Source organism: Pseudoalteromonas sp. LC2018020214 (assembly GCF_016598755.1).
Taxonomy (GTDB): domain Bacteria; phylum Pseudomonadota; class Gammaproteobacteria; order Enterobacterales; family Alteromonadaceae; genus Pseudoalteromonas; species Pseudoalteromonas distincta.
This window is the reverse complement of sequence record NZ_CP066805.1, coordinates 519,042-576,712: the sequence shown is the minus strand read 5'-3', so window position 1 is coordinate 576,712 and position 57,671 is coordinate 519,042. Positions and strand designations below refer to the sequence as shown.

Sequence of the window (57,671 nt, the reverse complement as noted above, 5' to 3'; positions counted from 1 at the left end):
TTATTTATTTGGCTTTGCCAGCATTATGCACTTAGTGGCACAGGCTTTTGGGTGGGCTGTGGAGTCTAACTTATTAGCCATGTTGCCTTATGGTGCAACGCTTATAGTACTGATTATGCTCAGTAAAAATAAACAAAAATTAAAAATGTACGAACCCATGTGGCTAGGTAAACCTTGGCACAAGGGTCATTAAATTAATTACAAAATCAATAAGGCAAATCACCTGCTTCAACAGGATATTAAAAATATAACACGGAGAATAACAATGAAAAAACTTATAACAGCACTCGGGGTTGCATTGAGCTTAGGCATAAGCGCATCTGCTATTGCAAAAGATAGCGTAAAAGTTGGCTTTGTATATGTAAGCCCCATAGGTGAGGCCGGTTGGACTTATACACATGACTCTAGCCGCCGCTACCTTGAAGAAAAGTTTGGCGACAAAATAGAAACTACTTTTGTCGAAAGCGTACCAGAAGGAGCGGATGCAGAGCGTGTTATTACGCAACTAGCTAAAAGCGGGCACGATTTAATATTTACCACGTCGTTTGGCTACATGAACCCAACACTTAAAGTGGCTAAACGATTTCCTAATGTAAAGTTTGAGCATGCCACAGGCTATAAACGCGCAAAAAACGTAAGCACTTACTTTGATCGCATTTACGAAGGACGCTACCTAACAGGTGTTATTGCAGGGCACATGAGTAAAACCGACAGTATTGGTTATATTGCTGCGTTTCCTATTCCGGAGGTAATACGCGGTATAAATGCATTTACGCTTGGTTTGCGCTCAGTAAAGCCTAATGCAAAAGTAAAAGTAGTGTGGGTTAATAGCTGGTTTGATCCAGGTAAAGAGCGCGAAGCTGCCGATAGCCTAATAGATCAAGGCGTTGATATTATTACCCAACATACTGATTCGCCTGCACCACTGCAAGCAGCGCAAGCCGCTGGTATTTACGCTATTGGCTACCACTCAGATATGAGCGGATACGGTAGAAAAGCACATTTAACGGCAGCGGTTCATCACTGGGATGAATTTTATGCAGAGCGCGTACAGCAAGTACTTGACGATAAATGGCAATCACAAGATATATGGAAAGGGATAGGCTCAGGGATGACTCGCTTGGCGCCGCTAAGTAAAGACATTCCAAGTGATGTAGTGAGTGAAGTAAATGCTATTTCAGAGAAAATTGGTAAAGGTGAATTTCATCCATTTACTGGCCCTATAAAAAATCAGCAAGGTGAGCTGATTATTGATGCGGGTAAAACAATAGACGACAAAACGTTGTTGGGTATGGATTTTTATGTTGAGGGCGTTGAAGGGCAGCTTAAATAAGCCGTTAATGCAATAACAATGAGTTAATCACTTAGACAAATACAGTGGCTAACTCGCAAAACGTAGAGGTTTATATGTCAATAAATACAAGCTCGTCTGACGATATTATATATGCAGTTGATGACAAACCAGGCTTAACTGAATCATTTTTTGCCGCACTACAGCACGTACTCGCAAGCTTTGTAGGTATTATTACACCCACGCTTATTATTGGTGGTGTGCTTGGTTTAGCTGCTGAAATACCTTATTTAATTAGTATGGCATTATTTGTATCTGGTGTGGGCACGGTTATACAAGCGCGGCGTGTTGGCCCTGTGGGTTCAGGATTAATATGTGTGCAAGGTACAAGCTTTGCCTTTTTAGGGACTATTTTAGCAACAGGCTTTACCGTTAAAGCCACCGGAGGCAATAACGACGAGGTCCTTGCCACTATATTTGCAGTGTGCTTTTTGGCCGCTTTTGTTGAAGTATTTATTAGTTTTTTTATTAGTAAATTAGGCAAAATAATTAAGCCAGTAGTTACTGGTGTGGTCATCACTACTATTGGTATTTACCTAATTAAAGTAGGCATGACTGATATAGGTGGCGGGCAATGGCTACTTACTAATATGCCTGAAAAATTTGCTTCAACGAGCAACTTAATTGTTGGTTTTTCGGTTGTTGCTTTAGTGGTGCTGCTTAATGCAAGTAAAAACCAATGGGTGAGGCTAACGGCTGTGGTAGTTGCAATGATACTTGGCTGGTTACTTGCGTTTGTATTAGGTATCGCTAATTTTAAATTAGGTGAATTTGACCTAATTGCTATCCCACTGCCTTTTAAATACGGCTTTAATGTTGATTTTGGTGCACTCATAGCCTTTGGTTTTTTATACCTTATTACTGCAATTGAATCGACAGGCGATATTACTGCCAATTGTGCGGTTTCTAAGTTACCTGTTAGAGGGCCTAGCTACTTAGCACGTATTCGCGGCGGTATTTTAGGTGATGGCGTTAACTCGATGATTGCCGCTTTATTTAATACTTTTCCTAATACTACTTTTAGTCAAAACAACGGCGTTATTCAGCTAACTGGAGTTGCCAGCAGATATATTGGCCTGTGGATAGGCAGTATTTTAATCATTCTTGGTTTGTTTCCTGTGATTGGCGCTATATTACAAAATATACCTAAACCTGTTTTGGGCGGTGCAACGCTTGTAATGTTTGGCACCGTAGCAGCCGCTGGGGTCAAAATACTCGCCAGCGAAAAAATAAATCGCAGAAGTTTACTTATTATTGCGGTGAGTTTGGGGCTCGGGCTAGGTGTTAGTTTTGTACCGGAGTTGTTTGCAAACGCACCTAAGTTAGTTACTGCCATATTTGGTAGCGCAGTGACGGTGTCGGGTATCACCGCAATAATAATGACGTTGGTACTACCAGAAAATTACTCAGCAAGTACGGATCATCTTAACTAAACTAATAAAAATTATAAAAGGGATTAACAATGAAAATCAAAACAATAAAAAAATTAGCATTAGTAACTGCAATTGCAATGTGCTCAACAGGTGTATCGGCTAAAGAGCTTTGGTCTGATTTTAGTATTACCGCAATGACAGGAGCCGACTACCTAGAGCCGTTTTCAGGTACTGAAGATGATAGAAGTGTTGTTACTATAGAGCATGCATCGGGACATACATGGGGCAGTACGTTCTTCTTTATGGATAGACTAAGTAATCCCGATGAAGTGTACGGTGAGCTAAACATAAACCCTACTCTTTACAAGCCACAAAATAGCTTTGTTAAAGAGGTGTTTTTAGGCCTACAAACAGAGTATGGCTCGGGAGATACGGATCAAAATAACTATTTATTAGGGGGCGGTGTATCACTTGATGTACCTGGCTTTCAATATTTTAATGTGGCTTATTATCGTCGCTTTCAAGATGATATAGGTATTCAACGTGAAGATAATAACCAAATAACAGTTACGTGGGGCTATAACAAAGGTAACTTTAGATACGATGGCTTTTTAGATATTGTAGATAGCACCGACACAATGTTTGGTAAAAGTGAAGGTGGCTTTAACTTTACCTCGCAGATTAAATACAATATTGCCCCTATGCTCGGCTTAGATACAGGCCGCCTTGATGTGGGTATTGAGTATGTTTATTGGAAAAATAAATTTGGTGTAGATGGTCAAACCGAACATAATCCAAACTTGCTAGTTAAATGGCATTTTTAACAGCAAATTGAATGGTATTTAATTAATAATTAAAGGCTACTTTTTAGTAGCTTTTTTATTTGATAATCTTAAATAATTGAATAGCTTAAATTAATTGTGTTAGATTGCTTTTTAATAACACTATATGGATTTTTTGCATGGATTCTGAAATTGATTTTTCTACCTACACTTTAGATGAGCTTTACTCATCAGCGAGAGCTATAGATCGCGAAGCCTACCCAGATCGAGCAAAAGAAATAGACGACTTAATTGAAACGCGAGAAGCACAGAACCCATCTGAAAATATTGTATCAAAAGTAGCAGGAGAAAAAGCAACGCGCTCAGATAGGCTAGTGGCTGCTATTGTTGATGGCGTTTTAGGTGTTGTTTGTTTTATACCTGTATTCATACTCGTAGGGTTTGATAATTTAAGCCAACCAACACTTACTTTATCTGCAGGTTTGCTAGGTTATGGCATATTAAGCACGTTAGTGCTTCATGGTTACCTTATGTACCAACGCGGACAAACAATTGGTAAATCTTTAATGTCTATCCGTATTGAAAATTTAGATGGTACACAAGCAAGCTTTACTACAATTTACTTTAAACGCATGCTTTGTATGCAACTATTATCACTTGTCCCTTCGGTAGGTCAGTTTATAGCTGGTTTTGTTAATCCATTATTTATATTTGGAAAAGATAAACGATGTTTACATGATCATTTAGCGGGAACAAAAGTGAGTTATGTAGATTAATCAGGATATTAATTAGGGCAACTTTGCCTAGGCAAAAAAACTACCCGGATTTAAAATAGTCTATAGTTTGGCTTTATCAGCATTATTTATTGTCATTTTGCTATTTTACATGGAAGTAATTAACGAAAAACCTTTATTGCATCAGTTTTTATATTTGTTTGGATTATCTTCTTTAGGAGTGGTTATTGAATGGCTATCTACAAATAATAAGCAATCACAAGCTATTGATATTGCCAATGGTGAATTTAAATTACTTGGTATAAATATAAAGGTATCTGAGCTAGAAGAAGTACTTTACTGTCAAACGAAGCGGTTTGAGCATACCTTAAGGTTTAAATTTAGAGACGCGACTTACCGAGACATAGAAATATCAGCCCCTGACTTGATTGATGATTTGCGTTGTTATCACTTTATGGTTGGTAACGGTTTACCAGTAAAAATGACAGACGATACAGGGCGTTTTTTTGAGCGAACTTAACGTTACAGCAAGGAGCGAGTGATGATTAAAACAGCTTTTATGCTAGCAAGTGCGGTCTTTAGTGGATATTCACATGCAGACTCATTTGAAGGATGCTATTCAAGAACAGACAAAATAACTAGCGCGACCCCTATGCTCAACGACGATGGGAGCGAAAGTGATGAGCGTTTTAAATTAAAAACGAGCTATATAAATATATTTAAAAAAGACGATAAATATTTTACAGAAGGTCTTATCTGGGGCTTTAACTTTCATATTTGCACGATAACAGCACCGTTAGAAGGGACGACAGAACCATTACCTTTAGTACTAAAGGGTAAAAAACTGGTGTTTGAAGAGCAAGAGCCCGAATACGATATTAACTGTAAGTTTGAGCTAGAATTTGATGAGAATGGTTTGAATATTATGGATGAAAACTATCATTGCTCTAACTACATGTTTTACTGTGGAGTACACGCAAGTGTTAATAATATTCAATTAGTTAAAACGTCTAAAGGGTGCAATTAACAAAGCCATTTTTAATATTTTTTGGATTAGCTAGTTTGTATTTTAACTTGTCGGTACCGCTAAGAAGGACTTACCATGCGCAGTTTTTTATTATTTATAGGCTACTCATCTTATATTGGTAGTATGGGTGATGGTCTGCTTGGTTTATATGCCTTATGGGTTCTAATAAGTAATGAATTAGCGCTACTAAGCTTATCGCTTAATGACTTTTTAGCGCAGTATGTTGAGTTTATATTTTGGGTGAAGCGGGTCGCATTTTATGTAATGCCACAAGGCTTTGCCAAGTGGTTATTTGGCATACCAGCTGTTATTTACTTTCCTGTACGTATATTAATGAGCTTAGTAATTGGTTGGTGGGCGCTTAAAAAGGCAGCTCAGTTAAAAAGCTGAAGGGTAATTAATAATTAAAGGCTACTTTTTAGTAGCTTTTTTATTTGATAATCTTAAATAATTGAATAGCTTAAATTAATTGTGTTAGATTGCTTTTTAATAACACTATATGGATTTTTTTCATTGACTCTGAAATAGATTTTTCTACCTACACTTTAGATGAGCTTTACTCATTAATATTTTATTGCGGATTTAATAATGTATCAAACGCTGTTTGATTAGCAAAAGTTACAAAATGGCGTATTTCGCTAAATTGGTAGTATAATTAAAAAACCTTACCGATTTTTTTGACTAGTAACCAAGGATGATTATGAAAAACAACACACAGCTAATTTTAGCACTAGCGGCCTCTTTAATTTGTTACTCAACATATATTGTATTGATAGATAAACCTTTTAGTTTGCAAGCGCTTAACCTGTTTTTATTTCCCGTTATTTTATATTTTGTGTTTATTCGTTCGCGCAATGTTGAGCAAAGCCCGTTAAAGGCTGTACGCGTTGAGGGGCAAATATTATACGTTTATAAGCAAGTGTTTAATATTAACGATATTAACAAAGTTGTCATCGACAAAACTAAGAGGCACGGTGTATTTGCACTACCGTATAATCAAGTTGATGGTAAAACAACTGAGTTTATTTTCAATAAAGATGCGTTTGAATCTTTAAAATCCTACCTTTTACAAAACATTCCAAATGTAAAAATTATTGAATAAAGTAAAGAAGTGACAATGAATTTAAAGAGCATATATTATTCATTGTGTTTCTTACTGCGGCGAAAATCAATGAGGTGATAAATGAGAATATTTAGGAAAACAAACGAGTTTGATAAACTGTCGAGGTGTTACGCATGTATTAAATGTGGTACTTGGGTGAGCATAAAAGCCCAAAACTGTATGCAGTGCCAGCATAGTTTTACCAATAATGATAAAAGCTCAATGCAAACACTCTATAATCAAAATAAAGAACAAAACTGGCAACATGCAATATTGCCTATTATTTTTGTAATATTGGTAATAGCTTTATTGTTCATTTAATTTTTGCTTAAAATTTAAAAGTGCTCGGCTGCAACTCTGTAACAAAATCCCTCTGTACTTTAACGTGTAAAAACTACCCATAATTAAAATAATTACTCTTGTTAATCCTTCACTAAATATCACATAGCTAACGTTTTTTAATAAATGAAATAAGCTTATAAATTTCAGTCACTTAAATTGTGGGTTTATTTATATTTACTCAGTTTTTTGGCACGTAAGTTGATACAACTCCTAATAAACTTTAAAAAGGAATTACCATGACTGCTGAATACTTTATGGTACTAGGGTTACTCGGTGTTGCATTTTTTGCTGTTGCAGGGGCATTGCTTGGGTATGAAAAAAACATTAGTGGCTTTGGCGTCGTAGTGGTTGCAACCGTTACAGCATTAGGGGGCGGTACCCTCAGAGATATACTTTTAAACAAACCGGTATTTTGGATTGCAACCCCAGAGTATTTATATTCAACCTATGGGGCCGTTATAGCAACAATTGCATTTATTCGATACTTACCGCGCGTTAATAATTACTACTTTTTATTGGTAGACGCTGTTGGTATGGCGCTATTTAATATTATGGGGATAGAAAAAGCACTCATTAATGGCTCTGGCATGGTGGTCGCAATTACCATGGGTATCACTACAGGTATATTTGGTGGTTTAATACGTGACGTAATTTGCCGTGAAGTACCAACTGTTATGCGTAGCGAACCTTACGCCTCTGCGTGTTTAGCGGGTGGTGCAGTTTATGCCGCTTTATTTAGCCTTAATGTAGATTACATTTGGTGTATTTTAGGCTCATTTTTCACGACTATCTTTTTAAGATTAGGCTCTTTGCATTGGGGTTGGCATTTAACTATTTTCAGAAAAAAAGACTTCAGAGAGCAAAGCGACTAATTTTAGCTACGAATAGCCCGCGTTTGCATGTGGTATTCGTAATTATCCTCACCTGTTATAGTAAAACCCAGCCGCTTGTAAAGTCCTAATGCTGGGTTGTTTTTAAGCACTGTGAGTTTAATCGGTCTTGACTGCGCATTTGTAATTACTTGTTCAATAACCGCTTTCCCATACCCTTTATTTTGGTGCAATGGATGTATTTGTAATTGCATTATTTCAACGTGTTGAGCGTGCGTTTGGTATTTTAAAGTACCAATTGGTACCTCATTTATAACTATAAGATGGGAGCAGTCATATTGATCATCAAGCCTTAAAACATGCTGTTGATCTGTTATACCAATCCGCAATAATACTTAATCATTTTGCGGGGCTAAACGTGACGCTACCTGCGTTAAAAAATGCTCATTTAGAACAACTAAATAGCGAATTTTTTGCCTAGCTATCAACACGTTTTTCCAGCCTCAAAATAGATCACTTAATTAAGCGAATTGGTATTAAAAATAACCCGGGATTTTCTAAGTGTTCAACCATAGTTAGTTTTCTGAGGCTTAATAAGTAGTCTCTGTCTGAATATGCTGCTTTTATGAATTTAAAAACCATAGTGCTCCCTTGCAACAGCCTTAATGTTTATATTTGTAGAACTAATCAAGATAAGTGCGCAGTATTAAATGTGCAAGCCAAGCTAACAAAGGCAATACTACCAATACCCAAGTGCTTTCCACCAAAGCCCGCCAATAATTCCCCATACACTTAAATTAATAACGCTCATTATAAGGCCCATTACCCACCAGTCTTTTAACGATACATAGCCTGAGCCAAACACTATGGGTGATGTGCCTGTTGCGTAATGCGTTAACGACATCATGAGTGATGAGGCGCCAGCTAACAGTAAACCTAAAAATAAAGGCGGAGCGCCAAGCGCCAAACCTGCAGCGTAAAATGCGGCAAACATAGCAGTAATATGTGCTGTGGTACTGGCAAAAAAGTAATGAGCATAAAAATACACAGCTACCAATATAATAGCCGATACAATCCAGTCAAAGCCCAGTTGCGCAATATTGCTCTCAACAAGTGTTGAAAACCACGTTACCAAACCTAGTTTATTTAAAAAAGTGGCCATCATTACTAATGCTGAAAACCAAACAACGGTATCCCACGCAGACTTTTCTTTAAGTACATCGTCCCAACTTAATACACCAGTGACTAATAAAACCGACAAGCCTAAAAAAGCCACTGTGGTTGTGTTAACTGCGTAGTCAGCCCCTAAAATCATTGCAGGTACGCCGGCCCATAAAATAAGCAGCATGGCAAAAACACCTACCATTATTTTTTCGCCATAACTCATTGGGCCCATTTCAGTTAATTTAGATTCTGCGTAGGTTTTAGCGTCGGGCGTACTTTTAACTTCAGGTGGGTAAATGGCATAAACAACCAAAGGCACAAGGGCAATACATAGCAAACCAGGAACAAGCGCTGCGAGCGCCCACGTACTCCAAGTAATACTAATATTTGCACCAGTAGCATCTGCAATAAGCTTTACAATTAGCGGGTTAGGAGCCGTGGCGGTAATAAACATAGCTGATGTAATAGGGTTTATATGGTAGCTCACTAAAGCAAGGTAGTGCCCAATTTTACGAGAGGTGCCTTCCTCAGGGGACGAGCCAAAGCTTGTTGCTATCGACTTCATAATTGGGTGAATAATAGCGCCGCCTCGCGCGGTATTACTTGGCGTTACAGGTGCTATAACAAGTTCAGAAAGTGCGAGTGCATAGCCAATACCAACTGTTTTTTTACCAAAAAGAGAAATAAAATTATAGCCAATACGATTTCCCAGACCAGTTTTAGCTAAACCCCGAGAAATAATAATAGCAATACCAATCAACCAAATTAATGAATTAGAAAAGCCACTTAATGCATCTTTAATAGCGCCAGATGGGCTGTCATTAGTTACGCCGGTTAACGCAACAGAAGTAATAGCTAAAATAGCAATGGCGCCGATAGGCATTGCTTTACCAATAATGGCAACTACAGTACCAATAAATAAAGCGAGCAAATGCCATGCGTTTTCGGTAACACCTTGCGGAGGCGGTACAGCAAACCAAAGTAGTAAAACAATGGCTATAGAAATCAGTCCAGAGGTAACTCGAATATCAGTACCCTTCATTAAAAATGTCCCTAAGTTTTAGAAATGCATGCATTCTGTTTATTGAAAAGGCGACGTTATTCTACTTCATTTAATAATAAAAAAGATGACGCACATCATATGAATATTAGACTTATTTAATTTTATTAATAAAGAGGAAATAAACTATAAACTAAAGTGATTGATTACATTACCCGATAAGAGCTTACAGTGTGCTTAATTAACTCTGATTTTTAAGAGTTAGCTTGAATTGTTTTATAGGTTCGTAAGGTCTTTATAAACCTCAACGAATACTTGGAAATACAATGAACTTAAAACTAACCAATAACGTGATTACTTTTTTATTAACGACTAGCTTTTTGCTACTTGGCTTGTCGTTTGCGTTAGGATCAAACCCTAATACGTTAACGGCTACGTTTAGTTTTTATGGCGTTGACTCGCTAATGTCTGTATCTGCGTTAGGTTTAATTAGTGGCTCCTTTATGATTGCCTTAGCGTTTGCCACCGTGCTCGCTCGCCTTAAACTAATGAAACCTACGCCAGCACTTTTACTTGCAGCAATTATAAGTTTAGTTGCATTACTTACCTTGTTTGCCAGTAACGGCTGGATGGCTCAACTTGGCGGCTTTCCAATCATTGGTAGCGGGCAGGGCATAATTAAATACTTTGCTGTAGTGCCTTTGTATTTGTTTTTGTTTTATAAAGACAAACTTACCGACAAACAACACGTACTTTTAAACTTTATACCGGTTGCTATGGTTTTATTGTGGATTGGCGGCATGAAGTTTTATGAATTTGAAGCAAAAGGCATTGTAAGTTTAGTAGAAACCTCACCGTTTATGTCGTGGTTATACACGGTATTTAGCGTACAAGGCGCGTCTAACGTGATTGGCGGGTTTGATGTATTATTTGCTGTGTTATTGGGCTTAGGGCTATTTTTAAATAATAAAAAGCTAATTATTGTAAGTGGCTTAGCGTGTTTAAGCGTATTTATGATGACCCAAACATTCTTAATTACCGCCACCGGTGCATTTAGCTCTTCCACTTTATTGGATCGTTTAGGGCAATTTGTAATTAAAGATTTGTGGTATATAGCCAACCTTGTTGTTATTGCTTTTTTAATGGTTTTTAAACCGACTAAATAAAGAGGACGTTATGATCAGTTGCAACCAATACGACTACATCGAAATTGCTTGTATGCACCATTTTAGCATTGAGCTTATATTAAAAAATGGTGATGGTGTATGCGGGATAGCAACTGACACAAAACGCAATGCTAATAGAGACGAATGCATAGTTGTTAGCGTAAATAGCGAGTTGCAACTCATTGTGCTCACTACAATTAGTATACTTAAAGCGCGTGAGGAAAATCCATACTTTGACCATGTGAACTTTGATGTAAAGTAAACACTTTACTCATTCGTTTTTATCATAAATATCTCAGCGAGTCTGTATCAATCAATATGTTTATGGCTCGCTTATCTAACCAATGCTTTAGCTAATTACGTGCTAAATACATAAAGCCAAAATTTTCCTATTACTTTCTTTTATTCTTTACTCGAGTTTTTCCACCGAACAAGTCTAAATGCCAACTATTAAGCGTATAAAAATGCTAAACCAGTATAAGTAAGCCGCAATAAGCCTTAACTAGCGCTTAGTATCCGTGCGTTTGTTATTTATGGTTGTAAAAGGTAGCTACATAAATAAAGCTAACTTACAGAACCTGCTGTTTACATAAACGGCTAGTTTAATTTTGTCCAATAACATTATTAAACGCCGTTTTGGTGAAAAATAACAAAGGGCTTTTTATAACATGCCTAATTACTTGTTTACATTAAAGTTATTTAGTGGAATTATTGAGCTATGTAATATACGCCGTTCTGGGGTGTTATAACCCCCCAAAGTGGTGTCTAATAAGCAGATTAGTTTTAAATCTGACCAAGGAGTAGGAGTAGGTTTCATGAAAAAGCTCATATTACTAAGCAAAACCTCAATATTGTTTTGCTTAGTATCAAGTAGTGCCTTTGCTACGCCTAAGGTAAATATAAATACTGAGTATTACTCAATACATGGTTCAACGGCTAATGAGCTAAGAAATGAAATGAATACTAAAAGCTCTATTAAGCAATCGGGAAACACCTACGATGCTTATACTTCTTGGTTTGTTAATTGGCGCTTTAACTGGAATGAAAGTAATGGTCTGTGCTCTATGACGAGTGTTAAAAGTACTGTCAAAGTTAATTTCACTCTTCCCAAGTGGGAGAATAGTAATAGTGCAGAGGTAAACCTAAAAAAGCGTTGGGCACATTATTACAATGCACTAATTGCTCACGAAAATGGCCATAAAGACTTTGGTATTAATGCAGCTAAAGAGATTGAAAATCGTCTGTCAGTTTTAGCAGCAAAAAATTGCTCTAGTTTAAAAAGTAAAGCCAATAGTCTTGGTAAAAAGATTATTGATAAATACGTAGTGCTTGAAAAAAAGTATGATAAAAATACTAATCATGGAATGAAAAATGGGGCTGTATTCCCATAAAACATAACAGCACGCCCAGAGGTGGACAGCAAGCACCAAAGCTCACTTTTCACCGCAAATTTTAATAGTGGTGTTCCCTTACTTTTTAATGCTGTTAAGTAAGTTTATTCGTCGTAGGGCGTATGTGTTTTCCAGCACCTAAATAGTATTCGTATCCACTTAAATGCCAATGAACTGATGATGGTATTATGAGGCTTTCCTATGGTTTCTTGCTGCCAACTATCATGGTTAATTAACGGTGCTTTAGCCTAAAATAAATAACGCACAGGTAATCCAGCCCATTCTAGAAAGAGTAAAAAAGACAACCATACTAAATTTCCAGTAATACCTCCCAAAATGGCAATTAAAACAATATCAAACACTTCTATATTCTGCGTAAAAATACAGTAATCAATTGAACCAAAATAGGAACTCAGCTATGGTTTGTTTATCAATAAAAAAAATTTAAAAACGAGTTAATCTACAGGCTCGTTATATTGTAATATTCAGAGTTTGCGATTATCAAAGAAGAGAGCCTATGACATTTACTTATAGTTTTGATATAAGCGAATATTCTCCGCATGTTATTCATTTGATGGATTCTGATCAAGCTTACATTGAACAGAAAATTGTAATGATCATTTATGAATCTTTTGTAATCTCTGGTGATGAAGATTATTTGACTGCAAGATTACTTGCTCAAAAAGGTTTGCATAGAGCTTTTTATTGGGCTGCCGCCCAATCGATAGAGAAATATCTTAAAGCACTATTACTTATTAATGGAGAATCAATTCCAACGAAAAGTGGTCATAGTATTGAGAAATTGTTCAACAAAGCAGTGATACTTGATAATGATTTACAAAATATAAGCTTCACCCCGCATCATAATTTAAAAATTAACAAAGAATGTGCTGATTTAATCGAGGTTTTTACTTTAGACAAATTCATTAAAGATATTGATAAGCATGGCTGTGCTGACAATCGATATAATTCATTCGGTGTGGAATTTGATACATCTACACTATTTGCACTGGATAACTTTCTGTTTTATTTAAGAAGTAAAATTGGTGTTCCAGATATATTCAATAGCTTTAATAACATCGATGCAGGTTTAGTAAGCACTTTCAAAGATAACAATCCTTTGTTTTGTGAAGATGAATATTGTCATACTGAAATACCAAGTCAAAAATTTCAAATTAGTTATTCATCTTCAGTAACAGCACTTGATTTTGTTGATTCCAATGAGAACGATCATAGACATAAATATGTATTAACATGGCTAAACAAAAAAATGCAATTACCAAAGTCTATACGAGACAAGTTAAAAAACTAACAAGGCATTTAAAAATAGCTAAAACAGTGGGTTACGATCCACTTCGCTACACAGTATAACCCACAATTTTAGTCCGCTTAATGCGGCGTTAGGAGTATTTCAGTGGTTAAACTTCAAGATTTGCGTGAGTGTTTAAGCCCTGATCTAGATGATAAGCGTAAGACTAGATTTGAGGTTGCATTTAGGAGTCTTGGCTATCAAGACGATTACTGTCGCTATCATTACGAGCAATACATAAAAGAACACAATTTATTTTTTTCTGCAGTTCAAGGTGAACTTAATAATGAGGAAATATTAAACCCTCAATATTACCGAATTGCTTTTGAAGCTCACTGTTTTGCCTTTTTTAGGGCATTCCATGGATTAATTGAATCTATTCCGTACTTGTTAAATTTACTTATTGAAGTAAACAAAGATTCTGAATCCCGTTATTTAAACTGGAATACTATCCTCGTATTCTGCGAAAAATCTAAAAGTCATCAGGATGGTGTAAAGAAAATAAAATCATTAAGGGGATCTGATTCATATCGAGAACTTGAGCATATATCAAATGTGTCGAAACATCGCAGAATTGTTCGGGTTGATAGTGGTTTACTTTCAGAACACTCTAAAGCTAGTTTATGTAAAGATGATCTGGATAAACAGTTTAGAAGCTATGAAATCGAAAAGTTAATGAATACTATATTTGATGAACTTAAACCTCAAGCTATTGAATTAATAAGGTTTTTTATGAAACGCTAAAAAGTACGCACAATACTCTTAACAAGCCGCCCAAGCAGGTCGAATAATAGTTGGTTTTGTTTGCTTCGCTCTCTATTATAACCAACTGTCATTTGCCTCTGAGTGAGGCGTTGAGGCTGTAAAATTACTTTTTTAGAAAACAGCCAGTTTTATGGGTTCTAAATGTATTACCGAATGCTTTAAAAGCGATTAGAGTTAATTAGAGGAACTCGTCTTTTAATTGAATTTGGCTGTTAGAGTTAATCTACAGGCTCGATATATTTCACGGAGGATTTAGGTTGTCATTCCCAACTTTAGAGACAAATCGCTTAAGGTTAGATCAATTATCAAAAGAAGATTCAAATAGTTTGTTTGAGTTGTTCTCGGACAATTCAGTTGTAGAGTATTATGATTTAGAGGCGTTTACTGAACTGTCACAAGCCAGCCATTTAATTGAGTTTTTTAACGCTCGTTTTAAAGAAAACTCAGGTATTCGTTGGGCTATTCGCCTAAAAGAAACAGATCAACTTATAGGTACTTGCGGCTTTAATACTTGGAGTCCTAAAATGAAAAACGCTGTTATTGGATATGATTTACTGCCTAAATATTGGGGTAAGGGTTTTTCCACTGAAGCAGTTCATCGAATAGTTAAAGCCGCATTTTCAGGTGACTTATCTTGCGGTAAACTTAATCGTATTCAAGGCGATACTGTTCTTGGAAACTCTGCATCTGAGTCACTCCTTTTAAAAGTTGGGTTCAAAGAGGAAGGTATAAGGCGTCAAAGTGGTTACTGGAAAAATCAGTTTCACGATCTTAAATGCTTTGGGTTAATTCAGTCCGAGTACTCTGAAATACGCCAAGTTAGGATAATAACAAACAGTTAGCACACTAAATTTCCAGTAATACCTTCCAAAACGTCAATTAAAACAAGACCTAGCCCTCTTTTTATATTCCACGTGAAATACAGTAACGATTGAACCAAAATAGGAACCCAGCTATGGTTTGTTTATCAAAAAAATAAAAAACGAGTTAATCTACAGGCTCATTATTTTTTCGAACATCGAGGATATTTATGGAAATTGAATATATTTGGGGTGTTTTAGCGGTTATTGCAGTTTTATTTATATTAATATTTGGTAACTCAATACCTAAGCATGGCAGCATAACTGAAGGTGATGTTATTGTTGCTTTAAAATCAGGTCATAAAGTTAGAGCAATAAAATATTATAGATCTGTTCATGGTGTAAGTTTGAAAGAAGCTAAAAATGCCATTGAAAAATTAACTTCAAAACTGTAGTGGTCAATAAAATTCAGCCATTAATTGCAAGTTTTAAAAGTGGTGAGCCTCTTCGTTTTCCACCACCTAAATACAACCCTTATCCATTTGAATACCAGCGATCTAATAATCAATTGCGCTATCCCCGCTTATTTCACTTCAGCGATATCATCAAACGTGCCGCCCCATAAACAAATTAACTAAGAGTCAAATAACAATATTTTAGTAAACGCGAGTTCATATTACGTCACGTAATATCCATACAGAACTTTAAGTTAAACATACGTTCGTGCAGCGTTCCCATTTTTATTTGACTCAATTTATTGGATATTCTTTTTATGAAATTAAAGTTATTTATCGCAATTATTTTTAGCACTTCGATGTCGTCTTACGCGACAGAAGCAGTAGATAAAACGGAGTTTTCATTCGAAGACTTAAAAGCCTTAGCAAAAGCCTCAGCCGAAAAGCCCTATACGCCAACTAAGGTGCCAGCGCCGGAGTTAATCGATAAAATTACGTATGACGAACATTGGAAAATACGCTTTAAAGAAGATGAAACCTTATACCCAAGTGGAAAAAAGGCACCTGTACAATTATTTTATCCTGGGCGATATTTTCCTGAGCCAGTAAGTATTTACATCAGAGACGATAAAAATCAGGTACAAAATGTACCTTTTAGTAATGATGTTTTTGATATGCCTGATGACAGCCCAGCTCACGATCTCCCAGAAGGGTTTGGATTTGCAGGCTTTAGAATAATGCGCCCAGATATGAAACCAGATTGGATATCTTTTTTAGGCGCGTCTTATTTTCGTACCGACGGGCCAGAGGGGCAATATGGACTGTCGGCTCGAGGTATTGCAATTAATACGGGCATGAATCAGCCAGAAGAATTTCCGCGCTTTTCTGCATTTTGGATTGGCCCCGCAGAGAAAAAAGGTGAAAGTGTGTCTGTTTGGGCATTGCTTGAAGGGCCTTCTATCACTGGTGCTTATCGATTTGGTTTAAGTAAAGATAACAAAGAAGCCAAAGGCCATATTACCTCTGTAACGGCTAATTTGTATATGCGCGCCGATGTTGAACGCTTAGGCGTGGCACCGTTAACCAGTATGTATTGGTACTCACAAAAAGATAAAACAGAAGCTAAAGATTGGCGCCCAGAAATTCACGACAGCGATGGCCTGGCGATCCACACAGGAACGGGTCAATACGTTTGGCGCCCATTAAATAATCCTCAGTCGGTGTCGACCAATAGCTTTATTGATGAGAACCCAAAAGGGTTTGGTTTAATCCAAAGAGATCGTGACTTTAATAACTACCAAGACGATGGCGTATTTTACAATAAGCGTTCATCAGCGTGGATTAAACCTACTGACGATTGGGGAAAAGGCGCAGTACAGTTAATCGAAATTCCTACAAAAGATGAAACGTTCGACAATATTGTTGCCTATTGGGTGCCCGAAAAAGAGGCGCGCAAAGGTGATGAGTTTACCTTTTCTTATGATATTGAATGGCGTCCACTCGATCCAAAATCAAAAACGCTTGCAAGCGTTGTAAATACTCGCCAAGGCTTAGGCGGAATTCCCGGCCAGCCTATTCCAGAAGGCGTTAACAAAATGGTGATTGATTTTGAAGGTCCAGTATTTAAAGGCTTAGATAACAAAAGTGGTATAAAGCCGATTGTTGAAGCCAGCAACGGTGAAATACTAGAACCTATTGGAGTTTATCCGGTAGTTGGTACAAACCAATGGCGATTAGCGTTTGACTACAAACAAGCTAACAACAATCCGGTGAATATACGCGCGTATTTAGTTGATAAAAATGATGAAGCTATAACTGAAACATGGGTAAGTGATGCAAAGGTTACGATTAAATAAGCCCTTAAATAAGCATTAAAGTAAAACGGGTGGCTATATTTTGATTTTCTGTCAATTATAGCCACCATAATGTCTTTTAAAACGCCAATCAAAACACCATTAAAACTCCCTTTTATATCCCACGTAAAATACAGTAATCGATTGAATCAAAATATGAACTCGGCTATGGTTTGTTTATCAATAAAAATAAAAAAACGAGTTAACCTGCAGCTTGTTAGCTGTTTCGAGGGATTGTATGTTTTTTTTGAGTGAATTATTTTGTTGGGAGCGAGGCCGACAAAAATCAGGCTACGATAAAATGTTGATTTGTGGTGCTACGTGGCCAATTAAATTTGATACATATTTGCTTAAATTCCCACAAGGAAGTGAAATAGCACCACACACAGACAAAGTTGAATCTGGTAAACACTATCGATTGAATATAGTGCTTAAAAAAGCAGATTTGGGTGGTGAGTTTATTTGCAGTGATCCGATATTTGAAACAAAGCGGGTTAAGCTATTCCGCCCTGATGTAAGTGAGCATCAGGTATCAAAAGTTATAAAAGGTAATAGATATTTACTCAGCATTGGGTGGATAAAAGGGAGCTCTAAATGCTAGATTTAAGACCTAATTGTGAATGTTGTGATAAGAATCTACCTGCACAGTCCACAGAGGCTTTTATTTGTTCATTTGAATGCACATTTTGTTCTGGCTGTGCTCAAACGGTATTAAATAACGTGTGCCCAAACTGCTCAGGTAATTTGGTTCAGCGGCCAATTCGCCCTTTGGCTGCACTAAAAAATTACCCAGCATCGACTAAACGAGTATTAAAAGAAAGTGGTTGTGCGCCAAACACATAAGAACACAAAGTATAATAATTACATTTCTGGGTATGGAGATCTGATGAGAAAATCCTTTGAATTTACTGTTAAGTCAATCAAAGTTAAAATAATTAACACTTGGTTTAGTGGTGCTAAATTATATGTGAATGGTGACTTACGAGATACTGACAAAACTTTGTTAGCTATTAGAAATAATACTTTACTATCTGCAAATTTAGGTGAGTTGGGTGTTCTAGAAATCAAGCCATTATCGGGTTTAATTACCGTCGAAATGGATGCATATTTGGTTAATGGTACAAACATTCAACATGTATATAGCTCACATAAACGCCTTAGCCTAAAAGAGCAAAGGGCAGCCCGATAAAGCTACTCTAAATAACGTATATTCCTGCATTTACCTGCCTTCAGTAATAACCTCCAAATGACTTTAAGGAGGTTTAAGCCCCTAAGCATACCAAGTTAATATACTTGGTTTACTCGATTACCTTAAATCAATCACACTCTTTCACATAAAGTAAAAGCGCGCTGTACATTACACTGAGTGCCTTTATTACATCGCTGTCGATAACCGCTTCTGCTGGGTGATGACTTATACCGCCAGGGCTGCGTATAAACAACATGCCAACGGGGCAAATTGGAGCGATTGCCATTGCATCGTGCCCTGCGCCTGAGGCAAGTGAAGGTGATGCTTGGTTATTGAGTTTACATGCGCTTGAAAATAAATGCTGAATAGTGGTGTCGCACGCTACGGCATCGGCGGCATGCGTCCATTGCCAATCAAGCGTTAAATTGCGTTTGCTTGCTATAGATTGTGCGCTGCTTTGTATGGCACTTAATAAGTTAGCGAGATCGGTGTCGCTTTGTGCGCGTGCGTCTAGGCTTATGGTTGTTTTACCTGCAATCACGTTTGTAGCCCCAGGGCGAGACTGTATTTGCCCAACGGTGGCAACTTCGCCATTTTTAGCATTACTTGCTAGTTTTTCAATTTCGGTTACTAATTCAGCGCAGCCTGCTAGTGAATCTTGCCTCAAGTTCATAGGGGTTGTACCCGCATGACCGCTTTGGCCTGTTAGGGTAAGCATAGCGCGTTTAGCACCTGCTATAGCCGTTACTACTCCCAGCGCCTGATTAACCGATTCGAGTACAGGACCTTGTTCAATATGAGTTTCCCAGTAACCTAGTAATTCGTTTTTGTTTAGTGCGGCCTTTGCGTAGTCGTTAGGGTTTAGGCCAAAGTCGAGCATGGCTTGGCGCATAGTTATGCCGTTTGTGTCTTCAATGTTTAGCCACTGTGGGTCAAATTCGTTAGCGAGGGCTTTTGAGCCAATTAAAGTGGTGGCAAAGCGGGTGCCTTCTTCATCGCAAAAGCCCACTACATCTAAATGAAAGGGCAGGTCGAGCTTTAACTTATTTGCAAGCGCTGCAATTTCTATCCCCAGTAGTACACCTAAAATACCATCAAACGCACCTGCGTTTGGTACGGTGTCTAGGTGCGATCCTATAATTAAACGTTTAGCATGGGGGTTTGATGATTTTAGTCGTCCCCAAAGGTTGCCCACTTCGTCTTGCCACGATTGCATGCCTGCCTCAACCATCCACGATGCAGTAACAGCGTTACACTCTTTGTGCTCTTTTGATAAGTACACGCGGTGAATACCGCCTTGCATTTGCGATAGTGCGCAGAGGGTTTTACAGCGAGATAAAGCGCGTGTTGCGTATTCATCAGCAAGTTCTTTATCTAATAAAGGGCTGTGTTGTGGGCTTACAATCGTCATGCTAAATCCTTTTTTTATTTATAGTGAGCAAGGGCGGCAATGGCGGCTTCGCCTTTAGGGCCTTTGTAACCGTTGGCATGCAAGCAAGCGTCTAGGCTGGCAAGTGTTTGTAATACAGCATCTTTTCGGGCGTTGTAGCCCATAGTGCCAATACGCCAAATTTTGCCATGCAGTGGCCCAAACGAGGTGCCAATTTCTATTCCAAAATCGGTTAGCATTTGTCCGCGTACGTGATCGGCATTAATGCCCTCGGGTATATACACACCTAGTACGTTGTTCATTTTATGTGTTAAATCACCAAATACATTTAAGCCGAGCGCTTGAATGCCTGTTAGCATGGCATCGCCATGTAATTTGTGGCGCGCTACGCAGTTATCCACGCCTTCTTCAATGACTATGCGGGCGCATTCTGAGGCGCAATACAGCATGCTGGTGGCTTCGGTATGATGATTTAGGCGCTCTTCGCCCCAGTAATTCATGATCATGCCTAAATCAAAATAGTTTGAGCGTACAAAGGGCTCTGTGCCGTCGGTATGGTCGGCCGTGCGAATACCTGCCTCTACCTTTTTGCGTTTTTGGATCCAATCGGCGCATTTATCGCTTAGTGTTAATGGCGCAGACCCAGAAGGACCGCCTAAACATTTTTGCAGGCCAACCGAAAGTGCATCGAGTTTCCATTCATCGGCAGGAAGTTCGTTACCCACAATAGATGCGGTAGCATCACAATAAAATAGTACATCGTGCTTTTGGCAAATATCGCCAATATGCTCAAGAGGTTGGTTCATGGTGGTGGATGTATCGCCCTGTACCATAGCAAGTACATGGGGTTTTACATCAACAATGGCTTTTTCGATTTGCTCTGGCGTAAACACTTCGCCCCACGGTACTTCTATTGTGTGCACCTTTGCGCCAACGCGTTCTGCTATTTCAGCAAGTAGGTGGCCAAAGCGCCCCATAATTGGCACAAGTACTTTATCGCCTGGGCGTAAAATTGAGCATAATACGGCTTCAATCCCTGCGCGCGATGTGCCATCTATTAGCATGGTCCATTCGTTTTTGGTTTTAAAAATTTCGCGGTAACGTGCCATGGTTTCGTTCATAAAACCGGTCATTACTGGGTCGTATTGGCCTATAAGCTGCGCCGACATAGCACGTAAAACACGAGGGTCGGCATTAATTGGGCCTGGTCCCATTAATAAACGCTGTGGTGGGTTTAAGGTTTGAACTTGCGTGTTATTAAACATATTTTAGGCTCCCAGAGTCTGAATAAGCATGCGTATGCCGGTTATCATTAATACAACGGCAAAGGCGCGTTTTAGTTGTTTTTGATCCAGCTTGCTACCAATTTTTACGCCAATAGGCGCAAATAAAATAGTCAGCGGAATAATAAGAAAAAAGGCAGGGAGGTTAACCAACCCCCACGTACCTAGGGGAGCATCGGTTGGCGTTGTGCCAATACTTAATAAGGTAATAACGCCAGGTAGTGCAATCAATAAACCAAAAACGGCCGCAGTACCTACAGCAACATGGGCGCGTACATTAAATGCGTTTAGCATCGGTACGCCAATAGTACCGCCACCTATGCCAATCATTACCGACAAACCACCTACAATACTTGCCATAACGCCTTGACCAAATTTTCCTGGCAGTTGTTTTACAAGCGCGGGTGCGCCGGCTCTAAATAGCATGTTTAAACTGACTAAAATAGCAATACAGGCAAACATAAGTACCAGTGCATTACCGCGTATTGAGTGCGCTAAGTAGCTGCCTACAACGGCCATAACTAAAATAAATGGTGCCCAGTATTTTATTAGCGCAAGGTCAATATTCCCTTTGCTATGATGCGAGCGAATAGATGAAAGCGAAGTAGGTACTATGGTTGCAAGTGATGTAGCGGTGGCTATCATCATTGCCGACTCTGGGCTTACGCCAAAACCTTGCAGTAAAAAATACAGCACAGGGACGATAACAATACCGCCGCCTACACCAAAAAGTCCTGCTAAAATACCGGCAAAAATACCGGTTGCTATTAAGGCTACTATAATTGGCCATTGATTTATTATTTCTGACATTGTGTTCCTGCTGTAGTTACTGTTGCACGTCCATCTGAACGAGGATCTGTTGCAGCTTCAAGGCTTGTAGGTGTATCTAAAATAGCCCCAGCGTGCCCCATCATTTCGTTATTATTATCAACGCTTACCCAATCGTGGTCACGTTGATTTAATTCATGTTCTATATGAAAAACTAACTCTTTTTCAATTTTTAAATTTGTACTTGTATCGCCCCATGTACGTCCAAGTAACCAACGAGGGTCGCTAATCGCTTGTTTTATTGATTTATTTCGCCATGCGTAGCCTGCAAAAACAGCGGCTTGAGTTTGTGGCTGCCCTTCACCGCCCATTGTTCCGTAAGCAAGTCGACGACCATCGCTAAACTTTGCCAGTGCTGGGTTAAGTGTATGAGCGGGCTTTTTATTTGGCGCAAGGGCATTATTATTGTTACTCGCAACAATATCTTGATTGTTTAAACTAAAGCTTAAACCACGGTTATTCCACACAAAGCCGCCTTCACTCATTAATATTCCGCTGCCAAATTCCCAGTAAATACTTTGAATAAAGCTGACTAATTGCCCGTTTTTATCTCTGGCTGCCATCCACACAGTATCGCCAGGCTCTGCGTTAAATGGCCATTTTTTGGCTTTACTCATATCAATATTGTTAGCAAGTTCGCCTAAGCGATTATCGGTTAGTGCGTTTTTATAATCGTCTCCTAATGCTTCAGGGTCAGCCCAAAGGGTAGGGCGATGGGTAAAGCTTTGTTTAGTTGCCTCAACAATTAAATGTGTCCAGTCGGCATCGGTTTTAGCTAAATGCTTTAACTTATTTACGGCACCAATTATTTGTAGTGAATGCACGCCCTGTGTTGGCGCGGGTAAGTTGTAGCAATCAATACCACTGAGGTTTGCATTTAGCGCAGTAACTACCTCGGCTTTAGTATTTGCAATGTCACCTGCGGTGATTGAGCTGCCTGCTTTTGCTAAGTCGGCGGCAAATGAGTTGGCAAGTGCGCCTTCATAAAATGCGTTTAAACCATGCTTTGCTAGGTATTCAAACGTTGCTGCAAGTTTAGGATTTTTAAAATGCTGGCCTGCTTGTAAGGGCTTGCCATTGGGTATGTAGAGGTTTTTAAACGCGTCATTGGTATTGTTAGCAGCGGCTAGCTTTTCGCAGCCTGCTTGCAGGCTTTTTGTAACGGTAAAGCCCTCGCGCGCAAGTTCAATAGCGGGTGCTAAAATTTGTGACAGTGGTAGTGCCGCATGCTCATCTAGTTCAAGCGCTTTTTGCCAGCCGCGTATTGTGCCCGCTTGAGTAAGTGCGCTTAATCCGCCGCGCTCTGGTATTTGCGTGAGCGTGTTATAGGGCGTTGTATTAGTTGCTGCGCGGCCGCAGGCGTCAATAGCAGTGGGCGTTTTTTGATTTGGGTTATCGATAAGCCAAAAGCTGTCGCCACCAATTGAGTTCATATGTGGGTATACAACGCTAATAGCAGCGGCAGCCGCTACCATAGCCTCGGTAGCTGTACCGCCTTGTTTTAGTATATTTATACCCGCCTCAGTGGCCGAAAAATGAGACGCGGTAAATGCAATGTTGTGTGTGGTCATGCCGGTGTGTCCTGTTTAAAGTGTGCAGCTAGGTGCTTAACGCAAGCAAGTAGGCTTTTATCGTTACCGTGGCTCATCATTAATGAAAAACCATACGGATGATCATTTGCTAAATCAGCCAGCGGTAAATGCACTTGCGCTGAGCCACTAAGCCCTGCAATTGCCGAAAGCGTAATAATTTGCATGCGTAAGGCGCTTGTGTCGGCGCCTAATTTAGGTGCGGTTGTAGGTGTGGTTGGCAAAAATAAACAGCTGTTTGTATTTAGGTTTTTAGCTATTAGTGTTTGCCATTGGGTTTGTACTTTTAGTGCTTCTTGTTCTTCTTGATCAGTTAGGGCAAGCGCCATATTAAAACGTGCCGCAATTGCTGGAGCAAACTGGGGAAGTTGCCCCTGCAATTGAAGCCAATCTTTATGCGTTTTTGCGATTGCTCGCCCTTGCAGTACTCTAAAACTATCAGCAAGTTCATTTAATAAGCTGCTGTTAGGTAGTTCAAATTCTTTATGGTGCTTAAAATTAGGCTTGGTTTTTTCAAGCAATTGTTTAAGTGGGGCTTGTAAAGCAGAGTCAACGAGTTCAAATAACGGCTCACAAATAACTAAGGTATCAACGTTATTAATAGCTTGATTTGGTAGCAGTACATTACCTACATCGCTTAATAGCTCGGCGCTTTGGGTAAGCCAACCTATGGTATCAAAAGGGGGAGCCAACGGTATTAGGCCGTCTTTTTCAATCACGTTATGGCTTGGCCTTATGCCATATAAACCACAATAGCTGGCGGGTATTCTAATTGAGCCGCCGGTGTCGGTGCCTAAGCCAATATCAGCTAAGTTAGCAGCAACTGCAGCAGCAGACCCCATACTCGAACCACCGCAAGCATGCCCTTTTAATTTAGGATTTTGCGCAGCGCCATAATGTATATTATTACCCTCTAAGCTATAAGCCAGTTCGTCAGTATGGGTAAAGCCTATAAAGTTACAACCAGCGGTCATGAGCTTATTAACCGAGCTTGCCGTATTTTGAGCCGGTTTAGCTGTTTTAAACCAGTGTGGGTTGCCTGCGCTGTTACGCTCGCCCTTTACTGCAAATACATCTTTTACAGCTAAGCGATTGTTTGCAAGCACTCCAGACTGGCTTGTTTGCCGCAGGGTAGGACCGTGATTGCAAAATATACCTTTGTTGTTTTTTTTATCACTCATTTGCAGCTCATTATTATAAAACTGACCAAGTACTTACTTATTAAGTTAAGAGTGATTAAAAAGCGGGCTGGTTATTATTATTATGAATACCAATTTTATTAAAAACATGATCATTCTATCGGATTAAATAGCGCACTCACTGCGTCATTTTCTTCGCGTTATAATAGATCACTAATTTAATGTAATTGGTATAACTCCGCTTTTTAATCGGTAGTTTTGATTTTATAGTGCTTAGACTAAGCAAGAGGAATGCCATAAATTAAAATCCTGTCCAACTGGTCAGGATTTGGTGGGTTGTATGAGATTTGTAAATGTGGGCTGTAGAAATAGTGAGATTAAAATGAGCTAAAACAAACCAATTTGGTGCGCAGATGCACCAAGTTGGTCTTTATTTATATGGTTTTGAGTGCTAAATAAGGGGCGTTTTACTGATGATTAAACCGTTAATATCGGCGTAAACCCAATCGTTAGGTTCAATAGTGGTGCTAAGCATGGTAACAGCTTGGTTTTTATCACCAAAGCCGCGCTTTAAGGTACTACGCGGTGTAGAGCCTAGCGCCATTACAGGTAAGTTCATCGTGGCGAGTATTTCTATATCTCGGCAACAACCATTTATTATTACGCCTTCCCAGCCATTACTTAAGGCACGCTCGGCCATAATATCGCCTATAAACGCAAAGCGTTTGCTCGCAAACCCGTTTATAACCAATACTTTACCTTCACCATTTTCATGCAATATATCGGCGGCAAAAGAGTTGTCTTCTGGGCAGGTAACGGTAACTACTTTGCCATAAAACGTGGTTTTTTTACCAAAGTGATAAAGGCCGCTGTCTGCTACTTGTACGTTATCGCGATGATCGTCAAATAAATCGGGTGTAGTAAAGGATGTCATGGGTTAAGTCTCACTTTGCTCAGGTATTTTAAGACCAATACCTTTTAAAATTATGTGGGCAATTGATTGCGTAATTTGTGCCACATCGGTTTCGTCGTACTCTAATTTGTTCATTACGAGTAAAACCTCAGCCTGAAAGTCGGCGTAATATTGTGTGGTAGACCAAATAGTAAAGAGCAAATGGTAGGGGTCAACCTTATCCATTTTATCTGCGTCCATCCATGCTTGAAGTACATCAACCTTTTGTTTAACCCAAGGGCGGGTATTGGTTCTAAAGTAGTTTTGTAAATAGGGTGCACCGCGCAGTATTTCACTGGCAAATAAGCGAGATTGCATTGGCTGATTTACGGCCAGTATTACTTTGCTTTTAATATAGTTATAAAGCACGGTAGCTGGATCGTCGTTAATTGTGACGTTATCGAGCCCTAAGTTCCAATTAGCTATTATGCGGTCAATCACAGACTCGTACAGACCATCTTTACTTTTAAAGTAATACAAAATATTAGCTTTTGGCACCTGCGCTTCTTTAGCAACCATGCTCATACTTGCTCCGTCGTAACCTAATTGCGAAAACAATTGCTCGGCGGCATCTAAAATTAGTTTTTGGTTTTTCTCGCGTGTCACTTCTTTTTTATTTGGTTTTATTTGTGTGGTCATTATTGAGTTTGCGTGTTTAACGTATTGATTGATTGTAGCTTTACTGACCAAAAGGTCAATTACTAAAAAGGGTGAATGCTAAAAACAAACGAGAGGTTTAAGCTATTAACTTTAGGGTCTGTTGAACTTTGCGGATTAAAATTTGTTCAAACTAGGGGCTATTTAATCGCGGCGCGAGATTTGTAACCTAGTGGGCTAAGTAAAAACCGAGCAACAAAGAGTAAGTAGCCCCTAGGAAGAACCCTTTGGGCAGCGCCTGTTTGGCATTAATGCTACGTTATCGCCAATTAATGGGGAATAACCACACTATATAGGCTCTGCCTTGCCTAAATACCAAACAGACTGCTGCAAATTTAACCTTGAAAGATCAACAGACCCTTATTGTTTAATTAAATAATTACTGTTAGTTTAGTTTCAAATTTACGAGTAGTACTTTAGGTTTAATATGGAGTTTTTAAGCAAAAATAAATACACGCTTTATGGAGTCGCGGCCATATTACTGTGGAGTTGCTTAGTTGCATTACTACGAGATATTTCTGAGTTGTTTAGCCCCATTGGTGGTGCGGCGGCTATGTATTCTGCCAGTGCGATATTTTTAATTTTGGTTATGGGAGTGCCCAAGTTTAGTGGGTTTTCAAAACGTTACTTGGTAATAGGTACTTTATTATTTGTATCGTACGAAATTTGTTTGGCGTTTTCTATTGGTATGGCAAATAGCCGTCATCAGGCAATGGAAATGGCGGTTATTAATTATTTATGGCCCACGCTGACTATACTGCTCTCTATTATTATTGGCCGTAAAAAAGTAAATTTCTGGGTTTACCCAAGCATGATCATTGCTTTTTTAGGCGTTGCTTGGTGTATTACGGGCGATCAAAAAATGTCACTCGATACGCTTGTTACTAACTTTGCTGATAATCCTGCTACTTACTTAATGGCATTAGCTGCAGCGTTTATATGGGCTATTTATTGCGTAGTAACGCAAAAGCTGAGTAATGGTAAAAATGCCATTACGTTATTTTTTGCTGTTACGGCAATGAGTTTGTGGGCGCAATATGGTTTTAGTAATGAAGCGCCATTAACGTTTTCACTCAGCTCAAGCATAACGTTGCTATTAGCTGGTGTAGTCGTGGGGAGCGGTTATGCACTTTGGAATCAAGCTATTATTGGCGGTAACTTAATGCTTTTGGGAACGCTTTCGTACTTTACACCGGTGTTTTCTACTATTATTTCGGCGTTGTATTTATCTATTACGCTGAGCGCTTCGTTTTGGCAAGGGGTTGTACTGGTAACAGTGGGCTCGCTAATTTGCTACTTTGTAACGCGAGAAAAGCCACAAAGGTTAAGTGTTAAAGTCTAGAGTCGTTGTTAGGGATAAGCTTAAGTTATGTTTTAGATTAACATAAAATAAGATCTCAGATTAAATAATGTCGCGCACTTGTTGTTTAAATGACTTGCCAATTTTAACTGACACGCCTGATGCTAGTTGAACGTTTTCATTACTTAACGCAACAACTTTATTTTTGTTAATAACGTAAGATTTGTGGACTTGAATAAATGAAGTATCAAGTTCCTGCAATATGTATTTGAGAGTACAGCTTGCAAGTAATGCTTTTTCACCTTGCCATACTTTTATATAATTTCCATACGCTTCAAACATGTCTATATCGCTTAATTGAATTTTATGTTTTTCACGATCGATTTTAAGCGTAATAGTCAGAGGTGCCTTGAGATTTAGCGTTATGTGTTTTCTTTTTTTCCGTACTTTATTGAGTGCTTGTTCAAGGCGCTGCGCAGAGACTGGTTTTAGTAGGTAGTCAGTTACGTCAAGTTCAAAACCGGCTAAAGCATATTCTTGATAAGCACTAATAATAATCACTTGTGGTCGATTCGCGAGCACTTTTAGTAATGCAATGCCTGATAGTTCGGGCATGTTTATGTCTAAAAATAACAAATCAATAGATGATGTGGCTAAAGCACATAATGCGTCTTTAGCGTTAAGGTATTGTCCGCTTATATTAATATCTTTATGGGCACTTAAATGATGCAGTATAACGTCATGCGCGAGCGGCTCGTCATCAACAATTATTGTGTTTAGCATGCAGCCAGCTCCAATTTAAGTGTGGTTTGCCAAAGGTTTTTATTTTCATTAATAATTAATGTGTGCTTATTTGGATATAAAAGAGTTAGCCTACGGCGTAAATTGTTAAGTCCCACCCCATGCTCTAAATTGTTATTAGGAAGAATTGGGTTAGAGGAAAATAGCGTTAGTATGTTATCGGCCATGGTGATTTTAAACACAACCGTTACTTTTTGTGACGTGGGCTCTACACCATGCTTTATCGCGTTTTCTAAAATCATTATTAACAGTAGCGGCGAAATTAAATAGTGTTGTTGATATTCAGGCCATTGCACATCAAAGTTGTAGCGCTCAGCGCTTCGCAAACGCTGTAATGCAATAAAACCTTTTAAGTAATTGATTTCTTTTTCTAAACTCACCTGTGCTTTTTGACCTTCGTAAACACTGTAACGCAGTAAATTAGCTAATTGCATAACAAGATCCGGTGCATTATCTGCTTTTTTTAATGTCAGCGCGTAAAGGTTGTTTAATGTATTAAATAAAAAATGAGGGTTAATTTGCTGCTGAAGTAGCTTTAGCTCTGTTTTTGTTTGTTGTTGGGCAATGTTGCTAATTTGAACGTGTTGTTGCTGTCGTTCAAACGCTAAAATAATCGGTGTGCTTATAGCCAAAAACAAAAATACGAACTGATAATTTTCAGGGCTAAAAATATTATTATTACCGCCAGGTGTTAAGTTAGCTATGCCTGAGGGTAAATCGTTAATAGGTAACAGTAGCAAGCACGATGTTAATACAGGTGTAAGTGCAACGAGGCTTATTAAACTTGCAAACAAAAACATCAGTACACCATGATAGGTTAATACATAGCGTATTAATAAATATCTATTTAATAAATACACACCATATACTAATCCGGCACAAACAGTAATTTGCCAAAGGTAACCCAAAAAAGTATCAAACTGTGTGAATACTTTATAAACGTCAATAACAGGCTCAATAGGCTGGTTTAACATAGGATCAGTGTGCGTATTGAGTATGCTTGATGTAACTATTGCCCAACCTAAAAGTACTATAAACACGACTGTATCAAGTGAAAAAAAGGATTTAAGCCATTTATTACTCAACACATTGTTATTTTTATTAGTGCGTTTAGTAATAAGCCATATACCACTTGCAGATGCGCACAGTGTCCAACATTGTGCATCAAGGTATTGCCATTGCGAAAAGTTAAGAAGCTGGTTATTAAATACTAGCAAGAGAGATGGATAGGCTAAAAAGCCTAACAGCCAAACTATGATTGCGGGTGTAAGTAATAAACGATATGCAAACGCATGGGCAATAAAAAATGGAATACACTGTAAAAAAAGTTGAATATTAATAGCCAGATATTGGCTAGTTGAATCCATATGTGATGACAAAAAGCGTATATGAGAGTCGAGCATAATAGCAGCTATTAGCGGTAAAAAAATTATTAGCTGGGTAATGCTAAAGCGTTGCCATATTGGTGTATTGGCTTGCTGCATATGTGACTCCGTTTTTATTATAGTTTCTGAGCAGATACGCTTAGATAAAATTGTCTTTTTATTTTAAACATTACCCTTGCACAATTCACTACGCTGAGCGCGCTAGTTTATCCAAAAATTGTTTCAATCATAATTTATTTTTAAAATAATTATTTTATTTCATATGGTTAGCAACCATTTTAAGCATACTAGGCAGTTTATTTAAATGATGAAAGGTCATATTTAAATGACCAACGTTACTTTTTTATGTTCATCATTTATTTCAATACGTTAACCATTGTTTTCTCGCTTGTATTGACTTGCTTTCTTAAGCTGGTGCTATACCAATTAAGGATGAAACTAATGCTTACACTGAAAAATATCAACAAAAAATACGCAGATGGTACGCAGGCTTTGAATGATGTGACGATCACTCTACCCGCCGGTATGGTCGGTCTACTTGGCCCAAATGGGGCGGGTAAATCAACACTTATGCGCACACTCGCGTGTTTACAAAATGCCGACTCCGGGCATATTAATTTTAATGGCCTTGATGTGATTAGCCAACCAGATGCGCTTAGATCGCAGCTAGGTTATTTACCACAATATTTTGGCGTGTATCCCAATATGAGTTGTCGGGCGTTACTTGAGCATATTGCCGTATTAAAAGGCATAGATGGTAATGCACGCAAAAACCAAATTAATAGTTTACTTGAGCTAACCAATTTGACTCAGTTTGCTAATAAAAAGGTCGTTAATTTTTCGGGAGGAATGAAGCAGCGTTTTGGCGTGGCTCAAGCTTTGTTAGGTAACCCAAAACTAATTATTATGGATGAACCCACTGCTGGGCTTGATCCTGTGGAACGAGAAAGTTTAAATAATTTACTCGTTAGTATTAGTCAAAATAGGTTGGTATTGTTATCGACCCATATTGTTGAAGATGTAGAAAATTTATGTCACTACGTGGCCATTATAGATCAAGGAGTACTCATACAAAGTGGTGACGTAAAAGAGTTACTAGTTCCTTTAGAAGGTAAGATTTGGCAGCTCGAAAGTTTACCTACGGGCATACCAAATCAGCATGTATTAAGTAAGAGCCATCGCTATGGTAGAGCGTCATTTCGTGTCTATACAGACACAGCACCTGCACAAAATGCAATAAACTCGCCCGCTACGCTTCAAGACAAGTACTTTTTTGCACTCAATGAAGGAAGTCACACATGTTAATTTTTAATGAGTGGCGATATGCAGTGCGCCAACCACTTGTTTGGCTGTGCATTATTATTCCTTTAATATTTTCGGTTATGTTGTCCTCTGGGCTTGCAGCAGTTGAAGTTGATTCGTTAAAACAATTTAAGTTAAATATTATAATGCTACAAATGATGCAGTTACCTGTGCTTGTAGGAGTATTGGCGCCCGTTATATTTTTACGAGATCAGCACGCGTCTATGCAGGAGCTTATTTATGCTACGCAAACTAGCCTATTTAAGCGCAGTTTAGCAAGAGTATGTTTACTGATTTGCTTGGTTTTTATTATTAGCTTAATCAGTGTTTTAGTAATGATATACATGCATGTAAGGCAATTTGGCTATATACCAAATATGGTTTCTTTTACTGTATTTAATAGCTTTTTAGTGTTGTTACCAAATAGCTGCTTTTTAGTTGTTGTTGCCTTTTTTGTTTGCCATAAATCAACTACTTCATTACCCAATTATGTTGTTTTTGCGGTGTTGTGGATAGGCTACATAATGCTTGCAAGTATTACCGGAAATCCATTACTTGCTGGAAGTAGTATTATAAGCCATCGCTTTTATACATTATTTGTTTGGCTTGACCCTTTTGCATACACAGCCGTAATAAACAGTTTAACCAATTCATTAGGAGCTTCATTTGCTATTAATCGCGTTGTTGTGAGTATGCTTGCTGTTGGTATTTTTTATATTACTTTTAGTAAAAATAAAAAACACACATTATTAAAGAGTGAAAATGGTAAAAATACTAACGAATACATTCGTTACAACACGTTAGAACCCGCTGAATATAAAACAGCGAAAGTCACAAAAAAACCATTTTTGATGATGGCCAGTTTATACAAAATTACGCTGGTTAATTTGGTTTCACACCCTGTTACTTTACTGATTATTTTTGTTTGGCCGGTGATAGTTTTTAATAGTGTTGCCTCGTCGTCTGGTTATGTTGAACCAATGAGTGTTATGAGCACCACAAGCCTTGATGCGATCAGTTATTATGCATTTGATATGCAATTGTTGTTTGGCACTTTATTAATGGCTTTGTGGAGCTGGCAAGTAAGCTGCTTCGCTAAATACTATAATATAGCTGAGCTGATCGCTGCCACACCGCTCAAAACATATTACTTTTTAAACAGTCAGTTATTGGCCCTAGGTACTATGATATTGTTTTTTTTAACAATGAGCTTATTAGGGGCAAGTGCAGCTCAATGGTTTTTACACAGTGCATATCAATTTGAAGTACATTTAACCATTTTATTTTTGATGGCAATTGTGCTTGCCATTATTGCGTGTGTATTTTTGTGTGTATTTAATTTGTGTCGTTCGCAGCTTATTGCGGGTTTGCTAATTGCTGTTATTTTACTGATCAAATTTACACCGATAATGACTTATCTTGGCCTCACGCATACATTGTGGAGTGTTGGTTGGACGCCTTTGCAGGCACCTGATAACTTTTGGGGTTATCGTGCAAGTATCAGTAGTTATTGGCCTTATATATCAGTTTGGTTAGTGGCGTGTATAAGTTTAGTTATAATTACGGTGATTTTTAATCACCGAGGTGCCGGGTTGAGCCAAAGAGTAATGGGGGTTAAACATTTTTGGTTACTTATACCTTTACTTATTGCTGTGGCACTATTTACTCAATTACATTTAAGACTGGTTGAGGAGAAGCCTTTAACCAACTCGCATAAACGCGAGGCATTTAAAGCACAATACGAAAAAGCATTCTCACAATGGCGCAATGTAGCACAGCCAAACATTGTGCACATTGATGCTAATGTAGACTTTTATCCGCATCAGCAGCAAGCTCATTTTTCCTTAATATATACCTTAAAAAACACCCATCAAGCCCCTATTAAAGAGATATTGGTTGGGCGCTCTGGTTTTTATAAATGGGCCGATATTGAAATCGATGGCGCGCAAAGGGCTAAAAGCTTTCCCTTGCTTAATCAAGCTGTGTTTAAGTTTGAGAATGAAATGCAGCCAGGGGAAATTCGTAAACTAGTTACGCGGTTTGATGTTCATCAAGCTAAGCTTTGGCCAGTAAGAGGCCATCAGATAATAACCCCAGAATTTAGCTATATACGATCAGTGCCTTTATTGCCGACTGTTGGCTATCAAGATAATTATGAATTAACCGATCCTATACTTCGTCAGCAACACGCACTTAAAGTGAAGTCGGTGATTAGACCCACGAAGCTATTTGCTAAAACGGCGAAAGCAAGTACTCATTACCAGTGGCTTACTATGTCGAGTAAAGTGAGTACAACAAGGGGTTATCAGGTTATAACCCAAGGAGAGGAAATATCACGTACCAGCAAAGGTGACCGCGAAATATTTCATTTTGAGACTCGTACACCCATAAATGCAATCCCAGCTTGGGTGGCGGTGCCTTATTCCCCTGTTACCAAGCAGCAAAATGGCGTGATATTAAGCGTGTTTGCTAAAGATAAAAACGAGCCAGCACGAGCGGAGTCTATAGCTGTAAACCTTAGCGCAATGGGCGATACAATAAAATGGCTTAATAATATAAGCCCTTACAGAGCAAAACAATTGAGTTTAATAGGCTCGCCTAGTGTTGGTGCTACAGGTTATGCATTGCCGCAACTTATACTTATTGAAGACAGTGTTGGTTTTAGATCAAAGCCAAGCGCTAATGCAGGCTTTGATCAACGCTATCGCCGTGCAGTTCACGAAACCGCGCATCAATGGTTTGGCCATGATATTGGTAATGGGGTATTTTCAGATAGCGCTTTTTTAGTGGAGTCTATGGCCAAGTATATTGAGCTTGTTGTTATAGAGCAGCGTTATGGGAAAGCGACAATGCAAGAGCTGGTTGAGTATGAAACAACACGCTATGAGCAAAGTATGCTGATGAACATAAAGGAGCGATCAGCCTTAGTTGATGCTACACAAAGCTTTGACCAATATTCGCGAGCAACGATTGTCTTTGCTAAGCTACGCGCTGATATTGGGGATGAACCCATTGTTAATGCGCTCAAGTTGGTTTGGAAAAATCATGGTTATCCAAACAGTCCCGCCAATTCTATGGATTTTATACGAGCATTAAAACATGAAGCTGGAAAAGAACAAGAAAGCTTAATCAACACACTGTTTTTAGAGTAAGTACGTTTAATTTGAACATATATTTAGTAAATCAAAAGCCCTATTATTTTAGGGCTTTTTGTTGCGTGCAGATTATTTTGCATTATTTACCTGCGCTAGTAACTCTATGACTTTTTGTTGACCAAATGTTTGTGCAAATTGCTCTGCTGTTTGACCGGCTTTGTTTTGATGCGCGTTGTCGCAATCAAGTGATACGAGTGTTTTAGCGATACTAAATTCACCTCTAAAAATAGCGGCCATTAGCGCTGTGTTACCACGGTTATCTTCTAAACAGGCATTGGCGCCTAAGTGCAAAAGCGTGTTAACCGTGTTTTTATTGCCATGATAAGTGGCAATCATTAACGCGGTGTAGCCTTTATTGTTGTAGCTGTCGATAGGAATACCGGCATCTACAAATTGCTCTATTACAGCTGTGTCGTTTGTGCGTGCTGCGGCAAAGTAATAAGCAAATAAACTATCGTATTGAGTTTTTGCAGAATGTTGGGTTTCAGATTGCGCACTGGGTGTTTGTGTATCTGATGTATTTTGAGCGTAAACGCTACTGGTAAAGCTCAGAAATAGAGCGACTATAATTAATAAATTACGCATAACAATTGTCTCTTATAAAAGAGGAAGGGGGTTTATTCCTTCCTCATGGTTGTGGTTTAAATAGCTATTTAGTTGGGACTAATTGCTTTTAACTAGTTGCTTATAAGTTAGCGGCTAGTTGTTTAACCATTTTAAGGTCGCCGTTTACAGCTTTAGTTAAGCGTGTACCGTACTCGCTGTCTGCTTTGTAAAAGTGACTAAGCATTTTGTGTTTAACACTGCTGTTTTGCACTTTGCCTAAATCGCCTGCCAGGTTATTAATTAGGTTTGTACGTTCTTGCTTGCTAAAACCACGGTATATAACACCTGCTTGCGCGAAGTTTTGCTGCTTTTTAATCGCGGCTTGTTGTACAAAGCCTTTTAGCTCTGTGTTACTTCTACGTGCAATTGGGTTTTCAGCTACGTTTTCTTGGCTTGGCTGGTAGTTCACATTGCTTGTAGTGTTACCAATATTCATTGCGCCGTCTTGGTTGTAGTTAACCACTTCAACTTTTGCACGGTTAATTGGCAGTTGCTGGTGGTTAGCACCTAGGCGGTACATTTGTGTATCAGCGTAAGAAAACATACGACCTTGTAATAGTCTGTCTTCTGATGGCTCAATACCTGGAATAATGTTTGCCGGTGCCATTGCTACTTGTTCCGTAGATTGGAAGAAGTTAGTTGGCATGCGGTTTAGGGTCATTGTTCCTACTTTAGTTTCTTTAATGTCTAACCACATTTTTGTTGCATCTAATGGGTTGTAATCAAAGTCATCAAGCTGCGACGGATCAAGCGTTTTAATGTATAGATCCCACTTAGGGAAGTTGCCTTTACCAATTTCGCTGTAAAGGTCGCGTGTTAAGTGTTGGAAGTCTTGGCTTTGCACTTTAGCTACTTCTTTTGCGTCAAGGTTATCAATACCTTGTTGGCTTACCCAATGAAACTTAACGTATTTAACATCGCCCGATTTGTTAATCATTTTGTATGCATGTACACCCCAACCGTCCATTTTACGAAGACTTGCTGGTGTACCGTAGTCGCTGTAAACCCACGTTAGCATTTGTGTAGAACCTGGTTCATGCGAGAAAAAGTCAAATACACGGTTAGGATCTTGAATGTTATCAACCGGTGATGGCTTTAAAGAGTGAACCATATCTGGAAATTTAATCGCATCGCGAATAAAGAACACCGGTAAGTTGTTACCTACTAAATCCCAGTTACCTTGGTCTGTGTAAAACTTAGTTGCAAAGCCACGTGGGTCACGCAGTGTTTCTGGGCTGCCTTTTGAGTGAATTACTGATGAAAAACGAACAAATACGTCTGTTTCTTTACCAGCTTGTGTAAACGGTGCTGCAATTGTTAAATCATCTAGCTCTTTTGATGCTACAAACACACCGTGTGCGCCAGTACCACGAGCATGCACAACACGCTCAGGAATACGCTCACGAGCAAAGCGTTGCAGCTTTTGAATTAGTTGCACGTCTTCTAGTAATACACTGCCACGTTCGCCAGCAGTAATTGAATTTTGGTTATCGCCAACAGCTGCGCCGTTATCTTTAGTAAGAGTTGTTGCTGCGCTTGCCGGTAATGCCATTGCAAGTGCCAGTGCAGTTAGTGTTAATTTTGTTTTGTTTATTTGAGTATTCATTGTCGACCTCATCTATTTAAAAGTGCCGGCAGTGGTGCAGGCTGTTAATCTGTTAACGATAGTATTAACTTTATTAACTTCGGTAAAACTGATTAATTAGATTGATGTGATTTGTAAAACAGATGAAATGAATTTGCAGATACACTTTTTACATTAATGTAATTTTTTTACTACGACCTTAGTCGCAATATGCTTTTATAAAATTTATTAAATACAAAGGTTTTTAGTTTTATCTGGCGGTATTTTCACCAAGCTGGTGCGTTTTATACTTACAGTGTGTTGACATATTCGCGCAATAAAGGGAATATGCTCAACCAGTGAGCTTATGCTCATCACTGAGTTGCACTAAAAAGTTGCACAATATTAATCGCGCTTAACTCGTTATACTTAAATTAGCTAAACCAAACAGTGTTAATAAGGTGACAAGATGAATACTAATATTGAGCTAGTGATATTTGATTGTGATGGCGTTGTTATTGATAGCGAAATTTTAAGCGCACAAGTACTCATTAATATGCTTGTTGAAAAAGGCGTTGAGATTGACCGCGCTTATGTACAGCAACACTTTTTAGGCTGCAACTTTAAAACAGTAAGCCAAAAAATAGCGGATGCATTTAATGTCACTCTTCCTGAAAGCTTTGAAGGTGACTACCGCGAGGCACTATTAAACGAATTTGAAACCGGACTAACCACGACTGATGGTATAGAAGACGTACTTAACAATTTAGTTGTGCCTATTTGTATAGCTACTAGCAGTAGCCCAGCACGCACCGCAAAAGCGTTGAGCGTAGTGAGTTTAAGTAAGTACTTTAGCGATACGGTTTTTACCAGCAGCGAAGTTAAGCGTGGTAAACCGGCGCCTGATTTATTTTTACATGCAGCTAAGCAAATGGGTGTAAAGCCAGAGCATTGCTTAGTAATTGAAGACAGTAAAGCCGGCGTAAATGCAGGAATTGACGCCAATATGCAAGTACTGCATTACAGCGGTGGGCAACATATGCAAGGCTCTGTTAATCATGTACACAGTGCTTACCCAAATGTTGATCATTTAACGCATTGGCAAGATTTTTTTAGTGCATACCCTGAACTTAAAAAGCAGTAAACACGCAGCTTTTTAAATACACAAAGTTTTAAACGCGATTTGCTCGCCTTACTCACTGACAGGCAAGCAAACGCAAAATATAAATGTAGATGGTTTTGCTTTACTAAAAATAAAACAAAACGTGGTAAAACATCATGCGTTTATAAACCAAATTATAAAAGGCAAAGTATTTAGGTATTAAATATTTTGCTGTTAACAATAGGAAATACCATGGCAACGAGTCCACACACACAAACATTTAAAGATGTAAACGAAGAGCAACTTCCTGTTGCTAATAATAAGCTTCACGGCTGGAAGCATTTTGCAGGGCTATACGCCGGCGAACATGTTGCGGCTACTGAATTTGTTATTGGTGCAACGTTTGTTGCATTAGGCGCTTCAACCATCGACATTCTACTGGGTTTATTAATAGGTAACCTGTTAGCAATGTGTTCTTGGTGGCTGATTACTGCACCCATTGCAGTAGAAACCCGCTTAAGTTTATATAACTACTTAAACAAAATTGCTGGTAACTCTATGACCAAGCTCTATAACTGGGCTAACGTGGTTATTTTTAGTGTTATATCGGCCGCGATGATCACGGTATCCTCCACCGCCGTGCGGTTTTTGTTTGATATACCTGCGCAACTTGATTGGTATCCAAATAGCTTTTGGTTTGTAGCCATTGTTTTAGCTGTTGGCTCTATTGTTGTATTTGTTGCGATGTATGGCTTTTCTACGGTTGCTGACTTTTCAAAGCTGTGTGCGCCGTGGCTATTTGTTATATTTATTGCAGGCTCGTTCGCGTTATTCCCTGAGCTTTCAAATCACGTATTAGGTTCTACCTCTTTAACTAGCTTTAGCGACTTTATGACCATAGGCGACTCCTCCATATGGACGGGCACCAATGCCGATGGTGAAAAGGGCATTGGCCTATTAGAAGTGATTGGCTTTGCATGGGCTGCTAACTCAATAACTCACTTTGGTTTAATCGACATGGCTATTTTTAGATTTGCTAAACGCAAAAGCTATGGTTTGTTTTCAGGTGTGGGTATGTTTTTTGGTCATTACTTAGCGTGGATCTCTGCCGGTATTATGGGCGCAGGTGTTGCGGTATTACTTAAAACAACTATTTCATCACTTGATCCGGGCGATGTTGCATACCATGCATTAGGTTGGACTGGTTTTGTTATTGTAATTATTGCCGGTTGGACTACAGCTAACGCAAACCTTTACCGTGCAGGCCTTGCAGCACAATCTATATTTGTTAATCAATCACGTGAACGCACAACCGCTATTGTAGGTGTTGTAACCGTAATTATTGCATGTTTCCCGTTTGTATTTTCTCAAATGCTTCCGCTACTTACTTACGCAGGCTTATTAGTTGTACCAGTAGGCGGCATTGTGTTTGCTGAGCATGTGTTATTTCCTAAAATTGGCCTAACACGTTACTGGGCTAAATATAAAAATATTACCCGCAGCGTACCGGCTATAGCATCTTGGGCGTTAGCACTTGTGTTTGGCTTTGGCTTGAACGCAATTGATGTAATGTCGTTTTACTACTTGTTTATTCCTACATGGATTTTCACCATTGTTGTTTACACGCTTTTAGCTAAAAAATACGGCGCTGGTGACGATTACACACAAGAAATTGCAGCAGAAAAGCAAGAGCAACGTGATATTAAAGAATATCAAGCAGCTGAGGCTAAAGACATTCCAAAGCCAGTAATTGACAGCTCTGTATTTACCAAAGTACTTAACGCGGTTTCTACGGTTTCATTGGTTATTATTTTTATATTTGCCAGCCAAGTGATGTTTTTCAGTGAAACTATGAGTATGTACAGCGCTAATAAATCGCAATTCGAAATAGCCTGTTTTATTTGTACTGTTATTTATTTTGTTACTGCGTACTGGTCGTTAAAGCGCCATAAAGTACTCAATACAGCATCGTAATACAGTATCGTAATTTATATTTTATCTTTGTTTAGTAAGGTCACACCATGACACAATACCAACACACTGACGCTCTAGTTACAGGGCTAAACCAACAGAGCTTGGCTCAATTACCAAGCCATGTTGATACACCAACCTACGACCGTAGCGCAGTTAAAGCCGGTATTGTACATATTGGTGTGGGCGGTTTTCATCGTGCTCACCAAGCAGTGTATGTTAACGAGCTTTTAAAAACTCCGGGCTCTGAGCAATGGGGTATATGTGGTGTTGGCCTTTTAGAGGGTAACCGTGGTCTGCGTGATATTTTAAAGCAGCAAGATTACCTTTACACGCTTACTGTTAGACACCCAGACGGTACAATAGATAACAAAGTAATTGGCTCAATGATCGACTTTTTGTTTGCTCCAGAGGACAAACAAGCGGTAATTAATAAGCTAGCGCACAGCGATACTAAAATTGTGTCGCTTACTATTACCGAAGGCGGTTACAACTTTAACCCTGCAACGGGCGAGTTTGATTACAGTAATCCAGATATTATTAACGACATTAATAACCCAAACGACCCAATTACAGCGTTTGGCTACATTACTGCTGCGTTAAAACTTCGTAAAGAGCAAGGCCTAGGCGCGTTTACAGTACAGTCGTGCGATAACATTCAGCACAACGGTAACGTAACACGCAAAATGCTTTTAGCCTTTGCTACAGAGCAAGACAAAGACTTAAGTGAGTGGATTGAGCAAAACGTATCGTTTCCAAATGCGATGGTTGACCGTATTACACCGGTATCTAAAAAGAGTGATATTGATTACGTGGTTGATGCATATGGTGTTAGCGACGAGTGGCCAATTACCTGTGAGTCGTTTACACAATGGGTAATAGAGGACACATTTAGTGACTCTCGTCCAAATTGGGATGTTGTTGGTGCTCAGTTTGTTACTGATGTAACGCCTTATGAAACCATGAAAATACGTTTACTTAATGCAGGGCATTCTGTACTTGGTTTATTAGGTTCAATCCATGGCTACGGCACTATTGACGAAACGGTATCGGATGAATTATTTGCCACATACCTACGTGCTTTTATGGATAAAGAAGTAACGCCAAATCTTGAACCACTTGAAGGCATTGACCTTGAAAGCTACAAAGATACGTTAATAGAGCGATTTGCTAATCCTAATATTAAAGACAGCCTAGCGCGTATCTGTAGTGAAAGCTCAGCTAAACTGCCTAAGTTTTTAATTGCCACAATTAACGAAAACCTAGTACAAGGTCGAGATGTATCACTGGCAACGCTTGTTATTGCTACTTGGTGTTTATACAGCGATAAAGGTTTAACTGAAAACGGCGAGCAACTTGAAATTCAAGATGCTATGCACAAAGAGCTTAATTCTTACGCGCAAGAGACTCAAACTAGCCCGATTGCATTTTTAAAGTTAACGAGCTTGTTTGGTAAGCTTGAGCATAACGAAACGTTTACTGCTGAATATAAAAAGTCGATTGCTGCGTTGTATGCACCTAATAGTAAAATTAAAGCCATTATGCAGGCTGTACTTGATCAAAAGAGTAACTAATTATGAGCATTTTAATTAATCATAAATCAGGCGAAAACGTAAGTGTTAGCTGCTTTGGCGAAGTGCTGTGGGATTGTTTTGATTCAGGTAAACGCTTAGGTGGCGCGCCACTTAATATGTGTGTGCGTATTAACTCACTAGGCATTAAAGCCGACATGATCAGCGCTGTTGGTAACGATGAGTTAGGCGCTGAGTTACTAGGTGAAATTACTAGCAAAGGCGTAAGCTGCGAATACATTGCTATTAATAGTGACAAAAAAACTAGCACGGTTGAGGTAACGCTCGACAGTGGTGGCTCTGCAAGTTATGAAATAGTGGCAGACACTGCGTGGGATAATATAGCGCTTACCGATGAGTTGCTTAGTAAAGTTAAAAGTAGCGATGTATTTGTATTTGGCAGCCTAATTGGGCGAAGCGAAGCGTCTTTAGCTACGTTAAATCAACTCGTTGATGTAGCAAACTTTAAAGTATTTGACGTAAATCTACGTGCACCGCATTACAAGCTAGAAACACTTGTAGATTTAATGAATAAAGCAGACTTTATTAAGTTAAACGATGAAGAGCTATACGAAATTGCAAAAGCGATGGGTTGTAAGTTTCATTCGCTTGAACAAAATTTAGCGTTTATAGCACAGCAAACAAATACCGATTACTTATGTGTGACTAAAGGCAGCCACGGTGCTTTATTAACAATCAAAGGCGAGAATTTTTATAATTCAGGTTATTTAATTAGCGTAATTGACACTGTTGGCGCAGGGGATTCGTTTTTAGGTTCGTTAATTTATCAGCTTTGTAGCAACGACGACGCGCAATATGCCGTTGACTTTGCATGTGCCGTTGGAGCAATGGTCGCCGAAAGTTCTGGTGCAACACCTACTTTAACGCATCAACAAATTAGTGAGTTTATGAACCCACTTTAAAAAAACATTGTGTGTGAAAGCGGTTATACGTAAAAGTTTAACCGCTTTTTTTGTGCCTAAAATAAGACGCAGGCGATAAGTGAGTGTTAAGTGCGCAGGTTGCGTAAATAGTGGCTTATATCGATTATTGTATTAGCTAAACGTCTTATTGTTTGAGGGTTAAAGCTTTGTTATCGTTCGTCGATTATTCACGGATTGAAAAGGCGGGGCGACACACAATGCGCTCTATAACTAAAATACAAAAAGAGAAACGTGCTTTATGATCATCTTTTTTATCTGCCTCACTATTTTAATACTGGGCTATAAGTTTTACAGCCCATTTGTTGAAAAACAAGCCGGTTTGGATTCAACTGCTGACACACCACAAAAACGCTTTAGCGAAGGTGTTGATTACGTAGCTATTCACCCTGTAAGAGCATTTTTAATTCAGTTTTTAAACATTGCTGGCGTAGGCCCAATATTTGGCCCAATTTTAGGTGCTTTATACGGACCAGTTGCACTAGTATGGATTGTACTTGGTAATGTTTTAGGTGGCGCTGTACACGACTTCTTCTCAGGTGTAATGAGTATAAAAGAAGACGGTAAAAGCCTACCAGAAATCGCAGGCCATTATTACAACGTCGTATTTAAAGGCTTTATGCTTGTATTTACTGCCATGCTACTGTTTTTTGTAGGTGTAGTATTTATTATGAGCCCTGCAGGTTTGCTAAGTAACCTTGATTTTTTTGAAGGTACAATACTGGCAAATAATACCTTTTGGGTACTTGCCATTTTAGCGTATTACTTTTTAGCGACCTTGCTACCAATTGATAAAATTATCACTAAGTTTTACCCAATTTTTGGTGCGCTAATGATTGTAATGACAGTGGCAATTGCTATTTCATTACTTATTAATGCGCCGCACTTACCTGTACCAAGTGACTTTTTAGCTTACTTTGAAGCTGACCACGCACATGACTTTTTAGAGCCAAACCCAGATGGACTACCAACATGGCCACTGTTATTTATAACAATCACCTGTGGTGCTATTAGTGGTTTTCACTCTACTCAAGCGCCTATTATTGCGCGTTGTTTAACTAACGAAAAATACGTACGTCCTGTTTATTACGGCGCTATGATGTGTGAAGGTATTGTAGGTTGTGTATGGGCACTTGCTGGTATTGCAGCGTTCCCAGATGGTTACGCGGGCTTAAAAGCATTGCTTGACCAAGGTGGTCCAGGCTTAGTTGTTAACCATGTAGCTAACAGTTACTTAGGCGTATTTGGCGGTATAATGGCAATTATTGCAGTAGCCGTATTCCCAATTACTTCTGGTGATACAGCGTTCCGCTCACTACGTTTAACAGTTGTTGATGCGTTTAATATTCCACAAAGTTTACGTAATCGCTTATTAGTGGCGGTGCCTATACTTGCTATAGCGTACTTTATGACTAAGCTCGATTTCTCATTAATTTGGCGCTACTTTGCATTTTCAAACATGCTGCTTTCTACAAGCGTATTATGGCTTGCCACTAAGTACTTGTTTGACCGTGGTACATTCCATTGGATTGCCAGTGTTCCTGCTGTTATAGCAACTGCGGTAACGGTTTCTTATATTGGTACTGCCGCAATTGGTCTTAACTTATCAAGTGATTTAGGTAAACCTATTGGTGCTGTAGTAACAGTGATTGGCTTAATTGTTTTAGCAATTGTACACTCTAAGCATAAAGTTAAACCAACAGCGGTTTAATAATCACATAAGTTATTTCAAGCATTAAAAAAGCGAGCTATTGATTATCAATAGCTCGCTTTTTTTGTGTACTAAATTTAGGTATTACTGAGTTGCAAGTTCAAAGTAGCTATTATCGTCGAGCGTTTTGCTTATCATCATAGCGCCCTCAAGCAGGCTCACTGTTTGAATAGCTGCTTGAGCGGGGTTAGGCTCACCATTAGCTAAGTGTGCAGCGCTAAGCCATGTTAGGTTTTGATTAAAAAAGCGCTTTACTTCAAGGCGTACTTTATCTGGAAGGCTATCGCTTTCGGCTCCTAGCAAACCACATAAACACATTTTTTTATCGGTTACTAATGCACGTCTAAAAAGCTGTGTGTACACATCAATAGGATTTTTACCGTTTGCTTTAAGCTCGCTTGGCTCGCCTAACGCTGCTAAAAAAGAATCAGTATATTGATGAGCAAGCTCTGCACCTAAATCGGCCTTAGTCGGAAAGTGGTAGTGTACACTGGCGCTTTTAATGCCGACTTCGCAGGCTAGCTCTCTAAAACTAAAATTACTGTACCCGCCAAGGCGCACCTTATTTTCAGCGGCTTTCAATAAAGCTTCTTTTTTACTCATTTTTAATATTTCCTATCTGCAGTAATACCAGTTTTATTAAAAACATGATCATTGTATCGCATTAAATAACTTACTAACTGCGTTAAAAATTATTCATACAGAACAACTGCATGTCATAATTTTCGTCTTTTTCATTGCGCTATATTCTTAGCGCAATAATGGATCACTTATTTAATGCAATTGGTACAGCAAAATTATCGACCAGTAGGTAGTTATTTACAAGTGTTTTTACTTTTAAGCAACTCCATAATTTTATTGTGAATTAAGTTAAATCCTATAAATCAGAAAAATTTAAACGTTGACTTAAATTTAGTTTAATATTATAAATTACCTACCAGTAGGTAGGTTGCTGCTATTAATTCACTTTTAAACAATAAAGATAGAGATTGCTATGAAAATTTATGATGTAGAAAACTTTCCAAACCCACTTCGTGTTCGTATCGCTTTAGCTGAAAAAAATGCCACTTCAAATGTTGAGTTTGTACCTGTTGATTTATTAAATGGTGAACACAGAACAAAAGCCTTCTTAGCTAAAAATCCATTAGCAGGTGTGCCCGTATTAGAGCTAGATGACGGCACGTTTATATCAGAAAGTACCGCTATTACTGAGTATATTGATACCGCATTTGAAGGCCCATCTTTAATGGGTGAAACCGCAAAAGAGCGTGCAGTAATTAACATGATGCAAAAGCGTGCAGAATCTATGGTGCTTGACGCTGTGGCAACTTACTTTCATCATGCAACTGATGGCTTAGGTCCTGAGCTTGAAACATATCAAAATGTGGCTTGGGGTGAAAAACAAGGCGAAAAAGCGCGCCAAGGGTTTAGCTATTTTAATGATGTACTAGCGCAATCGGCGTTTGTTGGCGGCGAGCAGTTTAGTATTGCTGATATTACATTGTATGCTGGGCTGGTATTTGCTGGATTTGCACAAATAGTAATCCCAAATGAGCTTACCCATTTAGTTGCATGGCAAGAAAAAGTAGCAAAACGCCCAAGTGTTGCAGCTTAATTAGGTTATTAATTTAAAATTTAAGTGAAGTTACGCTTAGGAGCCAAATATGAAAATTGCTGCCGATTTTAGTAAACGAGTTGTGGTACATAGCGAATCGCTCCCGTGGGTTGCATCGCCAATGGCGGGCGTTGATAGGCGAGCGCTCGATAGAGTGGGCGACGAAGTTGCTCGCGCAACGACCATTGTTCGTTATGCACCTAGCAGTGAATTTTCGCCGCATGTACATACAGGCGGTGAAGAGTTTGTTGTGCTTGAAGGGGTATTTCAAGATGAGCATGGTGACTTTGCGGCAGGTTCTTATATCCGTAATCCACCGCAATCAAAGCACAAACCGGGATCTGAAAATGGCTGCGTTATATTTGTAAAGTTATGGCAGTTTCAACCAGATGATCGAACGCACGTGCGTTTGCAAACAAACTTGATGCAAAGTACGGTGCATCCTAGTTTCAAAAATATTGCCGTAACCCCTTTATATAAAGACGACTTTGAAGAGGTAAGCTTGCTGCACTTTAAGCCCAACGCCTGCATGGTTATAAACGCAAAAGGCGGAGCTGAGCTGCTAGTACTTGAAGGCTCATTTGATGAGCAAGCCGATACCCTTGTAAAAAACAGTTGGTTAAGAGTGCCTATCAATAGCTCCGTTAACGTTAAAGCGGGAAGTAATGGTGCAAAAGTATGGCTTAAAACGGGTCATTTAACTGATGTAGAAAACCAGATATCTCGCGTACAAAATGCGTAATTGAGTCGTTTATTTGAGACTATTTATTGATCTAGTTCAGGACTAATTAATTTTAGAAGGTGTACTTTTACCACTCAGCCTATTTAAGGAGAGCAGTAATGGTACACACAACACATGGTTTATCTATTGGTCTTGAACGTGCAGGAAGAGAGTTTTTTTTAAAACTCAAAGCCGTTGGTACGCTTACTCACGACGATTACAAGATAATTACCCCAATGATAAACTCAGCTCTTGGCGAAGTTAAGCACCCAGTTGTGAATGCATTAATAGACGGTAGTGAACTTGAAGGTTGGGAACTACGCGCAGCGTGGGATGACTTAAAGTTAGGTGTTAAACACTCTAAAGAATTTAAAAAAGTAGCTATTTACGGTAATAAAGAGTGGCAAGCTCGCATGGCCAAAATAGGTAACTGGTTTATATCGGGTGAGGTTCAATACTTTGAAAATGCTACCGCAGCCATAGATTGGCTAGACGAATAATAAATCCCTTCTTTCAAAAAATAGCGCTTACAAAGCGCTATTTCAACTCTTAAATAAAGGACTTATAGCGAACGTTTAATAGTTTTCGCTTATTGTTAAGTATCAATTTTATCAAAATACGTTACTAAGCTGTCAATAAATGAACGAAGTGCAAGCGACTGATGTTTCCTGGAGCGGTAAATACCGTATATGCTCAAAGTTTGTGGTTTAAGGTGTGGTAGTAAATGTATTAACTTTCCATTATTTATATATTTCTGCGCAGCAAACTTAGGTTGTAGAGTTATTCCTTGATTATTAAGAGCAGCTTTTAACAGTAAGCTCGAATCATTAGCACTGAAGTTACCAGCAATCGCTACAGATACGGGTTTTTCAGGGTGTGAAAAATGCCACATACTTTTTTCAAACCGTGAATAGTTTAAACAGTTATGGCGACTCAAATCATCCGTAGTTATAGGCTTAGGGTTTTTTTCTAAATATTCTGGGCTTGCACATAATACTGAATGGCATTTCCCAAGTGGGCGAGCAATTATATTAGGATCTAAGTCATTGGTAATTCTAATTGCTAAATCTATTCGCTCTTCTACCAAATTTGTAACGTGATTACTAATTTGTACATCAATACTGACTTCGGGGTGAGCGTGTAAGAATTGTTGCAACATATCTGGTAGTACATCATGTGCTAAAAAAGGCGAGCACGACAACCTAATTTGCCCGTTTAATTTGTTATTACTTTCTATCGGAGCACTAATATTTTGGGCGATGGCAATGAGCTCTCGGCTATGATTAAGTACTTTTTCACCCTCTGACGTGAGTGTTATTTTTCTTGTTGACCGATGGAGTAGTTGGGTATTTGCCCACTTTTCCATTTGATTCAAATACCGTGTAACCATAGATCTAGACATATCTAAAGCACGGGCAGCACCGGCTAGACTTTTCTGCTCTACAATTTTTATAAATACATCAGCTGCAATAATTCTATCCATTCACTTTGCCTATATGTTCGATTTATGCAACAGATAGTTGCATTCTGCCTAGTTTTTCATTCTTAAATTGCAACATACAATAGCCTCATCTTAACGAAATAACAAACAGGCTACTGAGAATGAAAAAAGTTAAACACGTATTAGCAGCAACAGCTTTATTAGCAAGCACATTAATGCAACCGGTATTAGCGCAAAGTGAATTAGCTGTTGATGTATATAACCCACAAGACAAAAGTATTTTTGCTGTTTCATCAAGCATTATAAGTGGTAATAACGAAGTGTTATTAGTGGATGCCCAATTTCAGCGTAATGATGCACAAGCATTGGTTGAAAAAATAAAAGCGAGCGGTAAAACATTAACAGCTGTTTATATTAGTCACAGTGACCCTGATTTTTACTTTGGTTTAGATGTAATTAAAGCTGCTTTTCCAAAAGCAAAGTTATTAGCGACTAAATCAACAGTAGAGAATATTAAAAGCTCAATGCAAGGAAAGTTAAATTATTGGGGGCCTATTTTAAAGAGCAATGCACCTAAAGAACTTATTTTGCCAGAAGTAATACTATCAAATACCCTAACTATAGATGGGAAAGAAATTATTATTAAAAATTTACAGCATGATCCAAAGCATACTTACCTTTGGATCCCTTCTATAAAAACAGTGCTGGGTGGGGTTGTAGTATTTGATCAAATGCATGTGTGGTTGGCCGATTCGAGCACTGCTGCAGAGCGTCAAACTTGGCAGTCAACATTAGATAACATCGAGAATTTAAAACCTCAGACTGTTATTCCAGGTCACTTTTTACAGGGCAGTAAACAAGACCTTTCGGGTGTGTCATTCATGAAAGGGTACTTAAATAAAGCGGATAGCGCTGCAAAAAGTTCAAAAAACTCAGCTGAATTTGTAGAGAGTATGACTCAAGCTTACCCTGATTTAGGTGCAAGAAGCATTTTAGAGTTGGGCTCAAAAGTGGTTATGGGTGAGATGCAATGGCACTAAGTGCCCTTGCGTTAAACAATTATTTAGATAGGAAGTATTAATGAAAAACGTAACGTTACATATAATTGTTGACCCTTTATGTGGTTGGACTTACGGCAGCGTGCCCTTGATCACCGCTGCTGAAAATATTGATGGTTTAATTGTAAAAGTACACAGTGGAGGCATGCTAACAGGTGATAATGTCAAACCTGTGACTCCTGCATGGCGTGAATTTGCACTTAAAAACGACAGTGTCATAGCGAAGAAAACCGGACAGGTATTTGGTAGTAACTATACTGATGGGCTTTTAAAAACCAACGATATTATACTCAACTCGGCTCCGGCTATTACCGCTATATTGGCAGCGCAAGAGCTTGGTATATCAGGTGGGGAAATGCTTAATAGTATTCAACATGCTTATTATGCTCAGGGTAAAAACATTATGCAGCTGCATGTACTGACTGATATTGCATTGGAGCTGGGTTTAAACAAGGCCTTATTTGAAACCCACTTTAATGCGCTAGAAGGCGATGCAACAGATCAACATATAGCACAAAGCCGCGGCTTATTGCACGATATTCATGGGCAAGGTTTTCCTAGTGCAGCATTTGAATTTGACACAGGTAAGTGGCAAAAAGCCGATATAGCCCATTATTATGGAAAAACTGAGCAGTGGGTTACCTACTTACAGCAATCAGTTGGGCTAGTATAGTGTGATGAAATTTCTAAATAATAAAGCTGTTTATATTACAGCTTTATTGAGCTTCCTTTTTATAGTGCAAGGGTGTGCAAAAATGAGCAACATAGACATAATTAAAAGTACGTATGAAGGCAAAACATCACAAGAAAATGGGCAAAATTTAGTTGCTCATGCAAGTGATACTATTACTTGGAAAGAGGCTGACGGTTTTGCTTATGCTGGTACATACCATGGTATGAATGACATTACTGAACATGTTTTTCAAAAGCTTGCAAGCGAGTGGTATAACTACACGTTTACGCCACAAAACTACTTATCCCAAGATGATACTGTTGTAGTGTATGGCACGTACTCTGGTACTTATATTAAAACGGGTAAAAAAATGCAAGCTAGGGTCGCGCATATTTGGCAGCTTAAAAATCAAAAAATAACGCACTTTGAACAAATAGTGGATAGTAAAATGGTGTTTGATGCTATGCAGTAACTACGCGTTACTGCATATATTTGAACTTAAAAAACATTAGGTCTATTAAAGTACATCAGCTAGCACAGGTAATGCCGGAAATGCCCCCTTAGCTAAACACGCTTTAGAGCCACATTTAAGAGCAAAGTGCAGGGCGCCTTTTACGCTCGCTTTATCATTTAGTTTCTCTGCTAGTGGTAAATCACTTCCTAAGTTATTTAAGTAGTATAAAACCCCCGCTATAAATGCATCACCTGCGCTTGTTGTATCTACGGCGTTTATTTTTGGTGCCGATTCGTTAAGTGTAAATGCGCTGTGGTAAACCGTGGCAGGCTCTGGTCCATCGGTTAAAAACACCAGTTTTACTCCGGTATTTAATAGCATTTGAATGTAATCATCGCTCGTTGTATCGCTATGCTGGGCTAAAAAATTAAGCTCCTCACGCGAGAGTTTTACTATGTCACAATAGGTGTAACAGGCTTTTACATTGCTTGCTATATCGTTTGTGTTTTCCCACAAGCTGTAGCGTAAATTTACATCAAAACTGACGAGCTTATTATTCGCTTTTGCAAGTTCTAGCGCTTTAACCGTTGTGTTGGCAATTGCTGATTCGGTTAATGTGTTTGAACAAAAGTGTAGTGTGCTTATTTCTTGCCAATTTATATGCGCTAAATGCGCCTGCGTTAATAGTACATCGGCTGTGTTATGGCGATAAAAGCCAAAACTACGCTCGCCGGTTTCATCAAGGCTTACTATAACCATGGCGGTTTGTGAGCCTGCAATGGTAAATAAATAATCTGTATTTACATTGTATTGCGCTAATGCATTACTTAATTGATTGGCAAAATGATCGTCCCCTTTGCCTCCACAAAATGCAGCCTCTGCGCCGAGTTTTGCGTAGCCAACAGCTACATTGGCAGGCGCGCCACCTGGTATAGGTAAATAGGCTGAGTTATTAGCATCTTGTGGCAGCATATCAATTAATAGCTCGCCTAAGCACAGGAGTTTAGTCATTTGGAATATCCTAAAAAGCCTAGCAAGGCTAGGCTAAAAAACGTGAAGGGTGTTATTTATTCATACTTTAAAAGGCGCTACAGTGACTACTCACCGCAGCGCAATACACACATTTAGTTAAAAGCGTATTTTAAAGTTACCGACGTTGTGCGGCCGTTAATAGTACGGGCACGAATAATGTTATTTTCAGGTACTGAACCTTCTTCTGCTTCTGTAATACCTACTGTATCAAATAGGTTATTCACATTAAGCGCAATATTAAGGTTTTCAGATAAGTCATAGCTTACAAAGCCATTTACCTGTGTGTAGCCGTCAAATTGCAAGTCGTTATTATCTTGAGCGTATGCATCGGTAGTACCAATGAAACTTACCCCTGCAGCGCCTTTTTCATAGTTGTAACGTGCCATTAATGAGTAAATTAAATCGGCTTGACGACGTGGCGTATTACCTACAACATCTGGGTTAAGCGCATCTTTTGCTATTTCTGCATCGGTCCAGGTTAAATTACCGCGAAAATCCCATGCATCAATAAAGTAAGTAGATTCTATTTCAATCCCTTTTGCTTCGTATTCACGGTCAAAAAACGTTTGTGATGTTGCTTCAAAATTTTGCTCTTCAGTTTCGGCAAAAAACGCAGTAGCAAACACTGATAATGAATCAAAGCGCTTTTTAACACCAAACTCAAACTGGTTTACTTCATCAACAGCGTCTTCTTTTGCAACAGAGCCGTCGGCGCGTACTTTACCAAATAAAAGACGGTCAGCATTTGCACGCCCACCTTTACTAATACGTGCAAACGTAGCAAGGCTTGGGTCAATTTGATAATTAGCACCAATTGAATAAGAAGAATAGTTCCAGTCGTAATTTACTGGGCTGGCGTTGGCAATATCAATACCTGCAACGTTTTGTTCCGGGATTGATATTTCACCGTCGCGGTTCATATCTACAGTTGATGTTACGGCACCTGCATAGTTACCGCGAGCTTCGCCACTGTCGTAACGGGCACTTGCATCAATGCTTACGTCGCCTAATTTAGTAGAGAATGCAACGTATGGTGCACGGGTGTCGTACTCTGTGTCGTAATCACGTTGGCAACAGTTTCCCCAGTAAGGTGTGCCATATGCATATAAACCATTTTCTGAAAATTCAGTACCGTCAGCTGCAGTAACATTTAATAATGCTGCATTGTCGCCTTTAAGCTCCATAAGGTATGAATTCCATAACCACGACATAGCAATGTTTTGAGTTGACGCGTAATAACCAAAGGTAATGCTGGTGTCATCATCAAACGATTTAGTTAGTTTAAAGTCGTTAACTAATGAATCGAAGTCGTTCATTGTTACGTCAAAGGTATGAATTCGCATAGCGAGGTCGTCGTTAAATGCAGCGCCCGTGTTTGCGTTACTGAGTGTTGCGCCTACACCACCAATGCTTTGTGCAATAGATGATGCGCTGCCAACCTCAGCAGGAATAAGCGAGTTAAAGTTGCCGCTTATTGATGATTTACGAAAACGGTTTTCGATACGCCAATCGTTATCTAAATCAAATACAGCTTCAAAACCAACAGAGTCAACCTTTGGATTCATACCATCGCGAATATCGCCGCTACTGATTTGGTTTTCACCATTTAAACGTACTGTTTTTGTAAATAACGCTGAGTGAGGTGTGTCTGATTGCGCATCAAAGCCAGCAATAGAGTCACCATTTGAGTACATTGGCATAGGAAGGTAGCCAACACTCTTATCGTCTAAGTGTTTGTAGTAAAGGCGAACGTAACCGTTGTCGAAATCTTTTGTAAGATTAGCTTTTATTTGGCCACCTTTATTAGACGTGTAACCTGTTTCGCGCGGGCCTTCGCCTTGTCGAACAAAGCCACCAACATGAAAACGCACGCTATCGGTTAAGTAAGTGCCGTATTCAAAGTCTGTACGAACGCTGTCATAATCTAAGCCAAGTGTTGTAGATACACTGCCAGATTCGTTTTCGCCATTTTTAGAGATAAAGTTAATAATGCCACCAGGTGCATTACTTGCTGCAGTAGATGCTGAGCCACCACGAATCGATTCGATAGTTTGCACTGTGTTATCTAATCGCATAAAAATATCTGAATTACCAAAAGCGATATCACCGTATTGCAGTACAGGTAAACCATCTTCTTGTAATTGTAAAAATTTTGCACCGCCCGAAGCAACTGGCAGGCCACGAACAGCAATATTTGCATTACCTTCGCCACCTGTCGATTCTGCACGAATACCAGGGATGATTCTAAAAGCCTCGGCTGTTGAGCGAGGAGTAGACACCTGAACTTGTTCAAGTGATACGCTACTAACTGATACGCTTGAAGCCATGATTGTTGTTCGACGTGGTACGCCGGTTACAACTATTGTTTCAAGACCTTTGTTTTGTGATGCTTCAGGTGTTGCTTGGTCTGTTTCTTGTGCGTTAACGCCTTGACTTACGGCAAGTGCTAAAGCGCTGATTAAATATAAAGGTGTATTGTGTGTTGTCATGTGAACGCCTCGTTGTGTTGAACCCAGTAGGATTTGTTATTTTTACTTAATCGATTAAGTAAAAATAACAAATATTTTACAATAAGCAAATCATTTTGTGTTTAATTTGCTCTTTTATTATTCATATGTTGATTTTAAAAGTGTTTTTTATTGTATTGAGATACAAGTTTATTAAGCTGTTGGGTTACTTTCTTGTAAAGCACTCATTGATGGGTCGCGTAAATAATTGAACAACATAGCTACAAATAAAATCACGGCAAACCCTGTTGCTAAGTAAAAGCCATAGCGCACATGGCCAAAGTAATCGCTGATCATACCCATAAATAAAGGAGCTAAAGCAGCTGATAATGCGGTAAAAAATAATATAACCCCGGCTACGGCTCCATGGCGCTCAGCAGGAAAACACGATATACCTTTAGAGTTTAAAGTTGGATAAACCATAGACATAAATAAACCTGAAAGAGGTAGTAACCCTACAGCCCAGTCAACGCCACCAATAAGTGTACCCACATAACAAAGCGCAATACCTAAGCTTAAATAAGCCATAACACCTTGCCAGCTATAACGATTTAGTAACCATACGGCAATAAAACGACCTGCAGCACGTAGTATAAAAAATATAGTAAGTGCATAAGTGGCAAGGAGCGGCCAAGAGCCTGTGTAGTCCTTTAATAGCGTCGGCATCCATACATAAATAGCCACTTCAGTCGCTACATAAAGTGCAATAGCTAAAGAAAAGCCAAGTGCATAAGGGTTTTTTACCATTTTCATGGTGGTGGCCAAAGAGGCTGGCTTTTCAGTTGTTTTAACTACGTCAGGGTAGTCTGCTCGCCATGCTAATAAAGCAAGAATTAAACACATTACGCCCGCAGTAATATACAGGTATGTCCAACTTACGTTTTGCACTAATAAAACACCAACTAGGGCAGGGCCTACAATAGCGCCAATGCCAAAAAAGCCCTCAACCTTGTTCATAGTTTTAGTATGGTCGTCGTTACTATGCGAAATATCGCCAAGCAATGCCAGTGCGCCGGTTTTAAATAAACCAATGGCCAGGCCTATGCAGCAAAGCAATACTAAAAAGAAGGTAAAACTGGTGCTAAATGCAAACAAAAAACAACTCGCAGAAAATATTAATAGACCTAGCATAATGGTTTTTTTACGGCCAAGGCTGTCAGCTAAAAATCCTAAAAATAATCCACTAAAGGCTATTAATGCCATGGGAGCGTAATGAAATGCACTAGCTTGAGTCATACTCAAACCGAAATCTTTTATAAGTTCGGGGATTATCATGCCGACTGCGTCAGAGGTCATGGCAAACATAAAAAACATCATGTATGTAAGCCAGCGTATTTGTTGCAGTGGGTCGCTGCTTACGTGTGTGTGTGATTTTGTCATGTGTTTATTCCTCGTTAAATTCTTTATTAACACTTCGTAAGTCAGTCAGTTGCTTACTGTAGTATTACGTGAGACACGAAATTTGTATGTAAAATTATTAAAAATTACTTGTAAATTCTTACTCGCTAGTTAAAGATATATCTTAATCGATTAAGTTTCAACATGGTAATCACACAATGATGAAGAATAAAGTTCAATTGATCACATATGCTGATCGAATCACTGGCCAAAATATAGGCGCGCTAACCACACTTTTAAACGGCCCTTTAAAAGGCGTATTTGGTGGTGTGCACTTATTGCCATTTTACAATCCTATTGATGGCAGCGATGCTGGCTTTGACCCTATTGATCATAGTGAAGTTGATTCTAGAATAGGCACTTGGGAAGACATACAAGTATTAGGTAAAGATCTCGACTTAATGGCAGACCTAATTGTTAACCATGTATCGGCACAGTCTTTTCAGTTTCAAGATGTACTAGCAAAGGGTAAGCAATCAGAATTTTGGGATTTGTTTTTAACCAAAGATGATGTATTTCCAAATGGTATGAGCGAAGCTGAGCAAAAAGCAATTTACCGCCCACGCCCAGGTAGCTGTTTTACGCCGATGCAGTGCGGCGACGGCCAAACGTATGACTTTTGGACGACTTTTACCGATAACCAAATTGATATAAACGTAAAAGTAGAAGCCGGTGTTGCGTATTTAAATAACGTACTTACTAAATTTTCGGCTAACAATGTAAATATTATTCGTTTAGATGCGGCGGGTTACGCCATTAAGCAAGCTGGCACTAACTGCTTTATGCTTGATGAAACGTTTGGCTACCTAGATAACTTATCTAAGCAAGCAAACGATTTAGGCATGGAAACCATTGCAGAAATTCATAGCCATTATCAAACTCAGGTAGAAGTGGCAAAACGCGTAAATATGGTTTACGACTTTGCGTTACCACCGCTTATTTTACACAGCTTATTTAACAACGATGTAGATGCACTGCTCAAATGGTTACAAATTTCGCCACGTAATTGCTTAACCGTACTTGATACACACGACGGTATTGGCATTATTGACGCAGGTCCAATGGGCGACAAACCAGGGCTATTAAATGCACAGCAGATTGATAACCTAGTAGAAACAATGCACGCCAATAGCAACAACCAAAGCCGCCAAGCTACTGGCGCTGCGGCGAGTAATGTCGACTTATATCAAGTTAACTGTACGTACTACAACGCATTAGGCGCTAAAGACTTTGATTACTTACTGTCGCGTGCAATTCAATTTTTTGCTCCAGGTGTACCACAAGTTTATTACGGCGGCCTATTTGCTTGCGAAAACGACATGGAATTACTAACAAATACAAATGTAGGCCGTGATATTAACCGCCCATATTTAGATGCAAATATAATCGACAAAGCCTTAAATAAGCCTGTAGTAAAAGGTTTAATTGAATTAATTAAAATTCGCAATTCACACCCTGCATTTGCAGGTGAATTTAGCGCCCAAGGTGAGGGCAGTATGTGTTGTTTATCGTGGCAACTAGATGAGCAAACTATTTCACTTACTGTTGATTTTAAATTACGCCATGCACTTATTACGCAAGTAAACGGTGATGAAGAAACAACGATTAACTTAAATTCATTTTTAGCTTAATACTATAAAAGTAATTTACAAACGCCATGTAAAGCAAAAGCCAAGCTTAAGTAGCTTGGCTTTTTAACACATAAAACTATTACAAGGTTTGTAAGCTAACTACTCGCACCAATCTCTAATTCGTAACTGACTTCCTGAGTTTTTTCTTCTTTAGAAATAAATAATTCGGCGGCTATAACGCCTTTTTCTTGGCTGTTTTGATGAATAGTGGTGAGGCGAGGTACAAATCGGGCTGCTTCATCAATACCATCAAAGCCCACAATACGCAGTTCTTCACCTATTTTTATGCCTTGTTTTATTGCTTCTCGCATTGTGGCAAGGGCAATTAAATCACTCATACAAATAATAACGTTAGGACGAGGGGAGGCACTTAAAACCTCTTTAGCAGCAATATTTGCAAAACGCTCGCTGCTTTCAGGAATGTTCCAAATACGATCGTCAGCCACCGTAATATTTGCCTCGCTTAAAGCGCGTTGATAACCACGTAAACGTTGATGCGAAATAGATTGTCCGGTTTCAAATTCGTGATGTTCATACACGCGGCATAATACGTTTTCATCAAGTAGCCTAAGCCCTAATATAGCCACTTTATCGTTTTGATTATGTAGTACGTGTTTAGCAATTTCGTAACTTGCTTGCTCGTTATTAATATTTACAGAGGCATTGCGAGCAATATCAAAATCAATTGTCACTACATGTTTAGACACTGTTTTTAACTGCTCAACTAACGCGTTATTACGAGGGCGGCCATAACAAATAAAGCCATCTACAAAGTCGACCACGTTGTTAAGGTTATCGCTATTACCTGAAAACAATAAAACATTAATGCCATTTTTTTCAAGCACCGAGGTAACACCGCGCATAAAGCTACTAGCCACAGGGTCCGACACCATGTATTCCACACTATCGGGCAGCACTAAAGCGACAATATTAAATGTGCCATTACGCAACGATTGCGCGGCCTTATTAGGCCCGTAATAGCCCAAAGTTTTACACGCTGCGAGAATATCGTCTCGGCGTTTAGCCGATAGCTGATCAGGGCGATTAAACGCATTAGATACTGTCGCGTTAGACACACCTAACTCTTTAGCAATACTTTTAAGGGTCCAGCGGGTTTGCTTACTCATACCAATTCTTTACTCAATACTCATGTTAATAAACTAACATATTCAGGGCGTTAGCAAAGTAAAAATTAAGAGTATTTACCTTAGGTGCTTTTATCGTACTTTTTACAACCCGTTTAATACCTGCTTAGAGCACA

The 57,671-nt window shown here is 38.9% G+C and carries 55 protein-coding genes and 1 pseudogene (1 of these 56 only partly in view); 36 read left to right on the top strand and 20 right to left on the bottom strand.

Annotated elements, in window-relative coordinates; translation table 11 throughout:
* The 10 genes from JG479_RS18980 to JG479_RS18935 all read left to right on the top strand — a co-directional run.
* A protein-coding gene (locus JG479_RS18980) for an ABC transporter permease (RefSeq protein ID WP_200220425.1) crosses the window boundary here: on the top strand, positions 1-193 show its end. The gene continues 734 nt to the left of window position 1, outside the view; 193 of the gene's 927 nt are visible here — the last part of the coding sequence; the start codon falls outside the window, past its left edge; the stop codon is at positions 191-193.
* Positions 194-265: 72 nt separating this feature from the next.
* On the top strand, positions 266-1,333 hold the full coding sequence (locus JG479_RS18975) for a BMP family ABC transporter substrate-binding protein (protein WP_200220424.1): 1,068 nt from the start codon (positions 266-268) through the stop codon (positions 1,331-1,333).
* Between the two features lie 74 nt (positions 1,334-1,407).
* Positions 1,408-2,784 carry a uracil-xanthine permease family protein gene (locus tag JG479_RS18970; protein ID WP_200220423.1) on the top strand — a complete coding sequence of 459 codons (1,377 nt, stop codon included), beginning with the start codon at positions 1,408-1,410 and terminating at the stop codon, positions 2,782-2,784.
* Between the two features lie 29 nt (positions 2,785-2,813).
* Positions 2,814-3,548 carry a DUF5020 family protein gene (locus JG479_RS18965; protein ID WP_182675000.1) on the top strand — a complete coding sequence of 245 codons (735 nt, stop codon included), beginning with the start codon at positions 2,814-2,816 and terminating at the stop codon, positions 3,546-3,548.
* Between the two features lie 137 nt (positions 3,549-3,685).
* Positions 3,686-4,282, top strand: coding sequence for an RDD family protein (locus JG479_RS18960; RefSeq protein ID WP_182753797.1), 597 nt, complete (start codon positions 3,686-3,688; stop codon positions 4,280-4,282).
* Positions 4,283-4,391: 109 nt separating this feature from the next.
* Entirely contained in the window at positions 4,392-4,760 is a 369-nt protein-coding gene (locus JG479_RS18955; RefSeq protein ID WP_200220422.1) for a hypothetical protein, read from the top strand.
* Between the two features lie 21 nt (positions 4,761-4,781).
* Positions 4,782-5,267, top strand: a complete 486-nt coding sequence (locus JG479_RS18950; RefSeq protein ID WP_234047906.1) for a hypothetical protein — start codon at positions 4,782-4,784, stop codon at positions 5,265-5,267.
* A gap of 75 nt (positions 5,268-5,342) precedes the next feature.
* Positions 5,343-5,657, top strand: a complete 315-nt coding sequence (locus tag JG479_RS18945; protein ID WP_149603509.1) for a hypothetical protein — start codon at positions 5,343-5,345, stop codon at positions 5,655-5,657.
* 310 nt (positions 5,658-5,967) lie between these two features.
* Positions 5,968-6,369, top strand: a complete 402-nt coding sequence (locus tag JG479_RS18940; protein WP_024595034.1) for a hypothetical protein — start codon at positions 5,968-5,970, stop codon at positions 6,367-6,369.
* Positions 6,370-6,947: 578 nt separating this feature from the next.
* Positions 6,948-7,583, top strand: coding sequence for a trimeric intracellular cation channel family protein (locus tag JG479_RS18935; protein WP_149603511.1), 636 nt, complete (start codon positions 6,948-6,950; stop codon positions 7,581-7,583).
* Between the two features lie 2 nt (positions 7,584-7,585).
* On the opposite strand, the gene JG479_RS18930 is transcribed toward JG479_RS18935, so the two are convergent.
* Both JG479_RS18930 and JG479_RS18925 read right to left on the bottom strand, forming a co-directional pair.
* Complete coding sequence (locus JG479_RS18930) at positions 7,586-7,930, bottom strand: GNAT family N-acetyltransferase (protein ID WP_149603512.1); 345 nt, start codon at positions 7,928-7,930, stop codon at positions 7,586-7,588.
* A 350-nt stretch (positions 7,931-8,280) separates the two neighbouring features.
* Entirely contained in the window at positions 8,281-9,747 is a 1,467-nt protein-coding gene (locus JG479_RS18925) for a DASS family sodium-coupled anion symporter (protein ID WP_200220421.1), read from the bottom strand.
* Positions 9,748-10,031: 284 nt separating this feature from the next.
* Between JG479_RS18925 and JG479_RS18920 the strand changes: the two genes are divergently transcribed.
* From JG479_RS18920 to JG479_RS18910, 3 genes are all read left to right on the top strand, one after another.
* Positions 10,032-10,871, top strand: coding sequence for a DUF417 family protein (locus JG479_RS18920; protein ID WP_200220420.1), 840 nt, complete (start codon positions 10,032-10,034; stop codon positions 10,869-10,871).
* Between the two features lie 10 nt (positions 10,872-10,881).
* A complete protein-coding gene (locus JG479_RS18915; protein WP_200220419.1) occupies positions 10,882-11,133 on the top strand; it encodes a Rho-binding antiterminator in 252 nt (83 codons plus the stop codon).
* A 553-nt stretch (positions 11,134-11,686) separates the two neighbouring features.
* Positions 11,687-12,262, top strand: a complete 576-nt coding sequence (locus JG479_RS18910; protein WP_149603516.1) for a DUF922 domain-containing Zn-dependent protease — start codon at positions 11,687-11,689, stop codon at positions 12,260-12,262.
* Positions 12,263-12,306: 44 nt separating this feature from the next.
* Here the strand turns inward: JG479_RS18910 and JG479_RS20295 are convergent.
* Positions 12,307-12,552, bottom strand: a pseudogene (locus JG479_RS20295) (IS110 family transposase); the annotation flags it as partial.
* Positions 12,553-12,779: 227 nt separating this feature from the next.
* On the opposite strand from JG479_RS20295, the gene JG479_RS18900 reads away from it, so the two are divergent.
* From JG479_RS18900 to JG479_RS18865, 8 genes are all read left to right on the top strand, one after another.
* The gene (locus tag JG479_RS18900) at positions 12,780-13,574 is read left to right on the top strand and encodes a HEPN domain-containing protein (RefSeq protein ID WP_200220418.1); all 795 of its coding nucleotides are present in this window, start codon (positions 12,780-12,782) and stop codon (positions 13,572-13,574) included.
* Positions 13,575-13,676: 102 nt separating this feature from the next.
* Complete coding sequence (locus JG479_RS18895; protein WP_200220417.1) at positions 13,677-14,315, top strand: hypothetical protein; 639 nt, start codon at positions 13,677-13,679, stop codon at positions 14,313-14,315.
* A 278-nt stretch (positions 14,316-14,593) separates the two neighbouring features.
* Positions 14,594-15,178, top strand: coding sequence for a GNAT family N-acetyltransferase (locus JG479_RS18890; protein ID WP_024596159.1), 585 nt, complete (start codon positions 14,594-14,596; stop codon positions 15,176-15,178).
* A gap of 188 nt (positions 15,179-15,366) precedes the next feature.
* Complete coding sequence (locus tag JG479_RS18885; RefSeq protein WP_200220416.1) at positions 15,367-15,591, top strand: hypothetical protein; 225 nt, start codon at positions 15,367-15,369, stop codon at positions 15,589-15,591.
* A gap of 317 nt (positions 15,592-15,908) precedes the next feature.
* The gene (locus tag JG479_RS18880) at positions 15,909-17,447 is read left to right on the top strand and encodes a glucan biosynthesis protein (protein WP_200220415.1); all 1,539 of its coding nucleotides are present in this window, start codon (positions 15,909-15,911) and stop codon (positions 17,445-17,447) included.
* A 235-nt stretch (positions 17,448-17,682) separates the two neighbouring features.
* Complete coding sequence (locus tag JG479_RS18875) at positions 17,683-18,045, top strand: 2OG-Fe(II) oxygenase (protein ID WP_200220414.1); 363 nt, start codon at positions 17,683-17,685, stop codon at positions 18,043-18,045.
* A complete protein-coding gene (locus JG479_RS18870; RefSeq protein ID WP_165729010.1) occupies positions 18,039-18,287 on the top strand; it encodes a DUF1272 domain-containing protein in 249 nt (82 codons plus the stop codon). The genes JG479_RS18875 and JG479_RS18870 overlap by 7 nt, the downstream gene beginning before the upstream one ends.
* Before the next feature lie 43 nt (positions 18,288-18,330).
* Positions 18,331-18,633, top strand: coding sequence for a hypothetical protein (locus JG479_RS18865; protein WP_024596154.1), 303 nt, complete (start codon positions 18,331-18,333; stop codon positions 18,631-18,633).
* A gap of 127 nt (positions 18,634-18,760) precedes the next feature.
* On the opposite strand, the gene JG479_RS18860 is transcribed toward JG479_RS18865, so the two are convergent.
* From JG479_RS18860 to JG479_RS18830, 7 genes are all read right to left on the bottom strand, one after another.
* Positions 18,761-20,044 (bottom strand): allantoate amidohydrolase, encoded by a 1,284-nt coding sequence (locus JG479_RS18860; RefSeq protein ID WP_200220413.1) that lies wholly within the window; start codon positions 20,042-20,044, stop codon positions 18,761-18,763.
* Between the two features lie 14 nt (positions 20,045-20,058).
* The gene (locus JG479_RS18855; protein ID WP_182736717.1) at positions 20,059-21,288 is read right to left on the bottom strand and encodes a pyridoxal-phosphate-dependent aminotransferase family protein; all 1,230 of its coding nucleotides are present in this window, start codon (positions 21,286-21,288) and stop codon (positions 20,059-20,061) included.
* Positions 21,289-21,291: 3 nt separating this feature from the next.
* Positions 21,292-22,116 (bottom strand): sulfite exporter TauE/SafE family protein, encoded by an 825-nt coding sequence (locus tag JG479_RS18850; protein ID WP_007378545.1) that lies wholly within the window; start codon positions 22,114-22,116, stop codon positions 21,292-21,294.
* Positions 22,104-23,705, bottom strand: a complete 1,602-nt coding sequence (locus JG479_RS18845; RefSeq protein WP_200220412.1) for a gamma-glutamyltransferase family protein — start codon at positions 23,703-23,705, stop codon at positions 22,104-22,106. Before JG479_RS18845 ends, JG479_RS18850 begins: the two co-directional genes overlap by 13 nt.
* Positions 23,702-24,904 carry an amidase family protein gene (locus JG479_RS18840; protein WP_200220411.1) on the bottom strand — a complete coding sequence of 401 codons (1,203 nt, stop codon included), beginning with the start codon at positions 24,902-24,904 and terminating at the stop codon, positions 23,702-23,704. The genes JG479_RS18845 and JG479_RS18840 overlap by 4 nt, the downstream gene beginning before the upstream one ends.
* 409 nt (positions 24,905-25,313) lie before the next feature.
* Positions 25,314-25,796, bottom strand: coding sequence for a putative 4-hydroxy-4-methyl-2-oxoglutarate aldolase (locus JG479_RS18835; RefSeq protein ID WP_165740670.1), 483 nt, complete (start codon positions 25,794-25,796; stop codon positions 25,314-25,316).
* A 3-nt stretch (positions 25,797-25,799) separates the two neighbouring features.
* Positions 25,800-26,453, bottom strand: coding sequence for a TetR/AcrR family transcriptional regulator (locus tag JG479_RS18830; protein ID WP_004334664.1), 654 nt, complete (start codon positions 26,451-26,453; stop codon positions 25,800-25,802).
* 445 nt (positions 26,454-26,898) lie between these two features.
* Between JG479_RS18830 and yddG the strand changes: the two genes are divergently transcribed.
* Positions 26,899-27,813, top strand: a complete 915-nt coding sequence (gene yddG, locus JG479_RS18825) for an aromatic amino acid DMT transporter YddG (protein ID WP_200220410.1) — start codon at positions 26,899-26,901, stop codon at positions 27,811-27,813.
* A gap of 60 nt (positions 27,814-27,873) precedes the next feature.
* On the opposite strand, the gene JG479_RS18820 is transcribed toward yddG, so the two are convergent.
* Positions 27,874-28,554, bottom strand: coding sequence for a LytR/AlgR family response regulator transcription factor (locus JG479_RS18820; protein ID WP_200220409.1), 681 nt, complete (start codon positions 28,552-28,554; stop codon positions 27,874-27,876).
* Entirely contained in the window at positions 28,548-30,056 is a 1,509-nt protein-coding gene (locus JG479_RS18815) for a sensor histidine kinase (RefSeq protein ID WP_200220408.1), read from the bottom strand. The genes JG479_RS18820 and JG479_RS18815 overlap by 7 nt, the downstream gene beginning before the upstream one ends.
* A 342-nt stretch (positions 30,057-30,398) precedes the next feature.
* Between JG479_RS18815 and JG479_RS18810 the strand changes: the two genes are divergently transcribed.
* Together JG479_RS18810 and JG479_RS18805 are read left to right on the top strand one after the other, a co-directional pair.
* On the top strand, positions 30,399-31,262 hold the full coding sequence (locus tag JG479_RS18810) for an ABC transporter ATP-binding protein (RefSeq protein ID WP_200220407.1): 864 nt from the start codon (positions 30,399-30,401) through the stop codon (positions 31,260-31,262).
* Entirely contained in the window at positions 31,256-34,411 is a 3,156-nt protein-coding gene (locus JG479_RS18805) for a M1 family aminopeptidase (protein WP_234047905.1), read from the top strand. Before JG479_RS18810 ends, JG479_RS18805 begins: the two co-directional genes overlap by 7 nt.
* Positions 34,412-34,483: 72 nt before the next feature.
* Here the strand turns inward: JG479_RS18805 and JG479_RS18800 are convergent, their stop codons facing one another.
* A complete protein-coding gene (locus JG479_RS18800) occupies positions 34,484-34,999 on the bottom strand; it encodes an ankyrin repeat domain-containing protein (protein WP_200220406.1) in 516 nt (171 codons plus the stop codon).
* A gap of 100 nt (positions 35,000-35,099) precedes the next feature.
* Positions 35,100-36,626, bottom strand: a complete 1,527-nt coding sequence (locus tag JG479_RS18795) for a catalase (RefSeq protein WP_004334680.1) — start codon at positions 36,624-36,626, stop codon at positions 35,100-35,102.
* A 427-nt stretch (positions 36,627-37,053) separates the two neighbouring features.
* Between JG479_RS18795 and JG479_RS18790 the strand changes: the two genes are divergently transcribed.
* From JG479_RS18790 to JG479_RS18770, 5 genes are all read left to right on the top strand, one after another.
* Positions 37,054-37,728: an HAD family hydrolase gene (locus JG479_RS18790; protein WP_200220405.1), complete on the top strand. Its 675-nt coding sequence runs from the start codon at positions 37,054-37,056 to the stop codon at positions 37,726-37,728.
* A 210-nt stretch (positions 37,729-37,938) separates the two neighbouring features.
* Complete coding sequence (locus JG479_RS18785) at positions 37,939-39,660, top strand: purine-cytosine permease family protein (RefSeq protein ID WP_004334683.1); 1,722 nt, start codon at positions 37,939-37,941, stop codon at positions 39,658-39,660.
* A 47-nt stretch (positions 39,661-39,707) separates the two neighbouring features.
* Positions 39,708-41,231: a mannitol dehydrogenase family protein gene (locus JG479_RS18780; RefSeq protein WP_039488382.1), complete on the top strand. Its 1,524-nt coding sequence runs from the start codon at positions 39,708-39,710 to the stop codon at positions 41,229-41,231.
* A gap of 2 nt (positions 41,232-41,233) precedes the next feature.
* Positions 41,234-42,151, top strand: a complete 918-nt coding sequence (locus JG479_RS18775; protein ID WP_007584308.1) for a carbohydrate kinase family protein — start codon at positions 41,234-41,236, stop codon at positions 42,149-42,151.
* A 259-nt stretch (positions 42,152-42,410) separates the two neighbouring features.
* A complete protein-coding gene (locus tag JG479_RS18770; protein ID WP_004334688.1) occupies positions 42,411-43,880 on the top strand; it encodes a carbon starvation CstA family protein in 1,470 nt (489 codons plus the stop codon).
* 84 nt (positions 43,881-43,964) lie between these two features.
* Here the strand turns inward: JG479_RS18770 and JG479_RS18765 are convergent, their stop codons facing one another.
* Positions 43,965-44,483 (bottom strand): TetR/AcrR family transcriptional regulator, encoded by a 519-nt coding sequence (locus JG479_RS18765; RefSeq protein WP_002960086.1) that lies wholly within the window; start codon positions 44,481-44,483, stop codon positions 43,965-43,967.
* A gap of 391 nt (positions 44,484-44,874) precedes the next feature.
* On the opposite strand from JG479_RS18765, the gene JG479_RS18760 reads away from it, so the two are divergent.
* From JG479_RS18760 to JG479_RS18750, 3 genes are all read left to right on the top strand, one after another.
* Entirely contained in the window at positions 44,875-45,495 is a 621-nt protein-coding gene (locus JG479_RS18760; RefSeq protein ID WP_182681513.1) for a glutathione S-transferase family protein, read from the top strand.
* 49 nt (positions 45,496-45,544) lie between these two features.
* The gene (locus JG479_RS18755) at positions 45,545-46,237 is read left to right on the top strand and encodes a cupin domain-containing protein (RefSeq protein ID WP_200220404.1); all 693 of its coding nucleotides are present in this window, start codon (positions 45,545-45,547) and stop codon (positions 46,235-46,237) included.
* A gap of 98 nt (positions 46,238-46,335) precedes the next feature.
* Positions 46,336-46,716 carry an STAS/SEC14 domain-containing protein gene (locus JG479_RS18750; protein ID WP_002960091.1) on the top strand — a complete coding sequence of 127 codons (381 nt, stop codon included), beginning with the start codon at positions 46,336-46,338 and terminating at the stop codon, positions 46,714-46,716.
* Between the two features lie 95 nt (positions 46,717-46,811).
* On the opposite strand, the gene JG479_RS18745 is transcribed toward JG479_RS18750, so the two are convergent.
* Positions 46,812-47,699 carry a LysR family transcriptional regulator gene (locus JG479_RS18745; RefSeq protein ID WP_200220403.1) on the bottom strand — a complete coding sequence of 296 codons (888 nt, stop codon included), beginning with the start codon at positions 47,697-47,699 and terminating at the stop codon, positions 46,812-46,814.
* A 119-nt stretch (positions 47,700-47,818) separates the two neighbouring features.
* Between JG479_RS18745 and JG479_RS18740 the strand changes: the two genes are divergently transcribed.
* The 3 genes from JG479_RS18740 (at position 47,819) to JG479_RS18730 (ending at position 49,860) form a co-directional block, all read left to right on the top strand.
* Complete coding sequence (locus JG479_RS18740; RefSeq protein ID WP_200220402.1) at positions 47,819-48,697, top strand: MBL fold metallo-hydrolase; 879 nt, start codon at positions 47,819-47,821, stop codon at positions 48,695-48,697.
* Between the two features lie 40 nt (positions 48,698-48,737).
* Positions 48,738-49,388 (top strand): DsbA family protein, encoded by a 651-nt coding sequence (locus JG479_RS18735; protein WP_200220401.1) that lies wholly within the window; start codon positions 48,738-48,740, stop codon positions 49,386-49,388.
* Between the two features lie 82 nt (positions 49,389-49,470).
* On the top strand, positions 49,471-49,860 hold the full coding sequence (locus tag JG479_RS18730; RefSeq protein WP_058553102.1) for a nuclear transport factor 2 family protein: 390 nt from the start codon (positions 49,471-49,473) through the stop codon (positions 49,858-49,860).
* 45 nt (positions 49,861-49,905) lie between these two features.
* Here JG479_RS18730 and JG479_RS18725 read toward each other — a convergent pair whose 3' ends face one another.
* From JG479_RS18725 to JG479_RS18715, 3 genes are all read right to left on the bottom strand, one after another.
* Positions 49,906-50,853 (bottom strand): carbohydrate kinase family protein, encoded by a 948-nt coding sequence (locus tag JG479_RS18725; protein WP_200220400.1) that lies wholly within the window; start codon positions 50,851-50,853, stop codon positions 49,906-49,908.
* A gap of 113 nt (positions 50,854-50,966) precedes the next feature.
* Complete coding sequence (locus JG479_RS18720) at positions 50,967-53,363, bottom strand: TonB-dependent siderophore receptor (RefSeq protein WP_182692364.1); 2,397 nt, start codon at positions 53,361-53,363, stop codon at positions 50,967-50,969.
* A gap of 171 nt (positions 53,364-53,534) precedes the next feature.
* Positions 53,535-54,761: an MFS transporter gene (locus tag JG479_RS18715; protein WP_101216379.1), complete on the bottom strand. Its 1,227-nt coding sequence runs from the start codon at positions 54,759-54,761 to the stop codon at positions 53,535-53,537.
* Between the two features lie 176 nt (positions 54,762-54,937).
* Between JG479_RS18715 and gtfA the strand changes: the two genes are divergently transcribed.
* Positions 54,938-56,410 (top strand): sucrose phosphorylase, encoded by a 1,473-nt coding sequence (gtfA, locus tag JG479_RS18710; RefSeq protein WP_182673691.1) that lies wholly within the window; start codon positions 54,938-54,940, stop codon positions 56,408-56,410.
* A 95-nt stretch (positions 56,411-56,505) separates the two neighbouring features.
* Here the strand turns inward: gtfA and JG479_RS18705 are convergent, their stop codons facing one another.
* Positions 56,506-57,537, bottom strand: coding sequence for a LacI family DNA-binding transcriptional regulator (locus JG479_RS18705; RefSeq protein WP_024591929.1), 1,032 nt, complete (start codon positions 57,535-57,537; stop codon positions 56,506-56,508).
* Between the last annotated feature and the right edge of the window lie 134 nt (positions 57,538-57,671).

What these genes read in the sequence shown, in the direction of transcription:
- JG479_RS18975 (WP_200220424.1), top strand. Translation starts at nt 266, where the DNA reads ATGAAAAAACTTATAACAGCACTCGGGGTTGCATTGAGCTTAGGCATA.
- JG479_RS18970 (WP_200220423.1), top strand. Translation starts at nt 1,408, where the DNA reads ATGTCAATAAATACAAGCTCGTCTGACGATATTATATATGCAGTTGAT.
- JG479_RS18965 (WP_182675000.1), top strand. Translation starts at nt 2,814, where the DNA reads ATGAAAATCAAAACAATAAAAAAATTAGCATTAGTAACTGCAATTGCA.
- JG479_RS18960 (WP_182753797.1), top strand. Translation starts at nt 3,686, where the DNA reads ATGGATTCTGAAATTGATTTTTCTACCTACACTTTAGATGAGCTTTAC.
- JG479_RS18955 (WP_200220422.1), top strand. Translation starts at nt 4,392, where the DNA reads ATGGAAGTAATTAACGAAAAACCTTTATTGCATCAGTTTTTATATTTG.
- JG479_RS18950 (WP_234047906.1), top strand. Translation starts at nt 4,782, where the DNA reads ATGATTAAAACAGCTTTTATGCTAGCAAGTGCGGTCTTTAGTGGATAT.
- JG479_RS18945 (WP_149603509.1), top strand. Translation starts at nt 5,343, where the DNA reads ATGCGCAGTTTTTTATTATTTATAGGCTACTCATCTTATATTGGTAGT.
- JG479_RS18940 (WP_024595034.1), top strand. Translation starts at nt 5,968, where the DNA reads ATGAAAAACAACACACAGCTAATTTTAGCACTAGCGGCCTCTTTAATT.
- JG479_RS18935 (WP_149603511.1), top strand. Translation starts at nt 6,948, where the DNA reads ATGACTGCTGAATACTTTATGGTACTAGGGTTACTCGGTGTTGCATTT.
- JG479_RS18925 (WP_200220421.1), bottom strand. Translation starts at nt 9,747, where the DNA reads ATGAAGGGTACTGATATTCGAGTTACCTCTGGACTGATTTCTATAGCC.
- JG479_RS18920 (WP_200220420.1), top strand. Translation starts at nt 10,032, where the DNA reads ATGAACTTAAAACTAACCAATAACGTGATTACTTTTTTATTAACGACT.
- JG479_RS18915 (WP_200220419.1), top strand. Translation starts at nt 10,882, where the DNA reads ATGATCAGTTGCAACCAATACGACTACATCGAAATTGCTTGTATGCAC.
- JG479_RS18910 (WP_149603516.1), top strand. Translation starts at nt 11,687, where the DNA reads ATGAAAAAGCTCATATTACTAAGCAAAACCTCAATATTGTTTTGCTTA.
- JG479_RS18900 (WP_200220418.1), top strand. Translation starts at nt 12,780, where the DNA reads ATGACATTTACTTATAGTTTTGATATAAGCGAATATTCTCCGCATGTT.
- JG479_RS18885 (WP_200220416.1), top strand. Translation starts at nt 15,367, where the DNA reads ATGGAAATTGAATATATTTGGGGTGTTTTAGCGGTTATTGCAGTTTTA.
- JG479_RS18880 (WP_200220415.1), top strand. Translation starts at nt 15,909, where the DNA reads ATGAAATTAAAGTTATTTATCGCAATTATTTTTAGCACTTCGATGTCG.
- JG479_RS18875 (WP_200220414.1), top strand. Translation starts at nt 17,683, where the DNA reads ATGTTTTTTTTGAGTGAATTATTTTGTTGGGAGCGAGGCCGACAAAAA.
- JG479_RS18870 (WP_165729010.1), top strand. Translation starts at nt 18,039, where the DNA reads ATGCTAGATTTAAGACCTAATTGTGAATGTTGTGATAAGAATCTACCT.
- JG479_RS18865 (WP_024596154.1), top strand. Translation starts at nt 18,331, where the DNA reads ATGAGAAAATCCTTTGAATTTACTGTTAAGTCAATCAAAGTTAAAATA.
- JG479_RS18860 (WP_200220413.1), bottom strand. Translation starts at nt 20,044, where the DNA reads ATGACGATTGTAAGCCCACAACACAGCCCTTTATTAGATAAAGAACTT.
- JG479_RS18855 (WP_182736717.1), bottom strand. Translation starts at nt 21,288, where the DNA reads ATGTTTAATAACACGCAAGTTCAAACCTTAAACCCACCACAGCGTTTA.
- JG479_RS18850 (WP_007378545.1), bottom strand. Translation starts at nt 22,116, where the DNA reads ATGTCAGAAATAATAAATCAATGGCCAATTATAGTAGCCTTAATAGCA.
- JG479_RS18845 (WP_200220412.1), bottom strand. Translation starts at nt 23,705, where the DNA reads ATGACCACACACAACATTGCATTTACCGCGTCTCATTTTTCGGCCACT.
- JG479_RS18840 (WP_200220411.1), bottom strand. Translation starts at nt 24,904, where the DNA reads ATGAGTGATAAAAAAAACAACAAAGGTATATTTTGCAATCACGGTCCT.
- JG479_RS18835 (WP_165740670.1), bottom strand. Translation starts at nt 25,796, where the DNA reads ATGACATCCTTTACTACACCCGATTTATTTGACGATCATCGCGATAAC.
- JG479_RS18830 (WP_004334664.1), bottom strand. Translation starts at nt 26,453, where the DNA reads ATGACCACACAAATAAAACCAAATAAAAAAGAAGTGACACGCGAGAAA.
- yddG (WP_200220410.1), top strand. Translation starts at nt 26,899, where the DNA reads ATGGAGTTTTTAAGCAAAAATAAATACACGCTTTATGGAGTCGCGGCC.
- JG479_RS18820 (WP_200220409.1), bottom strand. Translation starts at nt 28,554, where the DNA reads ATGCTAAACACAATAATTGTTGATGACGAGCCGCTCGCGCATGACGTT.
- JG479_RS18815 (WP_200220408.1), bottom strand. Translation starts at nt 30,056, where the DNA reads ATGCAGCAAGCCAATACACCAATATGGCAACGCTTTAGCATTACCCAG.
- JG479_RS18810 (WP_200220407.1), top strand. Translation starts at nt 30,399, where the DNA reads ATGCTTACACTGAAAAATATCAACAAAAAATACGCAGATGGTACGCAG.
- JG479_RS18805 (WP_234047905.1), top strand. Translation starts at nt 31,256, where the DNA reads ATGTTAATTTTTAATGAGTGGCGATATGCAGTGCGCCAACCACTTGTT.
- JG479_RS18800 (WP_200220406.1), bottom strand. Translation starts at nt 34,999, where the DNA reads ATGCGTAATTTATTAATTATAGTCGCTCTATTTCTGAGCTTTACCAGT.
- JG479_RS18795 (WP_004334680.1), bottom strand. Translation starts at nt 36,626, where the DNA reads ATGAATACTCAAATAAACAAAACAAAATTAACACTAACTGCACTGGCA.
- JG479_RS18790 (WP_200220405.1), top strand. Translation starts at nt 37,054, where the DNA reads ATGAATACTAATATTGAGCTAGTGATATTTGATTGTGATGGCGTTGTT.
- JG479_RS18785 (WP_004334683.1), top strand. Translation starts at nt 37,939, where the DNA reads ATGGCAACGAGTCCACACACACAAACATTTAAAGATGTAAACGAAGAG.
- JG479_RS18780 (WP_039488382.1), top strand. Translation starts at nt 39,708, where the DNA reads ATGACACAATACCAACACACTGACGCTCTAGTTACAGGGCTAAACCAA.
- JG479_RS18775 (WP_007584308.1), top strand. Translation starts at nt 41,234, where the DNA reads ATGAGCATTTTAATTAATCATAAATCAGGCGAAAACGTAAGTGTTAGC.
- JG479_RS18770 (WP_004334688.1), top strand. Translation starts at nt 42,411, where the DNA reads ATGATCATCTTTTTTATCTGCCTCACTATTTTAATACTGGGCTATAAG.
- JG479_RS18765 (WP_002960086.1), bottom strand. Translation starts at nt 44,483, where the DNA reads ATGAGTAAAAAAGAAGCTTTATTGAAAGCCGCTGAAAATAAGGTGCGC.
- JG479_RS18760 (WP_182681513.1), top strand. Translation starts at nt 44,875, where the DNA reads ATGAAAATTTATGATGTAGAAAACTTTCCAAACCCACTTCGTGTTCGT.
- JG479_RS18755 (WP_200220404.1), top strand. Translation starts at nt 45,545, where the DNA reads ATGAAAATTGCTGCCGATTTTAGTAAACGAGTTGTGGTACATAGCGAA.
- JG479_RS18750 (WP_002960091.1), top strand. Translation starts at nt 46,336, where the DNA reads ATGGTACACACAACACATGGTTTATCTATTGGTCTTGAACGTGCAGGA.
- JG479_RS18745 (WP_200220403.1), bottom strand. Translation starts at nt 47,699, where the DNA reads ATGGATAGAATTATTGCAGCTGATGTATTTATAAAAATTGTAGAGCAG.
- JG479_RS18740 (WP_200220402.1), top strand. Translation starts at nt 47,819, where the DNA reads ATGAAAAAAGTTAAACACGTATTAGCAGCAACAGCTTTATTAGCAAGC.
- JG479_RS18735 (WP_200220401.1), top strand. Translation starts at nt 48,738, where the DNA reads ATGAAAAACGTAACGTTACATATAATTGTTGACCCTTTATGTGGTTGG.
- JG479_RS18730 (WP_058553102.1), top strand. Translation starts at nt 49,471, where the DNA reads ATGAGCAACATAGACATAATTAAAAGTACGTATGAAGGCAAAACATCA.
- JG479_RS18725 (WP_200220400.1), bottom strand. Translation starts at nt 50,853, where the DNA reads ATGACTAAACTCCTGTGCTTAGGCGAGCTATTAATTGATATGCTGCCA.
- JG479_RS18720 (WP_182692364.1), bottom strand. Translation starts at nt 53,363, where the DNA reads ATGACAACACACAATACACCTTTATATTTAATCAGCGCTTTAGCACTT.
- JG479_RS18715 (WP_101216379.1), bottom strand. Translation starts at nt 54,761, where the DNA reads ATGACAAAATCACACACACACGTAAGCAGCGACCCACTGCAACAAATA.
- gtfA (WP_182673691.1), top strand. Translation starts at nt 54,938, where the DNA reads ATGATGAAGAATAAAGTTCAATTGATCACATATGCTGATCGAATCACT.
- JG479_RS18705 (WP_024591929.1), bottom strand. Translation starts at nt 57,537, where the DNA reads ATGAGTAAGCAAACCCGCTGGACCCTTAAAAGTATTGCTAAAGAGTTA.